The organism is Verrucomicrobiota bacterium (assembly GCA_027622555.1).
Classification (GTDB): Bacteria; Verrucomicrobiota; Verrucomicrobiia; order Opitutales; family UBA2995; genus UBA2995.
The window spans coordinates 1-45,992 of sequence record JAQBYJ010000036.1 but is presented as its reverse complement, the minus strand read 5'-3'; the positions used below and the strand labels follow the sequence as shown (position 1 = coordinate 45,992).

Genomic DNA, 45,992 nt, shown 5'->3' with positions numbered 1-45,992 from the left:
CACCTTAGCCGCACTTTCAAGTTGTCCAATGATAAGCATTTTGCAGAGAAACTCGAAGATGTCGTGGGTTTGTATTTGAACCCTCCGGAGCATGCGTTGGTTTTAAGCTGCGATGAGAAGAGTCAGATTCAGGCGCTCGACCGCACCCAGCCCGGGCTGCCGATAAAGAAAGGCCGCGCCGGAACAATGACGCATGACTACAAGCGCAATGGCACAACGACCTTGTTCGCGGCACTAAACACCTTGGATGGAACCGTCATTGGTTCACACATGAAGCGTCATCGGCATCAAGAATGGTTGAAGTTTTTGAAGCTCATTGACACCCAGACCCCTGCGGAGAAAGACCTGCACCTGATCGTCGATAACTACGCCACTCACAAACATCCCAAGGTTAAAAGTTGGCTGGCCAGGCATCCACGTTTTCACATTCACTTCACACCAACAAGCGCTTTTTTCGCGACCTCACTGACAAGCGTCTCCGCAGAGGCGTGTTCAAGAACGTTCCAGAACTCATCGACACAATCAACAACTACATTGAGCAACACAACGCAGCCCCAAAACCCTTCGTCTGGACCGCCAGCGCGAAGGACATTCTGGAAAAAGTAAAGCGTGCTCGAGCAAAGCTTGATATGTTACAGACTGCTTGACGCACTACACTAGCTGTATGCTGTCATGAACGCTGAGCGGAATGAATCCCTTAACAACAGGTGCATCGGATCCCAGTAATTCCAGCACCGTTTCTCCAGCCAAAACCACGTCTCCCGGATTTCTTAAAACATTGGAAATCACTCCTGAATTATTTGCGGAGATGGAAAGCGATTTTGCCCGTTCCTGAAGGATAGAAAGCTGGACTGCCCGATTATCCTCAGTGGTTTTGGGAGAGTTATTTTCTAACGATGCTAACGTTGCCTTCTCTGATTCAAGTGCTTTGAGAAATTCCGGATACTTGTTGCCCGCTGTTTCGAGTGAGACAATCCGCATCCTGTTCGTGGCAACTTCAGCCGCATCAATTAATCTGCGAGTAAGCAACCCTTCCAGACGTCGACCCTCCTCCTTTAAAATGGCGAGTTCTCCTTCAGCTTGTGCTTGTTGCAACTTAAGCTGTCGGATGTCGGCATTGATACTTTGCATCGTATTAAAAAACTGACGTTGAGTCGCCTGTTGCTCTTCTTCCGCATCCGCCTTCAAGCTAGCAATTTCATAATCTATTTCCAGGCTGCTCAGCTTTATAAGCGCATCGCCTTCGACAATCTTTTGTCCAACGGTTACAAATATGTTCTCGATTTTTCCCGTTTCTGTAGCAGCCACACTGATATCTGGATAATCGACAACGCCAAATACTTGAACGACATTTCTGGCGCCACCAATTCCATAAACCACGAACACGGCGAGGAGAATCCAAAGAAGGGCCGGCCAAAACCGTAGTTTACGCGTAAGCCAAATTCTGCGCTTTTGGGCTGAAGGCAAACGATATATTTTGGTTTCAGGCATGAACTAAATCTCCACCGTTTCTCTTTGCATGATAAAACTCACTTCTCTGATATCATCCAGATTCTGCAAGGTAGCTATAAATTCGGAATGGAGCAATGGGTCGAACAGGCAGACTTGATAAGCGTATTCGATATCCACACCTTGGGAGGCTTCTCGCATGGCAACCATTTCAACTGTTGACGCATAGTATTTGAAAATATCGGACAGCAGTAGTTCCAAGTCTTTCCCGGCAGGTGCTACAAATCGCAACAACCCTTCATGTCTACGCTGGGAGGAAGTTGGAGACCAGTTCAGCATCAATACGGTGCCAACAAAAAATAAGGTGCCCAGAATTGCGACAGAGTAAATGCCAGATCCCGATGAGATGCCTATTGCGAGTGAAGCAAACAGGAAAATGATGTCTCTCGGATCTCGAATGGGAGTTCGAAATCGGATGATCGCCAACGCGCCGAGGATTCCCAGGCCACGCGCCAGGTTATTGCCTATCGCTATAATCATGATCGTCGCTACGATACAGGCGAGCACCTGAGTTTGAACAAAAGACCGGGAGTAGCTGAACCCGGCATGAGTCCATCTATAGACCGCCGCTAACAGGGATCCGAGTAAAAGACTCAGCGCTAGCGAAGTTAATATCTCAATGGGTCCTTGAGCTCGGATCTCTCCTAGTCCTTCGATTAAAACGTCCATACTTTAATTAATAATTACACCTTTCAGAACCGACGGTATAAGTTTGTCCAGAGAAGAGCGACTCGAGTCGCATAGCAGTCGAGTATTTGCAGAACCCGGTTCGTTGAAGATCGAAGTTCCTTACCAAAGAAAATATCCAGGATGAAATATAACCGGGTGATTTAATTTCCAGAATGACTCCTCCAAAGGAACGTCTGAGGGCCGTTTCACTATCCATCGCCCGCCAACCCTTTTCATTACCATCAAACAGTTTATATCCTTCTGCACGGCGGTAGCGGATATTTCGATCCATGGTTATTCGAATATCTGGATTGGACTGACCAATCCACGACTCACGCTCATACTGAATATGCACCATGGGCCGCGCGTCGGCCATTTTCATTAAGCGGAGAAACTCATAATGGTTCAGATACTCGTCGTCATCCCGGAAGTGAGGAATGACAAAAGGCTTTTCGAACAAGCGCTCTGAATAGTCCTGAATAGGTACCCGCGAACGCGTTTTTCTAATAAACCGATCTTCTTTTCTTTTAACCTCAAAAAACACTGTCCCATTCGAGTCATAATCGTACGTGCGAACTCGAAGTTTAAACCGGGTCTTCTGTTTTCTATCTTTTGCGAGATGAAGCGCCAGATTGGGCGAATCGAGCTGCATGGTTGAAACTTTGTAGATGGGAGGATCTCCTTTAGCGAATGGATCTGGATCACAAACTATTTGTATGTAATTGCGAATCTCCTCCGCTTTGTCCGAAGGAATAATATACTTAAGCTCGTGGCGAACTCGGAGGGGTTGGTCTATAAGCTTCAATCTCTGTACCATTTTTCTAGTTTAGTTCTGATAGAAAGATTTTTAGACGTTGGAACCAAACACCCGGTGATACCAAAGGGTCTGGAGCACGAAGCACAACAGACAATGTTCCGTCTCCATTGTTCGCCGAGCTGGATTGTAGATAATCTGTAGCATCGTTCCAGACAAGAAGATCGGTAGATTCCTGTATTTGGTAGATAAGATCATCCGATTGGATCAGTTGCCTGAATGCGATTGCAGGATATTGATTTCCAGACTCTGCGACGATCAGGCTCCTTGCGCTTATAGCCGATTGAAACATGCGTGGATTCAAGCCAAAAGCATACTCCCAGAAATTGAGAACTCCATCTCCGTCGAAATCCTCTTCAAAGCCTACCAATCCAGACTCGATTTCCGAATCGATAAAGTGCATTCTTAACCAGGTCGAAAAATCCAAATCCTGAGCCATTCCAGGTGAGCCTGCCTGCAACAGGCTAAGTTGCCAGTTGTCAGGTTCTTGTCCGAAAAGATGGCGGCCGATCTTCTCGATGCTGGAACCTTGATCAGGCACTGGCCAGGGTAGATCGACTTCATAACGCACGGAATCCACAGCGATATAGGGAACAAATATCTCTCCACCTTCCAGTACATCTGGCTTATCAGGTCGCTGAATGGTTATTCGTTCACCTGCATTATCGAGGCTACCAGCAAAGGGTCCGAATAATAGCACTCCGATGGGCATACTATATTCAGCCTGAAACTCCGTCGGTTCTACATTGGCTACGATAACGACCTGCTTCGGCTGAACAACAACACCGCCAGGAAATTCGAATCCCAAACCATTAATACGCCATAGGTTTTGAGGATTATCAGGATCAAAAAGCGGTACGGCTTCATCAGTCACATTTATCAATTCAAGAAACTCGGTACCGGTTGATCCTTGTTTGTACAAGAGCTCGTTGATCACAATGGGGCCAATCAAGGGCGGCGAGTTTTCACTGCCCAATGTCACGGTGTCCGCAGCGGTAAAGATTTCGATACCTTCCGAATCAAGATAACGGCTGAAAGATACTCCATTGGCCGAAGCTCCAAACGCGAAGCCGTGAGTGTATCCAGTGAGGTTACCAGCGCCATCGGCAGAGACCAGCCAAGCTGAGTCACCATGACTATTGAACCGGAAGCTGGAATCTCCTTGAGCCTCTGCTGCGAACTCGGTCTCTGTGAATACCAAGTATCCTCCACCTAGAATAAGTGTTGTGTCGGGTATCCGGTATTTTTTTGCTTCGCCCAAATCATCGCTAATATACCAGCCGCTGATATCGACAGGGGTCTGGGTCGGGTTATAAAGCTCGATGGAATCTACCTGCGGTAGATCGGTATGCGGCAACACCTCGTTTACGAGAATATCTCCTGGAAGTGGTGCGGGATCCTCCTCTCCGGGAGATCCATGGGTGTTGAAACTGGCTCTCCAGGCTAACGAATCGTTCGGGGAAAGTGGGATCGCTGTTTCATTACGTTTAACCAGGGATTTTCCACCTCCATCAGCTTCCGGTGGCCAAGGGCTCATATCCCCATAGTTTACCGCTTCCAACAAAACGCCATTTCTGTCACTCAGCTCCAGGGTTTCACCAGAGTTGTTCAGTTGGCCGGTATATTCTCCTTTCACCGTTACGCCCGGATAACGAGCGGTAAACGCTTCGAAGTTGGAAACAAAAATCCAATACCCTCCCGCTCCCAGAATGCTGTTCGGCCCGAAGGTAAAATTCACACCATCAGTGAAAGATGCGACCGACAGATCTACCGGTGCCTCAGTTATGTTTTTGATCTCAATAAATTCCAGCTCTGTATCATCAATGCCGTCACCGTCTAGCGGATGGTACATAATTTCTGTAATACGGATCCCTCCTGCTGCAAATCCCACATAAACCGGGAAAACATAACCAAACAGTATCCAGACCGAAGTTTTCTTGAGCGTTTTGAAATGCCTTAAAGTTATTTCTATAATTTCCAATGTGCTTCAATCAGTAGCAGGACCGTTAAGTTAGGGAGATTCAATCAACTATCCTTTTTTTGATCAAACGGACAAAAATGAAACCGAGTTACAGCTTTCTCCGTTATAAAAAATTGTCAGGAGCATGTTCTTTTTATACTAGAAATGTACGAGACGCTTTTACTGTTCAACAACGAAGAATTAAATCAGATCTTATTAAATGTATACTGGGCCTGGCACTTCAATCACTCTTGATCGTAGAGGTCGCCATGCATCTGATTCTTTTCCATGCTGGATGGGTTTAACTTTAAAAGGCTTTGGTCCAGGAAGCTTTTATAGAAGATCCGTAGCCTGCGTGGTTGCGTTGTGCATGCTTTTTATTGCACTTCACGATTTGTCCGCCCAGGAGCCTGAGCTTCTGGTTGTAAAAAGTGCCTCCATTGGAGATGACAAGCGGATTCGCTTGGAAGTTTCTTCAACTACGGAGCATTATTACGTGCTGTATTTAAGTCGCTCCCTGAGTGACATTAAAAATGAAGTACCGGTATCCATGTACCTCGGCCAAGAAGGAACTACAGTGATAACTGAACCGTTGGGGATTCATCCTAAGGCCGGGTATTATAGAGTTGCGCAGTTCGACAGGAGTAACCCCGGAGATTTGGACAACGACGGTTTAAACGATGTATCCGAATTGCTGGCGTCCGTCAATGGAGCCAGGGCACCTCTCAATCCTGCGTTTGAGGTCGGTATCAACGATGGAAGAAACTCGATCCCCGATCAGAAAACGTTTAGTCAGCTTTCTTATCAGGGCTTAGACGTTTTAATTGATACTCACCTGAGGGAGTTGGAATTCGTAAAGTTCTATATCATAGATGCTCATACCGATAAGCCATATGTTTTCTTTATGAATACGAATACGCACAGGGCGCATGGTCGTTTTGCGACTGCGGTCGGTCTCCCTCCCAGAGGTACTCTTGGTCAAATGCGGGGAGAAATAATTTATCATCCTAAGCTGGCTCGCGCAGACGGAGGAACCGGCATCTATCGTTTTGAATTTGAACCGAACGATTCTTACTCGTTTGAGGATGTTCAGTTTGGCCACGAGATTCTGGCCAAAAACATGCCTCTTCTTGAGAATAATTTTTCTTACTTCCCGATGCCCAACGCAGCCCTCCCTCTATATTGGCAAGAAAAAGAGCTCTACGATGCCTCGCGGATTCCAATCTTGCTCGAAGGTGATTTATTCCTGGGGGTAAATTATATCCCACTTAATATAGCAGAAGGCTTTGGGTTATTGCGGATAATGGGACTGAATGATCGCCCAACCACCAGAGATTTGGTGGTCTACGATACCTTGCCAAATGAACTACCTCGCGTCGCTGGGGTAATTACGACTGTTGCTCAAACACCGCTCTCTCACGTCAACCTTCGTGCGATTCAGGATGGAGTTCCCAATGCCTACATTCCGGGTGCATTGAACGATCAGGTGATTCAGGATCTAATAGGAAATTATGTCTATTTCAATGTGCGGATTGATGGATATGATATTCGTGAAGCAACTTTGGAAGAAGTAAACGCACATTTTGAAGACCTCCGTCCAACCGAACCTCAGGTTCCAGACCGCAACCTTTCGATAACCGCGTTTCGTCCTCTATCGGATGTTGGATTCACTGATTTGGATGCCTTTGGAGTAAAAGCTGCCAATGTGGCCACCTTAAGAACTTTTGGGTTTCCGGAAGGAGTAATTCCGGACGGATTTGCTCTGCCGTTCTATTTCTACGATGAGTTTATGAAGTATAACGACTTCTACACTCAGGTGATGTCCATGTTAGAAAATCCGGACTTTATTGCCAGCGTAGATATGCGAATCTCCATGTTAACTGATTTCAGAGAGGTCGTGGAAGATGGACTCATGCCTGGGTGGATGATCGATGAGTTGTCGGCTCTGCAACTTTCGTTTCCTGAAGGAACTGCCATTCGGTGTCGGTCCAGTACAAACAACGAAGACCTGCCTGGTTTTAGTGGTGCCGGTCTCTATGATTCGTTCACGCATCATCCGTATGAAGGCCATCTATCAAAGTCGATTAAGCAGGTATTCGCCAGCCTATGGAACTTCCGTGCCTACGAAGAGAGGGACTTTTATCGCATCGATCAGTTTGAGGCCGCAATGGGCGTTTTACTCCATCCCAACTTCAGTGATGAAAAATCCAATGGTGTAGCCGTAAGCGATGATCCCATTTACCAGACAACGGGTAACTATTACTTGAATACACAGATCGGTGAGGATCTGGTAACGAATCCCGAAGCACAATCGGTTCCTGAGGAGATTCTCCTAAATGCCGACGATTCCAACTACTTTACGGTCGTACGCTTTTCAAACCAGGTCCCATCTGGTCAACTTCTGATGAGCCAGGAACATATCGATCAGCTCAGGTCCTATCTTGAAACCATCCACGACAAGTTTAAGTTGCTTTATAATCCACCACCTGAAGAGCGGTTTGCGATGGAAATCGAGTATAAGATAACCGCAGAAGGAAACCTCGCTATTAAGCAAGCGCGGCCGTGGTTGTTCTGATTTTTCAAGGTAAAGATGAATACAGGAATTCCCGCTAATCGATCTCAGTATTCAGCAATCATTTTACACAGGTTAGTCACTGTTGTTTCCAACTACTAGCGAACCTTCGATTCTCGTAGATACCTGGCCGCCTTTTCAATTTCTGATCGATAACTGGGATTACCAGCCTGGTTCACGTTTTCCTGACCATCGATGAAGTGGTCATACAACTCCTGAGCCAGGACTTTACCGGAAGACGTGTCCTTCCATTCCACATACCGGAAACGGTCGGTCTTTATCGCATAACCCATGACGTTGTTACCTCGCGGATACTGACTCCGGGCGAATGGCCTGACCGATGTTTCCGGATTCTTGAGAATAGACATCAAACTGGTTCCGTCCAGATCGTCAGGAATAGGCAGACCGGCCAAGTCGCAAAGCGTGGGGAAAATGTCCAGCAGCTCGACCAATGATCCCGTCCGTTGTCCGGTGCGGTATCCCGGAGCGGAAATCATAAACGGGACGCGGCAATCCAATTCGAAATTGGTGTGCTTGTGCCAGAGGGAGTGTTCTCCCAATTTGAAACCGTGATCGGACCAAAAGACGATGATGGTGTTCTCACGTAGACCCAAAGTATCCAGGTCGTGCAAAAGATCTCCAAGCAAACTGTCGATATAGCTTACACACGCGTAATATCCATGACGCAGCTCCAGAGTCAGTTCGTCGGGGATATCTCCCTTCTGGGGCACGCCCGAGTAGGAACGCAATTCGCCATTGGTATGCAGGGCGTAATCGGGAACGTCTTTAGGCGGATAGGGATTACCAGGCAGCTTAATCTCTTCTCTGTCGTACAATTCCCAGAACTCTTCTGGTGCATTGAATGGTAGATGGGGCTTAGAAAATCCAACAGCGAGGAAAAAGGACTGCGAACCGGCAGCCAATCGTTTCAGACCTGCACGCGCGTTTTCCATCATGGTTCCGTCACTGTATTCCGAATTCGGATCCGGAGCACACTCAAATGCGGGACCATTTTTCGGACCTCCGAGAGACTTTCCTGCTTTTTCCGCTTTAGCCAATTTCTCCCGATTGAGCGCTTTGGTTTGGCGATTCTCTTCAAGCATGTATTGCTGACCATCACCAAACCGATGAGGCGGTACTGACCACGATCCGGGATCTCCATGGTGACCGTGACCACTGTGGAATATTTTTCCAAATGATTCCGCTACGTAGCCATGCTTACGAAAGTGCTGAGGTATGGTCAGAACATCCGGAGCAGCAATCCTCAGATCTGTATATAAACTGGTTACTCCAATGGTATCGGGAAGCTTACCCGTCATCAGACTGGCTCGTGATGGGTGACAAACCGCCTGCTGGCAGTATGCGCGATCAAAGATCATTCCCTCTCCTGCCAAGCGATCGAAATTTGGAGTGATGACGTGCGTCTGCCCATAGCAATTCAAATCCGTCCGCAAATCGTCTGCCGCGATAAACAGAATGTTAGCTTGTTCGGCCGCTTGGATTTTCTCAACAGAAGAAAACCCCATGGAGGCTGCGATTAGGACACAAAGACAGGAATTGATTTTCATAACGGGGAAGGAGAAAAGTCGCCAAACTCAAACACATTTGAAGGAATAGAACAAGCACTCCGAACACAAATTGGAAATGAGGGGTGTGATTGCTTTTCACTTCGTTGTCAGTCAAGACTTCGGTACAAATGATTTCAGAAACGAAAGTATGGCCAAAGTGTAGGAGCAAATTTATTAGCGACTTGTAAATCAAAAACCTACGGGTCGCGACTAAAGTTGCTTATGTCTCCTACAAAAGGAGGGAAGTGACTTTTTCTGTAGTGAATCAGCCCAAAGAATTCTGTGCGGAAAGACCATCGACTCGCCAATGGGAATTCGTTGGATCCGGTAGCTCAGGTTTTGACACCTTTCAAAATCACTCCCGGAAATTAATGATCAATCAAAACCCTGTGGCAGACCATAGGGTATGAAAGGCTTAAAACATCCCACCAGATGTTTGCTTTCTACTTATCATTTTCACTCTCTCCAAAAGACTGAGCGGACATCCTTAATGGTATGCTCGGCAGCAAGCTACCTCCTACATTTCGTATCGCAAATACAACTGCAGGAGGTAGCTCGCTGCCGATTTCGAATGCTCAAACTTCCTATCAGTCACCGACCCCGCGAAAGAGACCACGGGGAATTACAAGTTAAAAGTGGCCAGGTTCTGATCGAGTGAAACGAGTCTTAGGTGGGACGCTACGGACTCAGAGGGAATGTAAGCCAGTCCGATACAAAATAATTTCGACAGATTTAAGTTTCCGGTTTTTGCCCTTTAATCCTCGGGAGGAATAGACTCGATCCATTGACGAATCAGTTCGGCACCAGACTCATCGATCGTGTTATGATTTCCCAACAATGGCATTTTACCAACGGTAATTGAAGTCATCCGACGATAGATTTCGGATCGGTCAGGATCACCAGGAGCGACCAGTCTGGCTTCATTCGCCGGAATACCTGGCAAGCCTACTAAAGGTCGACCATTGATGAGTCCTGTCCGGTCGTTTGCCAGCCAGTTCAACAACTCAAAAGAGGCTCGACCTCCAAGTCCTGTTTCACGGTGACAGTGAGCACAATTCACATGCAGGTAAGCTCGGGCACGCTCTTCGAGAGGGACCGAGTCGTCGAATACTTGAGGCATGATCGGCAATGTTTCCACCTTGGATATTTGCCTGTTATTCGAAAATGAATATTGGTTCCGAATGGCATCCAGCTGATTCATGTTTCCGCCTCCATGAGCACTGTAATCGAATTCACGATTCAGTTGTGCAAGCGTCAGCCCGAGCACAAACATTCCGCGCTGGGTATGACAAGCGATACATTCGGACCTGGAAGGAAACCGCCAGAGTTGCTTCCCCCCCTTTAACTCGAGCTCAACTTCTTCACCCTGCTCCGGAACTAAATCCGCATCGGTTTGTTTCTCGTTCCATCGGTAAGAAAGGTAGCGCCATTCACCGCCGTCCTTAATCGCAACCTGCGTCTCCACTCGGCGGTTTTCAAGAGAGAAGGTCTGCATTAATAATGATTGCGTTGGCACTCTCCAACGATCGAGGCCAGCGGTTGACCGAATGGCGGCTTCATCACCTTTTTGCAAACCAGCTGGGATCGCCTGGATGAGAATTTCCTCCTCGGGAATAGCCATAAAGCGTTCTGCTTTGGCTCCATCCCAGTATACCGGCAGATTCACTTCGTAGGGTAAAAAGCCTGAAGCGACTTTGTGGTTGGCGGTCGACTCGAAGAGCCCCGTTAAGCTTAGCTTGTCAGGAATGGGTTTCAGATCTCGCACAGGTGACCGCTGCAATCGAAAAATTCCTTTGTCGTAAGCAAGGATTAACAACTCACGATCGGGGTCTTCGCAAAATGCGACAAGCTGACCGCCAAGATCAGCGATCCGTCGCAAGCCAACTACCTGCTCACCTTCCATGGAAAACGCCCAGAGTTTTTGCGTTAAATAACAGCCATAAATATAATGACCCTTCAGTTCAGGAAACTGACTGCCTTGATACCAGACACCGCCAATAACCGAACGTAACACTTGATGGGATTGCTCCACCACTGGTATGGTAAGATTTTTATTGGGTCCGCCTAATGGATTACTCGGACGAAAAGGATGGCTTCCTTCGAATGTACTCCACCCGAAATTCTCTCCTCCTTTGACGCGTTGCACCAATTCCCAATGTTCATCACCGTTGTCTCCTAACCAGATTTCACTCGTGCCAGGTCGAAAACTCATTCGCCAGGGGTTGCGTAAACCATAGGCCCACACTTCGGGGCGAATACCGTCGACCCCGACCCAAGGATTGTCCTGAGGAACTCGGTAGTTCAGCCCCATATTTTTTCCGCTGACATCAATACGAAGAATCGATCCCAAAAGATTATCCGTTTTCTGGCCGACGTTATTTGGATCAGCCGGAGTGCTCCCATCGCCACTTGAAATATAGAGATACCCATCCGGGCCGAAATCGAGGTCACCACCCCGATGCCCTATTGCTTCCCATTCCAGCACTAACTCCTCTTTCCCGGGATCGAGCTTGAGAGGATCAGATGGATCTACCATAAAACGCGTCAACCAATTGTAGCCGGATTCCGCCGTCTCTACTGCAGATCGAACATAGAATTCTGGTGTCTTGGGAAAATCGGGATGAAAGCGCGCTCCAAGCGTCGATCGGTCGCCTTCCACCTTGTAGGGCAACCTTTCGGGAATTCCCAATTTTATCATCAATGTTCGCTCACCTGTAGTTGCGTTCAGCGACCAAATGGCTCCTTCCCGCTCGAGGATGACATAAAACTCACCTTCGATCCCAGGCACAGGAACCATAGCAAGTGGTTGATCCCAAGGAATCTCTCCATGAACGGGTATTGCCTCAAAAGGCAATGGATCCTGATCGGTTCCATCGAGTAAGCTTCCTTCCCACGGAGCGATCTTGGGGAGCAGATCCTCGCGGGTGGCATCAAAAACCATAACCGACACCCACACCGCAGCGATGAGCAACAATGGAAGCAATTTCGTATAAAATATTTTCATCTTTAGGTGTAAAAGGGACAACTCCTGTTCGTGTAGAATTAGGCTTTCCGATTTTCAAGGAAGGAAAAAGATATTACTTCTAACCAATTATAGTTATCAATCTTCCAAGGGCGATAGATTAAACTTTATCATTCAATTTTGGCCAGCTACCACGCAGGGGCTCGTTTCCATGCGCTATGAATCCGAAAAGCCTCAGCTGCTTGCACGCCGCATTGTGCACCTCGAGCTCCCGCTTGTCGAAGCATGACTTCTTCGAGCGGAGAGAAATCGGTACTACTGCCACGGGCTAGCTGGCTTTTGTGGCAGCCCAACATGTCACGTTTTAATTGTAAGCAAGAACTTACATCTACAAAAAATCCGGGTTCAAATCCGTGCATCTCGATCGTGTCCATGAACCAAAGAGCCGGCGGCTTGGTTAGGGGCGAACTCTCTGTAACTTGTCCACCAGAAGCACAAAACCAGGTGGCGGTCTCAGCGATTTTCGATGCGGCCTGGTGGTCGGGATGATAATCGTTCGCTGAATGGCTTATCACCAGTGTCGGTCGAAATACCCGAAATACTTCGGTTAACTTCAGGCGCGCTTCTTTCGTATCCGCCAGTTCACCATCATGAAATCCTGTCCAAAACAATTCTGCACCGAGCATTTCAGCAGCACCTTGCATTTCTCCGTTTCGAACCTCACCAAGATTTGCGATGGGCGGATCGGTCTGCCCCTTGTCTCCACAGCATAGCACACAGATAGCAATATCGGCTTGATCACTTTGTTTGGCGCGAGCCAGAGTACCTGCACACAACAATTCAGCGTCATCAGGATGCGCAACAACAGCTAAGACGCGCTCGTTTTGGAAATTAAGTTTCATCGTGTATATTTCAAAGGGTTACAAAATAATCTGTGGTTGCTTTAGCGTATCTTCATCGGTCACAACTAAGCAGTCCTCATGATCGCGGATATACGTTACGGGATAATCATCACCCGGTGCGCCGAGAACTGCGAGCCGCAAAACTGTGTTCGCCCAATCGAGATCTATCCCGTTCCGGCAATAGAGCCGAATACGTTTTGCCTCCAGAATCTGACGCATGCCAAGCGTTATTCCATACTGGGGGAAGTTCTCCAAATTTCCTCCGACTTGCGAACGGATCGCATTGATCGTTCTGGTAAATTCGTTGAGCTCGACCACGCGAGGATTCGACTCGCGAATGTTTTGGGCTGGCTCGTTATAGGCAACATGACCGTGAATTCCAATCCCTCCATAGGTCGTATCAATTCCTCCCAAATCTGATATTTTTTCTATTAAATTTTGTATATTATTCTGAGCTGGAAAAATGACTTGCTCCGAAGGAGCCCTTAGGTGCTCAACTACACGCTCAGTGAATTCTTTCTCAAAGGTGAAGCGAAAGCTGAGCGGATGATTGGACGACAAGGCTACACCATCGGCGTCACAATGCTCATCCATCATAAAAAACCAACAATTCGCGAGGCTGATATTCTCAGCATTCAATCGATCGGCGAGAATGGGATATTGACCGACTGGCCCCACAGGGAGGATGAGCTTCGTTGGACGGTCATTTTGGTTGTTTCCAATAATTTCCCCGGCAATAGAATCAGCAAAATGTCGGTGAAGGAGGTCTATGTCCTGAACCACTAGAAGCCTTTCGCCTGCTTTCTCCCGCACTTCATCGGAAGACAAATTCAATAAATAGCGTACTTCTTCCGACCGATTCATTCAGGTTCTTTTTTCGTAATCATTTGCCAAGCACGTCACTCATCTTCACCGGCGCTCCGGTATCTACCGATTCCTGAGCCGCTATACACAGTGCAGTTGACCACAACCCGTCCTCGCCCGTCGTCGCGATGGCCCCGCCGTTGCGGATAGCTCGAACGCACATGCCAATCTCTGCTTCCAGTTCGAACAACTCACCGGCGGACTCAGTGATTGGTATATTTTGGACAGTCTCACCGTCTCCGGCTTTAAGAAAGAAGGTGGGACGATCGTCCCGGTCCATTGCACCACTCCAACTTGCCCAAAGAGATCCCTTTGTTCCACTGACTTTGACCATTTGATGATGTTCGAACGACGCAAGCGTCTGCGAAACAACTGCGTAGGCGCCTTCCTCAAACTGCACCATGGCACTGAAATTGTCCTGTAACTCGGGATGGTTAGGTTGACGAGAATTCGCAGTGGCAAAAACCGAAACTGGCTCACCAATGCCTTGAAGGTACCAACGTGCTAAATCGAAAAAGTGAATGGGTTCTTCCAGAATCCAGTTCCCTACCCTGTTAATGTCATAGCGCCAACCACTCGCCCCTTGGCGGTACGGCTTGCGCGAGAGTTCGACCAGCACGTACTGAGGCTGTCCGACAAAGCCGTCATCTATCATCTCCTTCACCTTTCCCCACAGTGAAGAAAGTCGAAGCTCGTGCCCGATGGCTAGGATACAGTCGTTTTCTTTGGCCAGCCTAATCAAATCATCGCATTCTTCGACGGAAAGCCCCATTGGTTTCTCCATCATCAGATGCTTCCCCGCTTTCAAAACGGCGCAGCCTACTTCGTGATGCAAATGACTCGGTAGAACGACATCGACGATGTCTATATCGTCACGTGCGATGAGTTCACGATAATCAGATACGACTCCCGCATCGGGATAGGCGTTCCTGGCAACGCTACACGTTTCTTCGGAACGGGCGGCAATTCCTACCAGCTCCGCACCTTCCGTTTTCTCAATGGCCTTTGCATGGCAAGAGCCCCAAGCCCCGTAGCCTATCAACCCGAATCGAACTGTTTTTGATGAATCCATATTACTATTACCTCATTTATTTTTGAGATTAGTCCAATTAAACTCCTCGACGCAAGCATCGGGGCATTACAAGTTTAGGTGACTCACGCATTATGAATAATCCGACCAACCCCAACGAAAAATGGTACTCCGGAATTTCCCGCTACCAATGGATCGTGCTAATCATCGCATCGCTCGGTTGGGTTTTTGATGTTTTCGAAGGACAAATCTTTGTGGCCAGTATGCGCGAGGCTATGCCATCGTTGGTACCTGAATCGACGAGCAGCGGCCAAATCGCCCTTTACAATAATATAGCCCTGGCCTCCTTCCTTTTGGGCGGCGCCCTAGGCGGCATTTTCTTTGGGATGCTCAGCGATCGAATTGGCCGCAAGAAGACCATGACGATAACCATTGTCTTCTACAGTCTATTTACCTGCGTATCCGCATTTTCACAACAATGGTGGCATCTGGCAGGCTTGCGCTTTTTCGTCGCGATGGGAGTCGGCGGAGAATGGGCCGTTGCAAGCACACTGGTTGCCGAAGTATTTCCAAAAAAAGCGAGAGCTCACGTTGGTGGGATTTTTCATGCATCCAGCGTTCTGGGAAGTTATCTCGCCGTCGCCGCAGGGACCTTTCTAATCGGGAACACCGCCGTTCATGCCTGGGCAGCGAGCTCGGAAATGAATTGGGTTACCAGTTTTATGGATCCGCTGTCCCTTCCGTGGCGCCTTGGATTCGCGCTCGGGATACTTCCAGCATTACTTATCATCTGGATTCGAAAGAGCCTGCGCGAACCCGATAGCTGGATCGCTGCTCGCAAACAGGCAGCCGAAGAACCGGAACAACGCATGGGTGCCATTAGCGATTTGTTCAAAGGAGTGCTTTTGCGGAGAACCTTAATCGGGGTCACCCTGGCCACGATCGGCCTCGCCACTTTTTGGGGATCGCACATTTACGGAAAAGATATTTTCCGCAATGCAGTCGAACAAAAGATCCTGGCCGCTGACGCCTCAGTAGAATACTCCGCACCCCTTACGCTAGAAGACCAAACAGAATTGCTCGCACAAAATGCGGCGTCCCTGAAGCGGTGGGAAATGCTTGGTATGTTTATAGTTACCACAGGCGGAGGTATTGGCCTGCTCTGCTTTGGCCCCATCAGTCAAAGGCGAGGTCGGCGCTTCGCATTCCTCTTTTTCCATGTCGGAGGATTGGTAAGCGCACTCCTGCTATTCCTGGTTCCCTTGGGTGTCGGCTCCCTCTACGTAATTCTGCCTATTTTCGGATTTCTAACCCTTGGCATGCACGCCGGCTATGCCATCTACTTCCCCGAGCTCTACCCCACTCGCCTACGAGCCACGGGAACTGGATTCTGTTTTAATAGCGGTCGCATCCTCGCAGCACCCGTCCTGTTCATCAGCGGTTGGATGCAAAAGGACTGGGGCTTCACGCTCACCACCGCAGCTGCCACTCTGAGCCTCCTCTTTCTTCTAGGCATAGCGGTACTGCCGTTCTGTCCGGAAACCCGAGGGCGCGAACTGGAGGAGTAGTAGAGTTTCCGTAGATCGATACGATTCAGATTTCCTAAGATTAATTTCCGCTGATGTCTGGGGCGGAGTTGGTAGGTTTGTTGACGACGAAAAGAATAACCCCAACAAGGACGTACTGTATGAAACCAAAAATGATCCACTTGATGAGAAGACCTTCTGGAAGAGGAGCAACTGCGTGGTGCATTACATTATAGCCGATATTAGCGATTCCCATGAAAACACCAAGAGCGATGGCGCATTGGATTCCCGCACCACCAAGCGAAATCCGTGCCCAAAGCATGGTAAATGCTAGGGCGACCAGCAAATTGCTGATCATGATGCCTGACATGGAAATTTCAGACCTCCAGATGGTTCCCATGCCCGGTTCGTAGTCGTTCTGGAGGAGGACTCCATGGATGAGATAGTTGGTGGCAGAAATGACTACGAAGGAGGCGATGAGACCGATAATGATTCGTTTTGGATTCATATAATTGAGTGGTGATTGATGTTGATAATCTTCTGAGGGAGATGGATTAGATCACGAAGATAACGCTTTGTCCAGCTTGAGCAATTAGAGGAAAAGGAAGGGATCTCAACTGCCACCAATATTTAGAGTTGTTGATAGTCATAGTTAGGTTTGGAGACACTCCCCCGCGATCGATCATTGACAGTCGAATCGTCGCCCGACTCTCTTTGGAATCTATGGCGGCAAAATTGAGTAGGGATGAAATTAGGGCGAGCGAACTGTGCGATGCGATTTCGTTTATCGCTCAAAAAGGATGGGCCCCAGGCACCGGTGGTAATTTCAGTGTAGTCATCAACGAACGCCCGTTGAAATTGTTGGTAACGATGAGTGGAGTGGACAAACACACAGTGACCTCGAAGGAACTGCTCTTGGTAAACCGATCAGGCAAAGTCATTGAAGGGGTCGCAAACCCTTCCGCAGAAACGCTCCTACACACAACCATTGCCCGATTAACCGGGGCGACGTGTATTCTTCATACCCACACGGTCTGGAACACAGTGATTTCCATCCGTGAGAGCGGTTCAATCTTGAGGTTGACCGGCTTCGAAATGTTAAAGGGACTCCAGGGAGTAAAGTCGCATCAGCATGAAGAACTCGTCCCGGTTTTTGAGAATTCCCAAGACATCCCTGCGTTAGCACGAAAAGTCAGTGCTCGCCTTCGGAAGCAGCCGAACATGCATGGATTTCTGCTAAGCGGACATGGTTTGTATACCTGGGGAAAAAGTGTGGCTGAGGCACGTCGCCATGTTGAAATTTTTGAATTTTTATTTGAAGTATACGGTCGCCTCCAGGGAGATCTCGCTTTACACATCGGTCAAAATTGCTAGCGTCAGGACATGGCATTGCTAAGAATACCCAAAGAAGATCTGGTCCTTTCTGAAAGGGAGGAAATCCAGAATAGGCTTAAAACTATTGGCATCGATTACGGCATATGGAAGACCGATCACGAGCTGTCTGAGAATCCATCGAATGAAGAAATCCTGGAGGCATATGCTCCGGATATTGAGCGCGCAAAAGAGGAGGGTGGTTACATGACTGCAGACGTCATCGCAGTGCAGTCGGACACACCGGGATTGGACGCCATGCTGGCAAAATTCAGCAGTGAACACTGGCACGATGAAGACGAAGTTCGTTTCATCATCGATGGAACCGGTGTGTTCCATTTTAATCCGGGAGACGACCAACCGGTGACGGCATTGGAAGTCACCGCTGGAGATTACATTCGCGTACCGCGCGGAACGCTTCACTGGTTCGATCTCTGTCAAGACCGCACAATCAAGGCGATTCGTTTGTTTCAGGATCCTTCAGGTTGGACGCCGCGCTATTCGGAGAGCGGAAAAGAAGCGAGCTTTCTGGAAGTATGCCTAGGTCCCACGTTCATTAGTTCCAACTAAGGAGTGTGAGTTCACCCCTCGAAATTGCCAGGGTCGTCCTGCTCGACATTGAAGGGACTACGACGCCAATCGATTTTGTCTACAAGACTTTGTTCCCATTTGCACGAGAGAGGATGGAGCGATTTGTAGTTGATCATATTGCACATCCTGAAGTCGAAACTGCGATCGCACTGTTGGAAGCGGATCACACGATAGAACCGGATACCGATAAACCGGATTGGGGTCGAACCCCAGAGAGGATTGCGCATTTTTCACTCTGGCTAATGGATCGGGATCGTAAATCGACAGGATTGAAAGCGCTTCAAGGTTTGATTTGGAAAGATGGCTATGGAACCGGCGAATTAAAGGCGACCCTCTATGACGATGTGGAACCGGCGATCCGGCGATGGGCTGAGGCAGGCAAGCGAGTATGCATCTATTCCTCAGGCAGCGTTCTGGCACAGAAACTCCTCTTTAGTCACACCACCTTTGGCAACTTGACCAACAAGCTCTCCGCTTACTTTGACACCACAACCGGACCGAAGCGTGAGTCTGAAAGTTATCGCAGCATTGCCGCGCAACTTGGAGTAGACTCTCATAAAATCTTTTTCCTATCGGACATCGTTCCCGAGCTGGACGCCGCCACCGAGGCCGGTTTGGATGTCGGCTTAGTCGTTCGAGATGATCCACCGGACAATCCAAGCAGCTATCAGGTCTTTAGAAATTTCGAAAATTTGTAGATTACCGAGTCGAATGAAAGTGAAGCATTCATCCGGGTTCCACCAGGCGGGAGGCTATTAGTCTGACTAGCCCACCTACACTCCTGATTCCAATTCAGACCATTATAAGAATTGACTTCGGCGTATGAAAACGTGAATCCTAACTCATCTTTCTAGAGCGTAGTTTGTGGAAGATATTATACACCAAAGGCGAATTTTATGAACAACCCCGATAACACACAGATTGTATGGACAGGTCGTTCGCCGAGCTTGATTGGCTAGTTTACAGCTTACTAGTTTAAATGAAGGTTGCCGCGAACGATACGATTTCGCGGCTTTTTTGTAGCCGCATTTTCACCGTTTGGATCTACATCAAGCGATGATAGATTTCACTAGCGCACATGAAGGCATGCCTTCCAGAGCAATCCATTTTCAGTCACTACTTTTATTAAAATGAATACAGATTTAATTTCACTAGGTTGGAACGAAACATTTCAACTTCATTTCGAAGCTATCAAGCAACCAAACCTGATTCCAGCAAGGCTCACACGTGAAAATCGGGGTCAATATATAATCCATTCGGGTGACAAAGAAAGGGTAGCCCGTCTGAGCGGAACGGTCAGGAAGAAAATGCAATCAAACGGCCTACAACCCATCGTGGGCGATTGGTTACTTGTTGAACCCAATCCGGTAAGTCCGGAATACGACATTCGTCATATCCTACCGCGAACAAGTCTTTTCGAACGCCAGGTGGCAGGTAAAGCCTCAGACTTTCAGTCGGTAGCCGCCAACTTTGATTACCTGTTTCTTCTGAGTGGATTGGATGGGGACTTTAATATAAATCGTATACAGCGTTATTTGAGCTTAGCCTGGAATTGTAATGCTCAGCCCGTTTTGATTTTAAATAAAATGGATCTGGTAGGTGACCTACAACCACTCCTTGCCGAAGCCAGAGAAGTAGCCCGAGACATTCCAATAAAAGCAATTAGCGCAATCGATCCTTCGAGCTTGAATTGCCTCGCTGAATTTTTCGGAGAAGGAAAGACCATTGCTCTACTTGGCTCTTCGGGTGTGGGAAAGTCATCCCTGATAAATGCGCTGCTCGGTGAAGAACGATTGGCGACTCAAGCAGTTCGCGACGAAGACAGTCGCGGACGCCACACTACGACCTGGAGGGAACTTGTTAAGACACCCAATGGGACTTTGCTTATCGACTTACCCGGGATGCGTGAGATGCAACTGACAGACGAAAGTAAAGGAATCAGTATAACCTTTTCAGACATTGAAAAGCTCGCCAAAACCTGTCGTTTCAGGAATTGCCAGCACACCGGAGAACCTGGATGCGCAATTGAAAAAGCCATCGATAACGGAATCTTGGATATTGATCGATATGAACAGTTTTTAAAGCTCAGTTTCGAAAATGCCCAGGTCCGAAAACGACGGGCCGCAAAGAAACAGCCAAAAAACCTTACCCAACAACAAAGACTGGATAAGGAAGAGTATTTTAAAGAAATCCATATCCAACTTCGAAAGAATGCCAAAGACCAAAGAAAGTTTTTCAACGACTAGGACTCCGGGACCATTGAATGCAAAAATCTTCATAGTAATCCCAGTCTTAATCGCAATTTTTGTAGCAACAATCACCTTGTTGAAAGCGGATAGAGAAAAGAATCGTGGTCTCACTTTCGGTTACTACGGCGACTTTAATGCAATCGTTCAATCCCTCGAACAGATGCCAGACATCGAAGTAGTTAAGGCGGGGGCAAATCATGATATCTTCCTTAAAAAATCGGGAGCCCAAAATATATAGAAATTGACACGTAGTATCATTATGATACTACCTCTTTATGCCAAAGAAAATCCGAGAACTTATATCCGCCCTTAAGAAGCGGGGATTTGTGGATAGAGGCGGAAAAGGAAGCCTCAGGAATTTTATACATGATCAAGGAATTCGAATAACCATTTCAGGACAGCCCGGTAGTGATGCAAAACGCTACCAAGAGCGGGCTGTAGATGAAGCTATAAGGAAAGTGAAAAATGAAAAAAAGAAGTGATGCCTACCTGAAGGTAGTGGAATGGAGTGAAGAGGACCAATGCTACATCGGGACTTCACCAGGTCTTATGCTTGGAGGTGTTCATGGGGCCACAGAAAACAAAGTATACGAAGAGTTATGCCAGGTGATTGACGAATGGGTGAACCAGTCTGATGCCAACGAAATTCCTCTTCCTGCTGATACTGCAGACAAAAAGTATAGTGGTAAATTTGTGATTCGAGTTGGAGAGAATACCCACAAAGCCCTTTCAATTCGAGCAATGCAAAAAGGTGAAAGCTTGAACTCATATTGCAAGAACGTTTTGGAAAAGAGCGGGGTGTGAATTAAGAATTACAACAACAGAAATGAGAAAACTCCGACTACTCCTGTATATAAGTTTAGATTCTAAGAATCAAGATCGTTAACAATCGGAAAGGATACCAGGACATCTTAAAAAGTGGAGACAAGCCGCTTTCTTTAAATCCGTGATACACCAGGACCAAGACAAAAAAGTGACATCATTGGCGATCTAAGCCGAACTTGCTCTCGCAATTTTGCTGTCCCATAAAGGATCGAAACAAAGATGATTGAATCCTTAGGGTTACTTTGAACATTAATGGCTTTCATTCCAATGCGGCTCCATGGTAACCCTATAACTCATATGACTCATCCCGCCTCAGAGTTGGAAAATAGCTGGTTCACCGTAGACATCCTGGATGACTCCTCCTTTGGTATCGGTGAGTATGGGCAGTGGATGAAAATTCATTCCTATTTGTTTATTGGGGATGAAAGAGCGGCGCTGGTTGATACCGGTCTCGGGGTGGGAAATATACGAACCATTGTCGATGCACTCACGAAATTACCCGTGGATGTCGTAACAACCCATGCTCACTGGGATCACACCGGAGGTCATCATTTATTCGAACGGTTTTCGGCCCACATTCTGGAACGCGACTGGATTGAGGACCGTGCCGATAAATACATTAAAAAGATCGGCCACTATTTAGTGAAAGAACCGTTTACCCAAGAACCTCCACCTGAGTTCGACCTAGAAAAATATAGACCGTTTCACGCGAAGGTAGAATCACTTCACTCGGATGGAGATGTCATTGAACTAGGAGGACGTCAGCTGGAAATCATCCACACGCCCGGTCATTCTCCGGGCCATGTATCCATCTTTGAAAAAAGAACTGGCTATTTGGTGACCGCTGATCTGCTTTACCGAGGCGTGCTTTTGGGAGGCTTGCAACATTCTGATCCAGAGGATTACCGCCGTTCACTGCACCGACTAAAAAAACTCCCCCACATCGGGAAACTGCTACCGGGCCACGGCCGACTGGATATTGACAACGATTTCCTGGATGAAGCAGTTGACGCGTTCGAAGAGCTCGCCGAAAAGGGTCTGCTCAAAAAAGGATCAGGCCTCCATGAGTTTAAGCGGTTGAAGGTGTCGCTTTAGAAAACAAGTATCATTCACTTTTTCTGTAGGAAGCTGCTTTAGCTGCGATTCGATTAACAAAGTGCCAACCTGGGGCTTGGCGTTCCCAGGAGAATCGCAGCTAAAGCAGCTTACATTTGGGAATCCAAAACTGTTCAAGAATGAGTATCCTAATTCACCAGTTTACAATCTGGCTCAACCGCTTTCCGATTTCCTCAGGAGTCCATCCGCCTTCTTCATTACTATCTGCTCCATGACTGGTCATCATGCGGTAGGAGAAAATGTGTTTTCCATGAATTCCAAACGTCATTCCACTGATGTCCTTGGCTTCATCGCTCGCGAGAAAAGCCACCATGGGAGAAATCGTTTCGGGGCCGATATCGTGATCGCCTGTCTCAGCTTTTTCTTTGAGTTGTGGAAGGTCGGTCAACATCCGTGTCATAGCCACAGGTGAGATGGCGTTCACATTGATGTGGTACTTCGCCAGCTCCCAGGAGGCGATTCGGGAGAGCATGTGAATGCCAGATTTTGCAGCTCCATAATTCGACTGTCCAAAGTTACCCAAAAGTCCCGAGGTGGATGAAGTATTGATAATCCGTCCGCCTTTACCCTGGTCGCGCATGACACGGCCGGCGGCTCTCAAGCAGGTGAATGTTCCGCGAAGGTGCACATTGATCACATCATCCCATTCGTCGTCAGTCATGTTCAGGATGGTGCGGTCTCTCAAGATGCCGGCGTTATTGACCAGGATGTCTATGCTGCCAAACGCATCTACCGCCGATTGAATTATTTTGTCTGCATTCTCACTTGATCCAACCGCATCTTTGTTCGCCACGGCTTCTCCGCCCGCATCCAGAATTTCCTGCACGACCAGATCCGCCGCATCACTGGATTCGGAACCGTCCCGGTTACAGCCCGGATCATTCACCAACACTTTTGCACCCAACTTTGCAAACAGGTGAGCATGTGAACGACCGATTCCCCCACCCGCTCCGGTGATAACTGCAATTTTTCCTTCGAGTAGTCTCATGATCTTTCTTGTGTTGAATTTTTCTCCTTCTGATAGGTAAGATTTTTCTGACCGTTCGGAATTTTAACTCATTGGTAAGCTTCAAAAGCAACTTCTAATTCAATCGCATGAACACTCAGGAAAGTTTTTCACTCACAAACAAACACGCCCTCGTAACCGGTGCCACCCGCGGAATTGGCTTGGCCATTGCAGAAGGTTTTCTGCAGTCGGGTGCCAAGGTCACTATTTGTGGCCGAAAAGAATCCGGCTTGCAGGAAGCACTCGCTCACTTGTCCGATTATGGCGATCAGGTATTTGGGACCACCGCTCACGTCGGAAAAGCAGAAGCCATAGAAAAGTTAATTGAGGAAGCCGAAGCAAAATTCGGAACCATCGATATTCTGGTAAACAACGCCGGGACAAATCCTTACTGGGGACCGATTGTCGATTCAGAAGATTGGGCCTGGGAAAAAACCATGGACGTAAATCTGACCGGACCCTATCGACTTTCGAAAGTCGCCGCCAAAAAAATGATCGCCAACGGCGGTGGATCCATAATCAACATCGCATCCATCGCCGGTTTATCCGCTTCGACCAATCAAGGTATTTATTGTGTTACGAAAGCAGCCCTTATCATGCTGACCAAAGCAATGGCCAAAGAGCTGGGTAAAGACAAAGTTCGGGTTAATTGCATTTGCCCGGGTGTCATCCGGACCCAACTGGCCACCTTTCTTAACGAAGAAGGAATAGAAGAAAAGATATCCTCGATGAAAGCGCTTCGTCGTATCGGAACAACCGACGAATTAGTGGGCGCTGCGGTTTATCTGGCATCAGAGGCGAGTAGCTTTACGACGGGCGCCACACTTCAAATCGATGGCGGGATGGTGATTTAGGACACTTCACCTGAAGGCGTGGTCTTACTAGTATCCGTTTCCGGCGGTAGAGCAGGAATGCTCTCGCCCTACCATTTTGACTGGTAACGGTAGGGCTACCTGCGTCCTCGCAGTGCCGGTTTCTTACCGTGGTCCCATCACTCCACACAAAGGAGGCTCCCATTCGAGTTCTTTGTGTTGGGCGATCATCTTATCTATTTTGATTCCCAATTCGGTGGGAAACGGCACAGGTTTCCGCAAAAGCAAATCAACGCTCGTACCTACCACTTCATAGGTTGCTGATAATCCCTTCTGAGTTTTATTCCACAGGAAATTCATCACATGAAAACGCTTTTCGTTCCTCGCGATAAATCGACTATACACTTCAATCTGGTGGCCGATACGCACTTCCCGTAGATAGCGAATGTGGGTTTCCATGGCGAACCTTCCCAATTGGCTATCATTGATGTGGTCAAGGCCGAAGCCCAATTGGCTATACAGTCCCAGCATCGCTTCACTGAAAAAGTGCGAATACCAGCTCACATTCATGTGGCCCATCACATCCATATAACTTTCCGGAACCTCCGCTTCCAAGGTCTTCGGAAGTTTCGTCAGATCAACGTCCGGAAATTCAGCCATGCTGTTCGATTAATCGGAAACGTGAACCAGTTGCTTCCCGATATTGTCCCCATGGAAAAGACCGATAAATGCCTTGGGTGCATTTTCGAGTCCTTCGATGACGTTTTCCCGGTACTTAATTTTCCCGGAACCAACCCACTCGGTAAGATCCTTCATCGCCTCTGGAAAGCGGTCATAATAATCAAAAACCAGGAAGCCCTGGATGGTGGCCCGCTTGGGGATCAGATTCCATAAAAATCTCGGCCCCATTTCAGCCTCTTCTGAATTATACATCGAAATCTGGCCGCAAATGGCGATATGAGAATTGAGAGCCAGCAGTGGAAATACGGCATCAGTGATAGGTCCACCCACGTTATCAAAATAACCGTTGATGCCATCGGGACAATGTTTCGCCAAATCTTTGACCAAGTGTTCCGATGTTTTGTAATTGATTCCCGCATCGAATCCGAGTTCTTCCGTGATCCACTTCACCTTCTCATCGCTGCCTGCGATCCCGACCACCCGGCAGCCTTTGATTTTAGCAATCTGTCCGACTACTGAGCCAACCGCGCCAGCAGCACCGGATACGACGATAGTATCGCCTTCCTTCGCTTTACATACGTCAAGCAGTCCAAAGTATGCTGTTTCGCCGACCATTCCCAGGACGTGTAAGCCAGTGGAGATCGGAGCAGAAGTAACATCGATTCTTCGAAGTCCTTTTCCATCACAAATGGCATATTCCTGCCAACCAAGACGGGCTGCAACGATGGCACCGGCATGATACTTTGAATTTCTCGATCCTTCAACACGCGCAACAATTTCCCCGGTCATCACCTCGCCGATGCCAACCGGATCAGCGTAGGATTTTCGATCACTCATACGACCGCGCATATAGGGGTCTACCGATAGGTATAAAGTCTTCAATAGAACTTCTCCTTCTTCTATATCTCGAAGCACTTCTTCCTCCAAACGGAAATCACTTTCCGATACCATGCCTTCCGGACGGGAGGCTAAAACTATTTTTCGATTAACGATGGCCATATTTTTTCCAAATTAATTGCACAACTCAAACAAGCCAGCAGCACCTTGGCCGCCACCGATGCACATCGTAACAACTCCATAACGCGTGCCCCTTCTTTGCATCTCGTTGCCTATGGTGCCTACAAGACGAGAACCCGTCATTCCAAAAGGATGACCGATTGAAATGGACCCACCGTTCACATTCAGCCGGTCCATCGGAATACCCAACTGGTCGCGACAGTAAATAACCTGAACCGCAAATGCTTCATTCAGCTCCCACAATCCTATGTCGTCCACGGTGAGACCATGACGTTTCAACAATTTTGGAACGGCAAACACAGGACCAATTCCCATCTCATCGGGTTCACAACCCGCCACGGCAAATCCACGAAAGGCAATCTTGGGCTTAAGACCCAAGGCTTCCGCTTTTTCACGGGACATTAATAAGTTTACCGAAGCTCCGTCAGACATCTGGGAGGCGTTTCCCGGAGTGACACTACCGTTTCCACTTTCTTTATCAAAATAGGGCTTAAGACCGAGCAGGCCTTCAAGTGTGGTGTCAGGGCGGTTGCATTCGTCACGAACCAAATCATGTTCTTCAGTTCCGGCTACTTCCCCGGTCGCTTTGTCGAGGATCGCCCGAGTCACGTGCATGGGCGCAAGTTCTTCATCCAGCAGGCCATCTTGTTGAGCTTTGGCTGTACGTTGCTGGCTTGCCAGTGAGTATTCGTCCTGTTCTTGGCGAGAAATGTTATAGCGTTTGGCAACCACTTCGGCCGTGTCGCCCATTACCATATAGATACCAGGAAAATTTTCCATCACCCATGGATTTGGTTCAGACCTTTTCCTTGGAATTTGGGTAATACTCTCGACTCCTCCTCCTATCGCCACGTCCGCGCCCTCTATCATGATATGATGCGCTGCCATCGCAACCGCCTGTAGCCCTGATGAGCAAAAGCGGTTAACCGTCGTCGCAGCCACACTTCTTGGAAGTCCGGAACGAACCGCGGCCACACGAGCCACATTATTTCCTTGGTTTCCTTCCGGAGTTGCACATCCTATAATCACGTCCTCGATCTCTGCTGGATCAAGACCAGGTGCCTTTTCAAGGCAGCTGTTAATACAGTGGGCGAGTATGTCATCTGGGCGAGTCATATTCAATGATCCGCGGAAGGATTTGGCTAATGGGGTACGTGCTGTGGCTACTAATACGACTTCTTTCATAGTATCCGCGTTTTTACCGACCGTTCGGTAGAATTCAAGCTTGAAGTTTCACAAAACTAAATAAACATGGATCATTCAAGTTCACTTCTACCCCGGCAATTCGCCTAAAAGATTAAATTCCAGCATCCATGCCAGCCACACCTGCAGTTTCCAAAGAGCCACCTTCAAGCAACTCCGAAAAACGAGCTGCCCAAATCTTTCGCGTCGCTGCCGAGCTCATTCAAGAGAAAGGCTATGATGCGACCTCGATGAACGATATCGCGAAGAAATTGAAGCTTACGAAAGCAGGCCTCTATTACTACATCAACGGCAAGAACGACCTGTTGTACTCCATCATTAAGTTCGGTATGCAAAACCTGGAAGATCATGTCATTGCGCCGTGCCGCGAAATCGCGGATCCAGAAGAACGACTCCGTCAAATTATTGAAAGACATACTGTGCTAATAATGGATTTAGGCGGTGCCTTAACCATACTGTCAGACGAAGTCCAAAGCTTACCAGCGGCCAATCGAAAAAAAATCACCGATTTAAAACGTGGTTACCTGGAATTCGTGCGCAAAACACTAAATGAGTTAAAAGCCCAGAAGAAGATGTGCTCGTTAAACGCTGATATTGCAGCCATGAATTTATTTGCCGTCATTCTCGGCGTGGCACGCTGGTACAACCCAAAGAAGGGTTGGACCAGTAAACGCATTTCCAAAGAAGCCTCAAAATTTATTATGGGAGCGGTATTGAAATGAAAGGGGAGATTCTGAGATTCCAAGATTCTGAGCTTCGCTCGAAGACAACAACATCGGCCATAAAACCGGAAAGAATCCTGCCTCATTTCCCCCATTCATCAAAAATAGTTAAAACTAAGCATCTTCGAAACTAATTAACCATGAACATCCTCGTTTGTCTAAAACAGATTCTGGATCCCGAAGTGCCGGTGCGCGATTTCGCTATCGATAGTTCGGGCTTAAAAGCTAACCCGGCTTGCGCGAACCAGGTCACCAACATTTTTTGTGAAAATGCCTTGGAAACTGCATTAAAGTTGAAGGATCTTGGTGAAGGAAAAATAACCGTTCTGTCGTTTGGTCCAGATTCCATTGAAGACACCTTGAGAAAGGGATTGGCCATGAAAGCGGACGAGGCGTTCATGGTGCTGAATAATTCTGGTCAACTCCCGGATTCAGCCGTCACAGCCAAAGTGCTGGCCGCAGCCATCCGGAAAATGGAGCCTTTCGATCTCATCCTTGTCGGTCGAGAGTCCGGCGATTGGGGAGCGGGTCAAACAGGCGGCATTCTAGCAGAAGAACTGGGACTTCCTTTTACGGCCTTTGTCGATGAGGTTTCGCAAGACGGCACCGATCAACTGATCTTCCGCCAGCAAACTGATTCAGGTTGGCAAAAGTTCTCAAGCCCCAAACCGTCCGTAGCTTCGATAACCAACAGTGACCACAACCTACCTCGCATTCCCAAAACAAGGGACATCATCATGGCGAACCGCAAGGAAGTGACCAGTTGGTCTCTTGAAGACGTGGGGATGTCGTCCGAAGAACTCTCAGCCAATCACCTAAAGGCCCGTGTCCGACAACTCTCGATTCCTGAACAGAAAAGTAACTGCGAGTTTATCGAGGGAGATTCCATGGAAGAAAAAATACAAAAACTGGCGCACAAAATTGCCGCAATCGCACGATCTGTTTAGAAAGCCATGAGTGAGGAAAATTCAATTATTTTAACGGCTGTTCTTACATCTGAGCTAGACTCAGGAACGGCAGGTTTATTAGGAGCGGGTCAACGCCTCTCACGCGACAGCGGTTGTGAACATGTTGTGGTGGCCTGCGGAGGTACCGATAGTGCATTTATCGCTCAACTGAGTAAGCATGCGGACCGTGTCATCACCGCTGATTCAACAGAGCTTTCCAGCGGACACCCAGAAGTATGGTTAAACTACATTGCCAGGGTTGGCGCTGAACAAAAGCCAGAAGCCATTCTCTTGGCAAACGATACCGCGAGCCAGGAGATCACGCCGCGCTTGGCCCATCGACTGGGAGGCTCATCGATCGGAGACGCACAGGCCGTCAATTCTATAGATGGAAGCATTCGTGTTACCCGCTCCGTTTATGGCGGCAAGGCAGTCGCGGAAATCGAACTCACAGCCAGCCCGGCGGTCGTTTGGGTTCGAGCACAGTCGATGGATCCTGCTGAAGCCAAAGATACTTCAGGAACGATTGTCTCAACGAGTCTGGATACCCTTCCTGTTTCTTTGACTCAGCTTGTAGAAACTCATGAAGAAGAAACAGAGGGCCAACGACTTGAAGAAGCACAAATCATTGTGTCCGGCGGTCGTGGTCTCGGTGGGCCTGAACCGTTTGAAGATCTCGTTGCCCTGGCAAAAGTATTGAAGGCACAAAACTCCGCTTCCCGAGCAGCCTGCGATCTGGGTTGGGTACCTCACTCGTGGCAGGTTGGCCAAACGGGCAAAAAGGTGGCACCACAACTTTATCTGGCGGTGGCGATTTCAGGCGCGAGTCAGCACATGATGGGCATTGCCGACTCAAAAGCAATTGCTGCGATAAATACGGATCCAGATGCCCCCATTTTTAAACACTGCAAATTTGGATTGGTAGAGGATTACAAAAACGTAATTGGACCTTTAAAAGAGAAACTGACCGAGCTTCTGAAATGAATTCTGCTGAAGCAACGCGCGAAGTCCTTTGGAATATTTCCTATGGATGGATCATGTACGCGTTGCTTGTTCCAACGGCGGCAATCGGCTTTTACGGAGTTTGGCGGCGTTATAAATCCTGGAAACAGGGGCTGCCGGCAGAGGGACGCCTGGACCGTCCGGCGGAGCGATTGAAGCATCTCTGGAATCATGCATTACTGCAAAGGCGGAATCTTCGTCAGCGCTATGCAGGAATCTTCCACGCGATGATCTTTTGGGGATTCATTACCCTCACTATGGCCACAACGGTGGTGATGATCGATCACGACTTCGGAATCCCGATTATGCGCGGTGCATTTTACCTGTATTTTCAATCGTTGTTTGTAGATGTCCTCGGACTCCTGGCCTTAATCGGAGTTGGACTGGCCGGCTACCGACGTTGGAAAACCAAGCCTGCCAAATTGGTTTATACGGACGAGGCTTCATGGATTTTGATAGGTGGTGGAGTCATACTCGCAACAGGATTTCTCTTGGAAGGCTGGCGCATTGTTGTGACCCAAGATCCATGGGGAGCCTGGTCACCGGTAGGCTACGCGACAGGAGCGGTGTTTGCCAAATTCTTCAGCGTCGAAATGTTAAGCCAGCTGCACTTATTGTGTTGGTGGTTTCACCTGGTTCTTGTTTTTGCGTTTATGGCCTGGGCGCCCTACACCAAGATGCTGCATCCCCTCACTTCGGCACTGAATATCTACGCCGCTAACCTTGGGCCTGTTGGAGGCTCCTTGAAGACGATTGATTTCGATACGGCCGAGAGTTTTGGCGTAAACCAGTTGAAGCAATTTACCTGGAAGGATTTGCTTGATTTGGATGCCTGCACCGAGTGCGGCCGCTGCACGGACGCCTGTCCCGCCAATACGGTTGGCAAGAAGCTATCTCCACGCGATATCATATTGGACTTACGGGGCTGGTTACACAAAGGAACGAACGGCGATTTCAGTTTAATCGGATCGACCGATGCCTTGCAATCCGATCGACTTTTCGAATGCACCAGCTGTGCCGCCTGCGTGGAGGCTTGCCCGGTTTCCATCGAACAATTACCAAAGATTGTCGACATGCGGCGTTATCAAGTGATGGAGGAAGCCGAGTTTCCTGAAACGATGCAGGCCGCCGTTAACTCAATGGAAGAGCGTCAGCATCCATACACAGGAACCCAATTTTCACGGTCGGACTGGATGGAAGAATTGGACATTCCACACGCTAGTGAAATCGATGATGCGGAAATCCTAGTGTGGGCGGGATGCGGAACCTCTCTGGTTGAACGTAATCAGAAGTCCATTCGCTCCCTGGCCCAACTGTTGAAAAAAGCCGGAGTTAAGTTCTCAGTCCTGGGACGCGATGAAAAATGCACCGGCGATGTGGCACGCCGTATCGGCAATGAGTTTCTTTTCGAATCTCTAGCCAAGGAAAACATCGAAAGTTTCAAGAAGCACAAGGTAAAGAAAGTGGTCACCGCTTGTCCCCATTGTTTTAATACCTTCCGCAATGAGTATCCTCAGCTCGGGGCCGATTTTGAAACCTTTCATCACAGCGAATTCTTGGGAGAACTACTAAAGTCGGGCCGTCTGAAGATTACCGAGGCTTCCGAACGTAAGATCACTTTTCATGATCCTTGTTATTTGAGCCGACACAATGGAATAACTGACGAACCTCGAGACCTATTGAAGGGCACCAGCTCCGAGCCAATGACAGAGCTCCGACGGAATAAGAAGAACAGTTTTTGCTGCGGTGGAGGCGGAGGAATGAGCTTTGTCGATGAACCGGCGGACAAACGTGTAAACCGCGAACGCGCAGAAGAGATTTTGGAAACTGATGTCGATACCGTTGCGGTAGGTTGCCCCTTTTGCACCACCATGATGGAAGACGGCATCAACGCAACCAAAGGCGATCGTAAGATCGAAGTCAAAGAGCTTGCCGAGCTTTTGAACGAAGTCACCTCCTAGAAAGATGAACTTTGAAAGAAACATTTAAAAACCTTCAATAATCAATTACACCCAATATATATCATGGATCTAAATCTGACAGAAAGCGAACAGCAGTTCCGCGATGAACTTCGCGCGTGGCTGAAAGAAAATCTCCCCGAAAAGCCATTCAAGGCAAAGAATGATCACGACCCCGATTACTGGAACAACCTCAGAGCCTGGCAAAATAAAATGTTCGAAGGAGGTTGGGCAGGAGTAACCTGGCCTAAAGAATTCGGCGGAAGAGGCACTACCCCTATAGAGGCGGGAATTTATATGGAGGAAATGGCCGCCTTCGACGCCCCGGAACGTGTCGGAACAATCGGAGAAGGACTAATCGGTCCAACCATAATGGCCGAGGGCAGCGAAGAACAAAAAGAGTTCTTCCTTCCCCGGATTCTGAACGGAACGCACATTTGGTGTCAGGGATTTTCAGAACCAAACTCTGGGAGTGATGTTGCATCACTGGGGACCAAGGCTGTCCGGGAAGGAGATGAATTTATCGTAAACGGTCAAAAGATTTGGACCAGTTATGCGGCAGAGGCCGACTGGTGTTTACTGCTCGTCCGAACTGATAACGATGTTCCCAAGCACAAGGGAATCAGTGCATTACTCGTCGATATGAAGAGCGAAGGCGTATCCGTCAGACCTCTCCGCCAAATGTCTGGTGAATCTGCTTTCAACGAAATGTTTTTTACCAACGTCCGCGTGCCGGCAAAAAACCTGATCGGCGAACTCAACGATGGATGGCGAATCACCATTACCACTTTAATGAATGAGCGAACCAATCTTGGTTCATCCTTTTATATTCGGTTCAAGAAAAGCCTGGATTCGTTGATCCAGCTCATGAAGGAAAGAAAATCGGGTGGGAAACGCTTGATTGATGATCCGATCAACCGCCAAAAAATCGGGCAAATTTATACCGAGTTGGAGATTTTCAAACTAACCACGAATCGGGCTTTGTCTAAAATCACCAACAACGCCACACCAGGTCCCGAAGGATCAATTTTGAAGATCTTTTGGAGCGAAATGAATCAGCGCTTCGTGCAGGCCGCTATGGAAATACTCGGCGACGCAGCGCAACTTCACGATTTCGAAGACGGTTTTTGGGCGCACGCCTACCTACGTTCCCGAGGTAACACCATCGAAGCCGGCACCAGCGAAATCCAACGAAACATTATTGCTCAACGTGTTCTGGGACTGCCTCGCAGCTATTAACCAAGATTCTGAGATTCCAAGGAGCTAAGATTCTAAGAATACAAGAAAGGAAATATTATGAAGAAAAAAGGAATACAGACATATCGGGACTTAATCGTTTGGCAAAAATCTTTGGTGTTGGTAACATCCGTTTACCAAGCTACAAAAGATTTTCCATCAACCGAAATTTACGGACTCACATCGCAGATCCGACGTTCGGCTGTTTCCATTCCAAGTAACATCGCCGAAGGATACGGCAGGAAGTCAAATAAGGATTTTATACGGTTCCTCCAGATTTCGAAAGGCTCACTATTCGAGTTGCAAACCCAATGGGAAATATCAAGCAACTTACGATATTTGGAAAAAGGCGTTCTTAATGTATTTAATGCATCCACACTCGAAATTGAAAAAATGCTTAGCTCATTGATTTCCAAAATTCGTACCAATTCCGATAATGCAAACTAGCAAATATACTTACATTCTCAAATACTTAGAAACTAAATACCTCAGCAACTAAGAATCTATAATGACATGAATTTTGATCTATCTAAAACCCAAAAAATGTTGCAGGAATCTGCACGGACTTTCTTCCAACGGGAGTGCCCGATAACGAAGGTACGCGAAGTAATAGAATCCGAGCACGGAAATGATAAAGCACTCTGGAAGGGCGTAGCCGAACAGGGATGGACGGGATTGACGCTACCTGAAGGTTATGACGGCCTGGACCTGAGTCTCGTTGACCTGGCTGCCGTAGCGGAGGAAATGGGCCGAGCTTGTTTTCCATCACCCTTTATCGCATCCACCTGGGCTGCGTCTCTGATTGAGGCTTCCGGAAACGAGGAGCTTAAAGGAAAATTACTGCCTGGCCTGGCGCTGGGTGAATCGATCGCAACCGTTGCTATGCTGGAAGAGGGTTCCAACTGGGATTCGTCGACCGTTCAACTAAGTGCTGAAGCAGGTGACTCCGGTTTAGTTCTATCTGGTTCAAAAATCCTCGTCCTCGATGCAGCTTCGGCAAACACGATTCTGGTCGTTGCTCGACAAGGCGACGATTTAATCGTTGCTGCCGTGGATAGTTCGGCCGAAGGAATCACCATAAGCGCGACTTCAGGAATGGACCTCACTCGCCGTTACTATCAGGTCGATTTTGACAAGGTAGGTGCGCAAGTTTTAGTAAATGGAGTGGCAGCGGAAAACGCCCTAAAACGTTCAATGCAAGTCGGAATTATCGTCGCTTGTGCTGACATGCTCGGAGGAATGGAGTGGACGCTAAAAACAACGGTCGAATACGCACGTACCAGGCAGCAGTTTGATAAGCCCATTGGTTCATACCAAGCCGTGCAACACCAGTGCGCGGATATGTTACTGGCAAATGAAAGCGCGCGATCAGCCACCTACTATGCCGCCTGGGCTTTGAGTGAAAACGACCCTGCTGCCGACGAAGCGATCAGCATTGCCAAGGCCTATTGTTCAGAAGCCGCTCGCCTGGTGGGTAACTCGGGCATTCAAATTCACGGAGGTATAGGCTTCACATGGGAGCATGATCTTCACTTGTATTACAAACGGGCCAAATCGAATGAGCTTCTTTTTGGTGATCAATCCTATCATCGGGAACTTCTTGCTCAGCTCATCTTAGACGAATAATCTAATCTCAAACTGAATGAACAATGCCTTACTGATTACACTGCAGACGGCAGAGCAAGGATGCTCTAGCCCTACCATTCTGCACAAAAAGGCAGGGCGACTACGTCCTCGCAGTGCCGAGTCGAGGACGTGGTCTTGTCGAAAAACTAATTCTTTCTTTGTCACTTTTTTAATTCAATAAGATCCTAATCTCTTCTCTTTCAGTTTAACCCCAAATATTTGTCAATTGAACGCAGGACAACTAGCTTACGAAAACCTGGAGCGGTATGGTGAATACACTTGCCTGTATTTTGAAGGAGAGAGCTATACCAACATAGAACGCATGCACTATGCACAATGCCTGGCGTCAGTATTGCGTGGGAAGGGAGTGAAACCAGGCGATGTCGTGGCGGTTACCATGAATAACTGCCCAGAAGTAACATCTGCGTTCCAGGCTGCCTGGATTATCGGGGCTGTCATACTTCCCATTATGCCTCAGTTGGTTGCGTGCGAGCTGAACTATATTTTGGAACACTCCGAAGCGCGCCTGATTATAACCTCGGAAGAGTTGACCGCGAAAGTTGTGGAAGCAGCGAAAGGGTTAACAAGCTTGGAGCATATTCTGGTTACCGGAAATTGCGAAACTGAGCCAGCAAAAGATATACGGGAGGAGATCGAGGCAGCTTCACCTATTGAGGGATTACATGACCGAGCTTCCGACGATTTGGCTCTATTAGTCTATACTTCCGGCACTACCGGAAAGCCAAAAGGTGTGATGCAAAGTCATTACAATATCATTTCCAACGCGGAAGCTGGCGAACACCTTCTGATGACTGAGCCTAAAACCGTGACCCTAAACGTTCTTCCTCTGGCTCACGTTTATGGTGTGCTTATGATGAACATTGGAAGTTTAGTGGGGACCGTTAACGTGCTTCATCCGCAATTCGAAACCAAAAAAGTGTTCGAGGACATTGAGAAATTTCGCGTGCAGAGGATCAGCTTCGTTCCGACCATGTTTTCCTATCTGATCAATTTTCCAGATTTCGATAAGTATGATGTTTCCTCACTGGAACGAGTAAATTCCGGTGGCGCTCCACTACCGGATGAAGTGCGATTGGAATTTGAAGAGAAGTTCAACTGCGTGGTCACTGAAGGATGGGGACAATCGGAATCCACCTGTGTCATTTCTTCCTATCGTGAAGGAGAAGCCTTTCGTCCAGGATCTGCCGGTCGTGTAGTCGATGGAGTTGAAATTTGCGTTCAGGATGACAATAATGAAATTATTCCAACCGGCAGCACTGGCGAATTTTGCATAAAGGCTCCCTTTGTCATGAAGGGTTATTGGAAAAACGAGGAGGCTACCCGCAATACCATCATTGGTGGATGGCTCCATACCGGTGACATTGGCCACCTGGATGAAGATGGATATATTTTTATAACCGATCGAAAGAAGGACCTTATCATTAAAGGTGGTGAAAACATATCACCCAGAGAAATTGAGGAAGCCATATATCGACATCCTTCGGTAGCTGAATGTGCGGTGGTCGGCATCCCATGTAAAAAATTTGGCGAGGACATTTGCGCAGCAATTGCTCTGAGAAAGGGAGCTAAAGCTTCACAAGATGAAATCATCGAGCACACCAAATATTTCCTCAACAAATTCAAAGCACCAAGCCGTGTGTTTTTCCTCGATGAACTTCCCAAAAGCTCGGTCGGAAAACTACTTAAACGGGAAGTAAGAAAAATCGTTCTTCCTCTGCTGGAGGAATGATATCACCAACACCTTCCAAGAATTAAATTATGTCTCTAAAAAATAAAACACTTCTGATAAGTGGTGCCAGTCGGGGAATCGGCAAGGCTATCGCATTACGCGCGGCCCAAGATGGGGCAAATATAGCTGTGGTCGCCAAAACAGTGAAGCCTCACCCAAAACTGGAAGGAACGATTTACACGGCTGTCGATGAAATCAATGCCGCCGGAGGTCGAGGCTTGGCGTGTCAGGCAGACATTCGAGATGAAGAACAAGTGGCAGCCGCTGTGGAAAAAACAGTCGGTGAGTTCGGCGGCATCGACATTGTAGTGAACAATGCGAGCGCGATCCAACTGACCGGCACTTTGGACACGGCGATGAAGCGTTATGATCTGATGCATTCGGTGAATGTTCGTGGCACCTATCTTCTGACTCAAAAATGCCTTCCCTATTTATTAAAAGCAGACAATCCACACATCCTTACTATCTCACCTCCATTGAACCTCGAAGCGAAATGGTTTGGTCCGCACGTCGCCTATACCATGTCCAAATTTGGAATGAGTTTATGCATACTCGGATTTGCCGAAGAGTTTCGCAAACAGGGAGTGGCGGCGAATGCACTCTGGCCAAAAACCACCATCGCGACCGCTGCCATTCAAAATCTACTCGGGGGAGATGAACTAATGAAACGCAGCCGAAAACCGAGTATGATGGGCGATGCGGCTTATGCCATTATTACCCGTGACAGTCGTGATTGCACCGGCAATTTTTTCATCGACGAAGAGGCGCTGGCACAAGCTGGAATTACCGATCTAGACGATTATGCAGTGGAGAAAGGCGCAGAACTAGCCCCGGACTTTTTTGTGTGAAATCTATTCGGCAGCAAGCTACCTCCTACACCTCGAATCGCTTTCTAAATTGTAGGAGGTAGCTTGCTGCCGATCGGGATGTTTCCTTTTGTCACTATATTATCCCTGCCCTTCCCGCTGCACCCAGGCGCGCAAATCCCAGGGTTCATAGAGTGTCCAGATGTAATCAGTGCAGGCGGTCTCCCGAAGTTCATGAAAATTCTGCTTGTCTGCCTCGTCGATAAACTTCTGAAACACTGCTTCGCTGGGAAACTCTACTACGATAAAATATTCTCGGGATTGATCCTCATGCAGACGACGAATGGGTTTCCATCCAGAAGAGACAACTTTGCCTCCCAATCCATAAATTATTTTTCCAGCCTTAACGCTATAGTCCCGGTATTGATCCTCCTTGCCAGGCAGGAAATTAAAAACATTGAGTGCGTAGATCATAGTTCGAAGTGTTGAGAAAAGGTTTTATTAGAAAAAATCATTTATTCCTCCAATGCTAGCGTTTAATTCATCCGCTTGCATGGAAAAGGATTGGCATTCACTCATATCTAAGGATTAACTCTGTGTGGTTAATTTTCTAATACGCCCTGAACCCACACTATCTAAATTTCCAACCTCAGATCACCCTATGTCACAATTAAACGGAAAGACAGCCCTGGTTACGGGCGGCGGAACTGGTATCGGCGAAGCCATCGCAATCGACTTGGCGAAGGCCGGAGTGGAAGTCACTATTTGCGGCCGGCGTGCTGCACCTCTTGAAGATACGCTTGGCAAAATTACTGCAACCGGAGGCAAAGGCAGATTTTTCGTGACGGACATGACCGATCCGGAAGATATCGAGAAGCTTGCCAAAAATATTCTCGATCGAGGCGGAGTCGACATCCTGATCAACAATGCCGGATTCAGCTCAAAGGTCCGCAGCGCCCGCTTCATCGGCGCAGACGAATGGCGCGCAGTAATGGACGTCAACACCATGGGACCTGCAATCCTCACTCGCCATCTGCTCGATTCAATCATTGAGAAAGGTGCCGGAGATATCGTGATGATCTCTTCGATGGCGGCGTTAAAACCAAACATTCTAGCCGGAGTTGCCTATAGTGCTGCAAAGGTCGCGGCCAAAGCGTACATGGACGTTTTGCAGCAGGAAGTTAAAAAATATGGCATACGCTGCTTGACCGTCTATCCGGGCGAAGTGGACACGCCTATTTTGATCAATCGCGCGTTGGTGCCGGGTGAAGTAGAACGCGCACTGATGATGCAACCAGAAGATATCTCAGCTGCCGTGATGATGGCGTTATCGCTTCCGCATCGAGCCACCGTCGCGGAAATAGCAATCACTGCAACTGTTCAGCGTGATATGAGCGCAGACGTAGAAGCTGCCCTGAGCAAACAAACACCTGACGGCTAAACATGCCAAGAATAGTACAAATAGAAACAAGAGGCCGCTATCGAATCTTTTCCGATGCAACCACACGATGGAACGATAACGATCTCCACGGACACCTCAACAATGCGGTCTACAATGCCTGGATGGATACAGCCGTAACTGATCGATTTCGCGAATTCCTGCCAGGCTATCCCAACACACCTATCATGCCTGTAGCCGCGGAAACACAATTTACATTTCATCGCCCAATCACTCATCCAGCTGAGGTTGAAACGGGATTCCGGGTTAATCGACTTGGTAACAGTTCGGTCATCAGTGGCGTAGGTATTTTTCTACGCGGCGAATCGGAAGCAGCAGCTTGGGGTCATATTGTTCATGTCTGGGTTGAAAGGAAGACTAACAAACCTGTTCCTATGCCCGATATTGTTCGATGCGGACTATTGCCATTAGTTGTGGAAGGAATCTCTGGCTCGGTGTCGTGACTATTAATCCCCTCGAAAAGCTGGGCACCAGGCCCTAAATCACCGATCCAGGAACAACAGCTCGCTCGGCGATCGAACCCTACGCTTTTCGATAATATTGAGGTCAGGCAGGAATCAATCCAACCCGCTGACTGCTTTAATTTCCAAATAATCTTCAAAGCCATGCGCACCCCATTCGCGGCCATTGCCAGATTGTTTATATCCGCCGAAGGGCGTAAAACGATCACCCGCTTCACCGTTGATATTAATATTCCCAGCCCGAATTTTTGACGCGATATATCGAACGCGTTCCTTATCTTGACCCTGGATATAACCGGCCAATCCATAGGGTGTGTCGTTAGCTATTTCAATGGCCTCTTCATCAGATGAATAAGGCAATATCGAAAGCACGGGTCCGAAAATTTCTTCCTTCGCAATGGTCATACTGTTGTCGACATGACTAAAGACAGTCGGCTTAACAAAATATCCACGGTCGAGTCCTTCAGGTTTACCAACACCTCCGCAGACCAGGGTTGCTCCTTCTGCAATACCCTTCCCGATCAAGTCTTGTACCTTCTTAAATTGTACTTCACTCACCAGTGGACCCATGGTGGTCGTTTCTGAATTTGGATCCCCAACGGAAACCTTTGCGGCAGCCTTTCTTGCGATTTCAGCCGCCAGCTCCATTTTTTCGGCCGGGACCAACATTCGCGTCGGAGCGTTACAGGATTGGCCGGTGTTATTAAAAACACCAAAGGCTCCACGTTTAACCGCTTGCTCAAAACCGTCGTCATTAAGAATAATGTTGGCGGATTTTCCACCGAGTTCCTGAGTAACCCGTTTAATGGTTGGCGCTGCATTCTGAGCAACCAAGGACCCTGCGCGTGTCGATCCGGTAAACGACACCATATCGACACCTGGATGACAGGAGAGCATGGTACCAACACCCGGCCCGTCGCCGTTGACCAAATTAAACACACCAGCGGGAACACCTGCCTTATCCATAATCTCGGCGAAGATGTAAGCAGACAATGGGGCAATTTCCGAAGGCTTTAAAACCATTGTGCAACCGGTGGCTAATGCCGGTGCCACTTTACACGTGACCTGGTTCATCGGCCAGTTCCAGGGAGTAATCAACCCACAAACACCAATGGGTTCTTTGTAGACGCGACTATTTCCAACTTGCTCTTCAAACGCGTATTCTTTTAGCACAGTCAAGGCAGTCATGAGATGTCCCAGACCAGCCCCGGTTTGTGCTTTTTCAGACAAAGATTTTGGCGCACCCATTTCCTCACTAATGGCCGCTGCAATGTCGTTATATCGATTTTTGTATTCGGCGATAATAGCTTCAAACAACTCGATACGCTCTTCGCGCGAACTACTACCGTAAGACTTAAATGCCGTTCGAGCTGCACTCACCGCCGCATCGACATCCGCTTGGCCGCCCAATGAAATCTGCGCACAAACTGTTTCTGTGGCTGGGTTAAGAACATCAAAGGATCTACTTTCAGTAGGTGTGACCCACTCGCCGTTGATATAAAATTTTGTGTAGTTTCGCATATAGGGATTCCTTTTAGTGATTTCAACTCACGTTTGCCGCAATAGCAGGTCGGAGCAAATCAATTTGAAGATGGTGGCCAATTGTTACAAAGGGATTCAGGACCGACCTTGAAAACCTAAACAATTCGATCGCCATTACACTACTCGACAATTGACAACCCAGCAATGAACAAACAGAAAAAGCCATGTTTGATTTGACCGACCGCATAGCCCTTTTAACTGGATCATCAAGAGGAATGGGAGCCGCAATGGCCGAAGGCCTGGCCGAACAGGGCGCCAAGGTCGTGATCTCCAGCCGCAATTTGGAGGCCTGTGAAACAACCGCTCAAGCGATTAACGAAAAGCTAGGTCGAGAGGCCGCTGTTGCCATAGCCTGCAACGCAGGTTACAAGGAGCAGCTTCAAAGTCTGGTAGACGAAACCCACAACCGACTTGGAAAAATAGACATCCTCGTTGGCAACGCTGGGGTGAATCCCTACTACGGTCCAATGGGCGACATTCCGGATGAAGCGTACGAAAAGACTTTAAAAACCAATGTTCAGTCGAATCTCTGGCTCTGTAAAATGGTCAAAGCGGACATGGAAGAAAAGAAACGTGGATCGATTTTACTGACCGCGTCGGTTGGTGCGTTTGGTCCGTCCACGACCTTGGGAACCTATGGTATGTCGAAGATGGCGGTGATTTCCCTGGTTCGAAATTTAGCTGCCGAATGGGGACCACTCGGTATCCGCGTCAACGCGCTCTGTCCCGCTTTGGTCAAAACCGATTTTGCCAAAGCGCTTTGGGATAACCCGGGGGCCGCACAGAAAGTTATCGATCAAACACCCTTACGTCGTTTGGGGGAAGCGGATGACTTTAAAGGAATAGCAGCATTCATTGGTTCGGACGAAGCCAGTTGGATTACCGGACAGGCGCTCACGATCTGCGGCGGCACGCATATGTTTAAGTAGCTGGAAGTGCCCTCGCTATAACTTATACACGAAATCGCGTGGTTGATTAAATTCTTAGAACTTATGGCGGCAGAGCAGGGCTCCCATGTCATCTACCAATTAAGCTGAGAGTGGCAGGGCTACGGCGTCCTCGCAGCGCCGATTCAGAGTCTTTTTTTTGGAGGAGTTAATGTTCTTCTTTATTTTCCAATGTGGTAGTAAGGGTTTATCCCTCGATCTCTCGAAGACCTCACAACATAATCGGGGGATAAACCCCCTCCTACATTTCCTCGCTCTGCAACAGGGAACTTACCTCACGGCACGGATAATCCCAAGTTCCCTTCGCTACTGCTTGGAAATCCCGGAACGATTTCCTCGGAGAACAAACTTCTGGACTTTTCCCGTCGCCGTTTTCGGCAGTTCGTCGACAAAGGTGATCCACTGAGGCGCTTTGAAATGAGCGAGCCGCCCGCGCACAAATTGACGGAGCTCCTCTTCCTCTGCTGTTGCGCCACCCATAAGGACAACAAATGCATGCGGTGACTCGCCCCACTGCTCATGCGGCATGCCCACTACCGCGACCTCTTGCACGCTTGGGTGATGTAAGAGCGCACCTTCAACTTCAACGGAGGAGATATTTTCACCGCCGCTGATTATAACATCCTTTATGCGGTCGCGAACATCCATGTAGCCATCGGGGTGCACCACGGCAATATCTCCGCTGTGAAACCAACCATCTCGGATGGCGGCAGCAGTAGCATCCGGGTCATTGAAATAACCCTCCATGACGACGTTGCCGCGCACGACAATCTCGCCAGTGGTTTCTCCGTCGTGCGGAACTTCGCCACCCGAATCATCGACCACTCGAAGATCCCCTGATGTTAACAGCTCCACACCTTGCCGCGCTTTAATATTAGCTCGTTCCGATGAGGAAAATTTAGCATGTTCTGGCAGTGCCTCGCAAACCGAGATCAGTGGGGCAGTTTCGGTTAAACCGTAAACATGGGTGAGGTTCCACCCAAGATCGCTCTCGACGCGCTCGATCGTCGCTGCTGCCGGTGGCGCACCAGCTGTCAGCAACCGAATTCCGCGAGGAGCCTTTCGACGTAATTCCTCAGGTGTATTGGCAAGCGATATCAACACCGTAGGCGCAGCGCAAAAAAGACTAATTTTCTCTGTCTCCATGAGTTTGAATGCCGTCGCCGGTTCGACCTTTTCCATACAGACATGGGCGGCACCCCTCGCGGTAATGATCCACACAAAGGTCCAGCCGTTGGCATGGAACATCGGCAGCGTCCATAGGTAACGATCCGCTGCCGACACCGGAAAATGCAGCAACGTGCCAACTATATTAAGGTAGGCATTGCGATGGGTAATCATGACCCCTTTCGGCCGGGCGGTGGTACCGCTGGTATAGTTGATCGAAATGAGGTCATTTTCTTCAATAGCTACCGAATCAAAATCAGTTGTAGCGCCCGAGACAGCAGACTCATAATCAATCCACCCGTCGCGCACCCCGCTCAAAGCGACAAAGCAGTCCACCGAATTTAGCTCGCCCCGAATCTTGTCGATCATTTCCAGATAATCCGCATGGGCACAAACCACACGGGCGCCGCTGTGATTTATAACATAGGCAAAGTCCTCAGCTGTGAGACGAAAGTTGATCGGGACAACCACGGCGCCAATTTGCGGAACCGCATAATAAGCTTCCAATTTGGCGTGCGTGTTCGGCGAGATATAAGCAACGCGATCCCCTTTGCTAATGCCAAGCTTTTGTAGTGCCGACGACCAGCGATCACAACGGTCAAAGAATTCTTCGTAGGTCCAACGGTTCTGGCCATCGATAACGGCTTCTCGGCACGCATACAATCGCCGCGCTCGTCGGGCAAATTCAAGTGGGGTCAATGGAACTTCCATAAATGTGGAATGATTTGCTCCTGTGAAGTTGGCAAGAAAAGAACGTAATGAATTTAAATCGGCGTCCTCTTAAAAGAGCCGATCACTTGACGATAAATTTCAACTTGTTTTTCCCCGATGCTTGCTTGGGAGTTGGTGACTGAAGGGAAAGGTTGGAAATCCCAGAAATGATTTGATCAAGCAAACTCTGCTTAGGTAGGACACAGGGTATAGGAGGAGCTTCATTGGCGATTTGTAGCCGGTAAAAGATCGCAGCTGAAGCAGCTCCTACATGCTCCGAATTATATGCTGAATCATTGATTGAAATTGGACCTGTGCAGCGCCGTTTCCAAACTCAGATACCTCAATGCTTGCTGCGGGGAGGTTCAATCTTTCGGAGCCATTCACATTTTCATGGCTTCTGCCTCAGAAGTTTGCATATTAAACACTGAATATCCGTTAATGGATTTATGAACGTCTACACAATTACGATACTTATCAGTGTTCTGGCTTACGTAGTGGTCGGAAATTTCGTTGGTCGTAAGGTTAAAGGACTGGAGGATTACTTCGTCGTAAGCCGCCAGGCGCCGGTTCTCCTTATTGTTGGAACCCTGGTCGCAAGCTTTCTCAGCACCAACACCTTTATGGGCCAGGCGGGATTTAATTATGATAAGAACGCAGCCCTCGTTCTGGCCCCCGGAATCTTGTTATGTGGTTATATCTATGGTGCATTGTATTTCGGGAGATACCTTCGTCGCAGCCGCGCCCTAACCGTTGCAGAATATTTCGCAAAACGGTTTAACAGCAGAAGGGTACAAATAGTGGCCGGAATAACGGTCATCGTTGGTATCGGTTTTTACCTTATCGCCGTATCTCAGGCAGTCGCGCTGATAATCTCCAACCTCACACCCCTGACTTACAATCAGGCTCTCATCGTTGCTTGGGCGAGTTATACGTCGTTTACTTTGTACGCCGGATCCAGGGGCGTTGTAATAACCGATACAATGATGTTCATGTTGTTTTCTGTGGTCACACTTCTGGCTATGGTTGCTATCTTCAACGTGCATGGTGGATGGTTCGCGGCAATGGATGGTCTTGTCCACCTGGAAGGGAAAGAGGACCTCATGGCTTGGCATGGAATTACAGGCCCGGATCTGCAATTTCAAACGCCAGCAGATTTTCTGATCTGGTTCATCATTATCATGATAGCTTGGAGTTTCGTCACGGCAATCAGCCCGTGGCAATCGAGCCGTTACCTAATGGCGAAAAACGAACAGGTAGTACTGCGGTCAGCGTGTGCAGCTGCGATCTGTATCGGAGTGATTCAAGCGATGGTTTATGCAGCCGCACCTGTTGTGAACTTGAGTAATGCGGCGATTGAACCCAGAGATGAAGTTCTCGTCTGGGCGGCCCTCAACTTGATGTCCCCGTTGGTGGGCGCGTTGCTTCTTGCCGGACTGGTTGCAGCCGCACTGTCATCCGCATCCACCTTCCTTTCGCTTATCGGTTTCAACCTGAGTCATGACTTTCTTCATGAAAGAGGAAAAGACGATCGGGCCAAGTTGAAGTTCAGCCGGCAGATGATGTTGGTGTCTGGCTTGCTGATCTTGGTGGCGAGTCTGTCGCTCGAACAGAATATTTTTTGGTTCACCTATTTTGCCGGCACCTTGTTTGCCTCAGCTTGGGGACCGGTTGCCATCATGAGCGTTTGGAGTAGTCGAATAACAGCAAGCGCGGCCTTTTGGGGAATCACCTGTGGATTCCTTGGAAATAGTATTCCAAAACTCCTTGTCTCCCTGGATGTCATAAAGCTACCGGTATACCTGGACCCGATTGTTATAGGCGCGGTGATAAGTCTGGTTGTGGTGTTGATGGTTTCCAGCAAAACAACCGTCACTGAGGCAGAACGTAGTTACCGATTATCCATGCTGGAAACACCGAAAGAGGAACTGAATATTCAGGAGGCTAAAATAACAATGCGATATGCCTCCGCGGTGGGAGTATTTGGCATAGCAATGACCCTTATTATGCTCATTTTTTACGTGTCTCCTTATCAAAAAGCACTGGCTCCGGCTGGCGTAGATTATAGCTTCGACTGGTTCAGTGGTGAGGCAATTTTTGCGTTTGCTTGGGCGGTCCTATTTGTCTTTATAGGATGGTTGATGCACCGAGGCGTGCGTAAAGATTATGTTTCCAAGTGACATCTCCATCAAAAATATGAAGCACATCTTATCTCGTTTGACCGGCATTTCGATTTTCCTGACGGCGCCTGTTTTGCTGTGTACTCAATCCAACGGACAAAATACCGCGGTGCGGAACGATGTCCCGAGGGTTGGTCAGCAGGATGAAAAGGAAAAGGGTGAAAAGGAAAAGGGTCAGTGGTCAATAGTCAATTTTTTGAGGCGTTTGGCGTATGGGCACGATCCTTCCGC

The 45,992-nt window shown here is 48.2% G+C and carries 42 protein-coding genes and 1 pseudogene; 26 read left to right on the top strand and 17 right to left on the bottom strand.

Annotated features, from left to right (window positions below; translation table 11 throughout):
• Positions 1–647: pseudogene (locus tag O3C43_11480) on the top strand (IS630 family transposase).
• 4 nt (positions 648–651) lie between these two features.
• On the opposite strand, the gene O3C43_11475 reads toward O3C43_11480, so the two are convergent.
• Genes O3C43_11475 through O3C43_11460 form a run of 4 tightly spaced genes read right to left on the bottom strand, consistent with a single transcriptional unit; the run spans position 652 to position 4,973 of the window.
• Positions 652–1,491, bottom strand: coding sequence for a biotin/lipoyl-binding protein (locus tag O3C43_11475; protein MDA1067114.1), 840 nt, complete (start codon positions 1,489–1,491; stop codon positions 652–654).
• Between the two features lie 3 nt (positions 1,492–1,494).
• Positions 1,495–2,178, bottom strand: a complete 684-nt coding sequence (locus tag O3C43_11470) for a DUF4956 domain-containing protein (protein MDA1067113.1) — start codon at positions 2,176–2,178, stop codon at positions 1,495–1,497.
• A 7-nt stretch (positions 2,179–2,185) separates the two neighbouring features.
• Positions 2,186–2,995, bottom strand: coding sequence for a polyphosphate polymerase domain-containing protein (locus tag O3C43_11465; GenBank protein MDA1067112.1), 810 nt, complete (start codon positions 2,993–2,995; stop codon positions 2,186–2,188).
• Between the two features lie 4 nt (positions 2,996–2,999).
• Complete coding sequence (locus tag O3C43_11460; protein MDA1067111.1) at positions 3,000–4,973, bottom strand: lamin tail domain-containing protein; 1,974 nt, start codon at positions 4,971–4,973, stop codon at positions 3,000–3,002.
• Positions 4,974–5,172: 199 nt separating this feature from the next.
• Here O3C43_11460 and O3C43_11455 point away from each other — a divergent pair, with 199 nt between their 5' ends.
• The gene (locus tag O3C43_11455; protein ID MDA1067110.1) at positions 5,173–7,527 is read left to right on the top strand and encodes a hypothetical protein; all 2,355 of its coding nucleotides are present in this window, start codon (positions 5,173–5,175) and stop codon (positions 7,525–7,527) included.
• Between the two features lie 95 nt (positions 7,528–7,622).
• On the opposite strand, the gene O3C43_11450 is transcribed toward O3C43_11455, so the two are convergent.
• From O3C43_11450 to O3C43_11430, 5 genes are all read right to left on the bottom strand, one after another.
• Positions 7,623–9,092 (bottom strand): sulfatase, encoded by a 1,470-nt coding sequence (locus O3C43_11450; protein MDA1067109.1) that lies wholly within the window; start codon positions 9,090–9,092, stop codon positions 7,623–7,625.
• A 754-nt stretch (positions 9,093–9,846) separates the two neighbouring features.
• On the bottom strand, positions 9,847–12,096 hold the full coding sequence (locus O3C43_11445) for a PQQ-dependent sugar dehydrogenase (GenBank protein ID MDA1067108.1): 2,250 nt from the start codon (positions 12,094–12,096) through the stop codon (positions 9,847–9,849).
• Positions 12,097–12,242: 146 nt separating this feature from the next.
• A complete protein-coding gene (locus O3C43_11440; protein MDA1067107.1) occupies positions 12,243–12,956 on the bottom strand; it encodes a PIG-L family deacetylase in 714 nt (237 codons plus the stop codon).
• Between the two features lie 18 nt (positions 12,957–12,974).
• Positions 12,975–13,820, bottom strand: coding sequence for a hypothetical protein (locus O3C43_11435; GenBank protein ID MDA1067106.1), 846 nt, complete (start codon positions 13,818–13,820; stop codon positions 12,975–12,977).
• Between the two features lie 19 nt (positions 13,821–13,839).
• Positions 13,840–14,892, bottom strand: a complete 1,053-nt coding sequence (locus O3C43_11430; protein ID MDA1067105.1) for a Gfo/Idh/MocA family oxidoreductase — start codon at positions 14,890–14,892, stop codon at positions 13,840–13,842.
• 92 nt (positions 14,893–14,984) lie between these two features.
• Between O3C43_11430 and O3C43_11425 the strand changes: the two genes are divergently transcribed.
• Complete coding sequence (locus O3C43_11425) at positions 14,985–16,418, top strand: MFS transporter (GenBank protein MDA1067104.1); 1,434 nt, start codon at positions 14,985–14,987, stop codon at positions 16,416–16,418.
• A 40-nt stretch (positions 16,419–16,458) separates the two neighbouring features.
• Here the strand turns inward: O3C43_11425 and O3C43_11420 are convergent, their stop codons facing one another.
• Positions 16,459–16,884: a hypothetical protein gene (locus tag O3C43_11420; GenBank protein MDA1067103.1), complete on the bottom strand. Its 426-nt coding sequence runs from the start codon at positions 16,882–16,884 to the stop codon at positions 16,459–16,461.
• 215 nt (positions 16,885–17,099) lie between these two features.
• Here O3C43_11420 and mtnB point away from each other — a divergent pair, with 215 nt between their 5' ends.
• The 8 genes from mtnB (at position 17,100) to O3C43_11380 (ending at position 22,507) form a co-directional block, all read left to right on the top strand.
• Positions 17,100–17,750 (top strand): methylthioribulose 1-phosphate dehydratase, encoded by a 651-nt coding sequence (gene mtnB, locus O3C43_11415; protein ID MDA1067102.1) that lies wholly within the window; start codon positions 17,100–17,102, stop codon positions 17,748–17,750.
• Between the two features lie 9 nt (positions 17,751–17,759).
• Positions 17,760–18,317, top strand: a complete 558-nt coding sequence (locus O3C43_11410) for a cupin domain-containing protein (GenBank protein ID MDA1067101.1) — start codon at positions 17,760–17,762, stop codon at positions 18,315–18,317.
• A 5-nt stretch (positions 18,318–18,322) separates the two neighbouring features.
• A complete protein-coding gene (gene mtnC, locus O3C43_11405; GenBank protein ID MDA1067100.1) occupies positions 18,323–19,036 on the top strand; it encodes an acireductone synthase in 714 nt (237 codons plus the stop codon).
• Between the two features lie 432 nt (positions 19,037–19,468).
• On the top strand, positions 19,469–20,584 hold the full coding sequence (gene rsgA, locus O3C43_11400) for a ribosome small subunit-dependent GTPase A (GenBank protein ID MDA1067099.1): 1,116 nt from the start codon (positions 19,469–19,471) through the stop codon (positions 20,582–20,584).
• Complete coding sequence (locus O3C43_11395; GenBank protein MDA1067098.1) at positions 20,550–20,825, top strand: hypothetical protein; 276 nt, start codon at positions 20,550–20,552, stop codon at positions 20,823–20,825. The genes rsgA and O3C43_11395 overlap by 35 nt, the downstream gene beginning before the upstream one ends.
• A 37-nt stretch (positions 20,826–20,862) precedes the next feature.
• The gene (locus O3C43_11390; GenBank protein ID MDA1067097.1) at positions 20,863–21,069 is read left to right on the top strand and encodes a type II toxin-antitoxin system HicA family toxin; all 207 of its coding nucleotides are present in this window, start codon (positions 20,863–20,865) and stop codon (positions 21,067–21,069) included.
• A complete protein-coding gene (locus O3C43_11385) occupies positions 21,053–21,391 on the top strand; it encodes a toxin-antitoxin system HicB family antitoxin (GenBank protein MDA1067096.1) in 339 nt (112 codons plus the stop codon). Before O3C43_11390 ends, O3C43_11385 begins: the two co-directional genes overlap by 17 nt.
• A gap of 318 nt (positions 21,392–21,709) precedes the next feature.
• Positions 21,710–22,507, top strand: coding sequence for an MBL fold metallo-hydrolase (locus O3C43_11380; GenBank protein MDA1067095.1), 798 nt, complete (start codon positions 21,710–21,712; stop codon positions 22,505–22,507).
• Positions 22,508–22,661: 154 nt separating this feature from the next.
• On the opposite strand, the gene O3C43_11375 is transcribed toward O3C43_11380, so the two are convergent.
• Positions 22,662–23,516 (bottom strand): SDR family NAD(P)-dependent oxidoreductase, encoded by an 855-nt coding sequence (locus O3C43_11375; GenBank protein MDA1067094.1) that lies wholly within the window; start codon positions 23,514–23,516, stop codon positions 22,662–22,664.
• A 107-nt stretch (positions 23,517–23,623) separates the two neighbouring features.
• On the opposite strand from O3C43_11375, the gene O3C43_11370 reads away from it, so the two are divergent.
• On the top strand, positions 23,624–24,388 hold the full coding sequence (locus O3C43_11370) for an SDR family oxidoreductase (protein MDA1067093.1): 765 nt from the start codon (positions 23,624–23,626) through the stop codon (positions 24,386–24,388).
• Between the two features lie 123 nt (positions 24,389–24,511).
• Here O3C43_11370 and O3C43_11365 read toward each other — a convergent pair whose 3' ends face one another.
• The 3 genes from O3C43_11365 to O3C43_11355 are packed head-to-tail and all read right to left on the bottom strand — an operon-like array spanning position 24,512 to position 27,229.
• Positions 24,512–25,006: a thioesterase family protein gene (locus O3C43_11365; GenBank protein ID MDA1067092.1), complete on the bottom strand. Its 495-nt coding sequence runs from the start codon at positions 25,004–25,006 to the stop codon at positions 24,512–24,514.
• A 9-nt stretch (positions 25,007–25,015) separates the two neighbouring features.
• Positions 25,016–26,026, bottom strand: coding sequence for an NADP-dependent oxidoreductase (locus O3C43_11360; protein ID MDA1067091.1), 1,011 nt, complete (start codon positions 26,024–26,026; stop codon positions 25,016–25,018).
• A gap of 12 nt (positions 26,027–26,038) precedes the next feature.
• The gene (locus tag O3C43_11355) at positions 26,039–27,229 is read right to left on the bottom strand and encodes an acetyl-CoA C-acyltransferase (GenBank protein ID MDA1067090.1); all 1,191 of its coding nucleotides are present in this window, start codon (positions 27,227–27,229) and stop codon (positions 26,039–26,041) included.
• Positions 27,230–27,357: 128 nt separating this feature from the next.
• Here O3C43_11355 and O3C43_11350 point away from each other — a divergent pair, with 128 nt between their 5' ends.
• The 9 genes from O3C43_11350 to O3C43_11310 all read left to right on the top strand — a co-directional run bounded on the left by O3C43_11350 (position 27,358) and on the right by O3C43_11310 (position 37,336).
• Positions 27,358–27,969 (top strand): TetR/AcrR family transcriptional regulator, encoded by a 612-nt coding sequence (locus O3C43_11350; GenBank protein MDA1067089.1) that lies wholly within the window; start codon positions 27,358–27,360, stop codon positions 27,967–27,969.
• 140 nt (positions 27,970–28,109) lie between these two features.
• Positions 28,110–28,916, top strand: coding sequence for an electron transfer flavoprotein subunit beta/FixA family protein (locus O3C43_11345; protein MDA1067088.1), 807 nt, complete (start codon positions 28,110–28,112; stop codon positions 28,914–28,916).
• A gap of 6 nt (positions 28,917–28,922) precedes the next feature.
• Complete coding sequence (locus O3C43_11340) at positions 28,923–29,900, top strand: electron transfer flavoprotein subunit alpha/FixB family protein (GenBank protein ID MDA1067087.1); 978 nt, start codon at positions 28,923–28,925, stop codon at positions 29,898–29,900.
• A complete protein-coding gene (locus O3C43_11335) occupies positions 29,897–31,879 on the top strand; it encodes a (Fe-S)-binding protein (protein MDA1067086.1) in 1,983 nt (660 codons plus the stop codon). Before O3C43_11340 ends, O3C43_11335 begins: the two co-directional genes overlap by 4 nt.
• A 63-nt stretch (positions 31,880–31,942) precedes the next feature.
• Positions 31,943–33,115 carry an acyl-CoA dehydrogenase gene (locus O3C43_11330; protein MDA1067085.1) on the top strand — a complete coding sequence of 391 codons (1,173 nt, stop codon included), beginning with the start codon at positions 31,943–31,945 and terminating at the stop codon, positions 33,113–33,115.
• A gap of 72 nt (positions 33,116–33,187) precedes the next feature.
• Complete coding sequence (locus tag O3C43_11325; protein MDA1067084.1) at positions 33,188–33,559, top strand: four helix bundle protein; 372 nt, start codon at positions 33,188–33,190, stop codon at positions 33,557–33,559.
• Between the two features lie 66 nt (positions 33,560–33,625).
• On the top strand, positions 33,626–34,738 hold the full coding sequence (locus O3C43_11320; protein MDA1067083.1) for an acyl-CoA/acyl-ACP dehydrogenase: 1,113 nt from the start codon (positions 33,626–33,628) through the stop codon (positions 34,736–34,738).
• 226 nt (positions 34,739–34,964) lie between these two features.
• On the top strand, positions 34,965–36,488 hold the full coding sequence (locus O3C43_11315; protein ID MDA1067082.1) for an AMP-binding protein: 1,524 nt from the start codon (positions 34,965–34,967) through the stop codon (positions 36,486–36,488).
• A gap of 26 nt (positions 36,489–36,514) precedes the next feature.
• Positions 36,515–37,336 carry an NAD(P)-dependent oxidoreductase gene (locus O3C43_11310; GenBank protein ID MDA1067081.1) on the top strand — a complete coding sequence of 274 codons (822 nt, stop codon included), beginning with the start codon at positions 36,515–36,517 and terminating at the stop codon, positions 37,334–37,336.
• A gap of 99 nt (positions 37,337–37,435) precedes the next feature.
• On the opposite strand, the gene O3C43_11305 is transcribed toward O3C43_11310, so the two are convergent.
• Positions 37,436–37,768 (bottom strand): DUF1330 domain-containing protein, encoded by a 333-nt coding sequence (locus O3C43_11305; protein ID MDA1067080.1) that lies wholly within the window; start codon positions 37,766–37,768, stop codon positions 37,436–37,438.
• Positions 37,769–37,955: 187 nt separating this feature from the next.
• On the opposite strand from O3C43_11305, the gene O3C43_11300 reads away from it, so the two are divergent.
• The gene (locus O3C43_11300) at positions 37,956–38,735 is read left to right on the top strand and encodes an SDR family NAD(P)-dependent oxidoreductase (GenBank protein ID MDA1067079.1); all 780 of its coding nucleotides are present in this window, start codon (positions 37,956–37,958) and stop codon (positions 38,733–38,735) included.
• Between the two features lie 2 nt (positions 38,736–38,737).
• The gene (locus tag O3C43_11295; protein ID MDA1067078.1) at positions 38,738–39,196 is read left to right on the top strand and encodes a thioesterase family protein; all 459 of its coding nucleotides are present in this window, start codon (positions 38,738–38,740) and stop codon (positions 39,194–39,196) included.
• A 114-nt stretch (positions 39,197–39,310) separates the two neighbouring features.
• Here the strand turns inward: O3C43_11295 and O3C43_11290 are convergent, their stop codons facing one another.
• Positions 39,311–40,735, bottom strand: a complete 1,425-nt coding sequence (locus O3C43_11290; GenBank protein MDA1067077.1) for an aldehyde dehydrogenase family protein — start codon at positions 40,733–40,735, stop codon at positions 39,311–39,313.
• A gap of 185 nt (positions 40,736–40,920) precedes the next feature.
• On the opposite strand from O3C43_11290, the gene O3C43_11285 reads away from it, so the two are divergent.
• The gene (locus tag O3C43_11285; protein MDA1067076.1) at positions 40,921–41,685 is read left to right on the top strand and encodes an SDR family oxidoreductase; all 765 of its coding nucleotides are present in this window, start codon (positions 40,921–40,923) and stop codon (positions 41,683–41,685) included.
• Between the two features lie 324 nt (positions 41,686–42,009).
• Here the strand turns inward: O3C43_11285 and O3C43_11280 are convergent, their stop codons facing one another.
• Complete coding sequence (locus O3C43_11280; protein MDA1067075.1) at positions 42,010–43,581, bottom strand: long-chain-fatty-acid--CoA ligase; 1,572 nt, start codon at positions 43,579–43,581, stop codon at positions 42,010–42,012.
• A 449-nt stretch (positions 43,582–44,030) separates the two neighbouring features.
• Between O3C43_11280 and O3C43_11275 the strand changes: the two genes are divergently transcribed.
• Together O3C43_11275 and O3C43_11270 are read left to right on the top strand one after the other, a co-directional pair.
• Positions 44,031–45,761 carry a sodium:solute symporter family protein gene (locus tag O3C43_11275; protein MDA1067074.1) on the top strand — a complete coding sequence of 577 codons (1,731 nt, stop codon included), beginning with the start codon at positions 44,031–44,033 and terminating at the stop codon, positions 45,759–45,761.
• 16 nt (positions 45,762–45,777) lie between these two features.
• Positions 45,778–45,992: hypothetical protein (locus O3C43_11270; protein ID MDA1067073.1), on the top strand; the 215-nt coding region annotated here is incomplete at its 3' end.

Coding starts and splice junctions, on each gene's coding strand:
- O3C43_11375 (MDA1067094.1), bottom strand. CDS start 23,516: ATGAGACTACTCGAAGGAAAAATTGCAGTTATCACCGGAGCGGGTGGG.
- O3C43_11430 (MDA1067105.1), bottom strand. CDS start 14,892: ATGGATTCATCAAAAACAGTTCGATTCGGGTTGATAGGCTACGGGGCT.
- O3C43_11300 (MDA1067079.1), top strand. CDS start 37,956: ATGTCACAATTAAACGGAAAGACAGCCCTGGTTACGGGCGGCGGAACT.
- rsgA (MDA1067099.1), top strand. CDS start 19,469: ATGAATACAGATTTAATTTCACTAGGTTGGAACGAAACATTTCAACTT.
- O3C43_11475 (MDA1067114.1), bottom strand. CDS start 1,491: ATGCCTGAAACCAAAATATATCGTTTGCCTTCAGCCCAAAAGCGCAGA.
- O3C43_11285 (MDA1067076.1), top strand. CDS start 40,921: ATGTTTGATTTGACCGACCGCATAGCCCTTTTAACTGGATCATCAAGA.
- O3C43_11385 (MDA1067096.1), top strand. CDS start 21,053: ATGAAAAAAAGAAGTGATGCCTACCTGAAGGTAGTGGAATGGAGTGAA.
- O3C43_11365 (MDA1067092.1), bottom strand. CDS start 25,006: ATGGCTGAATTTCCGGACGTTGATCTGACGAAACTTCCGAAGACCTTG.
- O3C43_11320 (MDA1067083.1), top strand. CDS start 33,626: ATGAATTTTGATCTATCTAAAACCCAAAAAATGTTGCAGGAATCTGCA.
- O3C43_11370 (MDA1067093.1), top strand. CDS start 23,624: ATGAACACTCAGGAAAGTTTTTCACTCACAAACAAACACGCCCTCGTA.
- O3C43_11420 (MDA1067103.1), bottom strand. CDS start 16,884: ATGAATCCAAAACGAATCATTATCGGTCTCATCGCCTCCTTCGTAGTC.
- O3C43_11355 (MDA1067090.1), bottom strand. CDS start 27,229: ATGAAAGAAGTCGTATTAGTAGCCACAGCACGTACCCCATTAGCCAAA.
- mtnB (MDA1067102.1), top strand. CDS start 17,100: ATGGCGGCAAAATTGAGTAGGGATGAAATTAGGGCGAGCGAACTGTGC.
- O3C43_11330 (MDA1067085.1), top strand. CDS start 31,943: ATGGATCTAAATCTGACAGAAAGCGAACAGCAGTTCCGCGATGAACTT.
- O3C43_11295 (MDA1067078.1), top strand. CDS start 38,738: ATGCCAAGAATAGTACAAATAGAAACAAGAGGCCGCTATCGAATCTTT.
- O3C43_11350 (MDA1067089.1), top strand. CDS start 27,358: ATGCCAGCCACACCTGCAGTTTCCAAAGAGCCACCTTCAAGCAACTCC.
- O3C43_11445 (MDA1067108.1), bottom strand. CDS start 12,096: ATGAAAATATTTTATACGAAATTGCTTCCATTGTTGCTCATCGCTGCG.
- O3C43_11345 (MDA1067088.1), top strand. CDS start 28,110: ATGAACATCCTCGTTTGTCTAAAACAGATTCTGGATCCCGAAGTGCCG.
- O3C43_11465 (MDA1067112.1), bottom strand. CDS start 2,995: ATGGTACAGAGATTGAAGCTTATAGACCAACCCCTCCGAGTTCGCCAC.
- O3C43_11275 (MDA1067074.1), top strand. CDS start 44,031: ATGAACGTCTACACAATTACGATACTTATCAGTGTTCTGGCTTACGTA.
- O3C43_11340 (MDA1067087.1), top strand. CDS start 28,923: ATGAGTGAGGAAAATTCAATTATTTTAACGGCTGTTCTTACATCTGAG.
- O3C43_11290 (MDA1067077.1), bottom strand. CDS start 40,735: ATGCGAAACTACACAAAATTTTATATCAACGGCGAGTGGGTCACACCT.
- O3C43_11435 (MDA1067106.1), bottom strand. CDS start 13,820: ATGAATCGGTCGGAAGAAGTACGCTATTTATTGAATTTGTCTTCCGAT.
- O3C43_11380 (MDA1067095.1), top strand. CDS start 21,710: ATGACTCATCCCGCCTCAGAGTTGGAAAATAGCTGGTTCACCGTAGAC.
- O3C43_11390 (MDA1067097.1), top strand. CDS start 20,863: ATGCCAAAGAAAATCCGAGAACTTATATCCGCCCTTAAGAAGCGGGGA.
- O3C43_11455 (MDA1067110.1), top strand. CDS start 5,173: ATGTATACTGGGCCTGGCACTTCAATCACTCTTGATCGTAGAGGTCGC.
- O3C43_11360 (MDA1067091.1), bottom strand. CDS start 26,026: ATGGCCATCGTTAATCGAAAAATAGTTTTAGCCTCCCGTCCGGAAGGC.
- O3C43_11450 (MDA1067109.1), bottom strand. CDS start 9,092: ATGAAAATCAATTCCTGTCTTTGTGTCCTAATCGCAGCCTCCATGGGG.
- O3C43_11440 (MDA1067107.1), bottom strand. CDS start 12,956: ATGAAACTTAATTTCCAAAACGAGCGCGTCTTAGCTGTTGTTGCGCAT.
- O3C43_11410 (MDA1067101.1), top strand. CDS start 17,760: ATGGCATTGCTAAGAATACCCAAAGAAGATCTGGTCCTTTCTGAAAGG.
- O3C43_11335 (MDA1067086.1), top strand. CDS start 29,897: ATGAATTCTGCTGAAGCAACGCGCGAAGTCCTTTGGAATATTTCCTAT.
- O3C43_11470 (MDA1067113.1), bottom strand. CDS start 2,178: ATGGACGTTTTAATCGAAGGACTAGGAGAGATCCGAGCTCAAGGACCC.
- O3C43_11425 (MDA1067104.1), top strand. CDS start 14,985: ATGAATAATCCGACCAACCCCAACGAAAAATGGTACTCCGGAATTTCC.
- O3C43_11305 (MDA1067080.1), bottom strand. CDS start 37,768: ATGATCTACGCACTCAATGTTTTTAATTTCCTGCCTGGCAAGGAGGAT.
- O3C43_11395 (MDA1067098.1), top strand. CDS start 20,550: ATGCCAAAGACCAAAGAAAGTTTTTCAACGACTAGGACTCCGGGACCA.
- O3C43_11280 (MDA1067075.1), bottom strand. CDS start 43,581: ATGGAAGTTCCATTGACCCCACTTGAATTTGCCCGACGAGCGCGGCGA.